The 45,182-nt window shown below is 59.4% G+C and carries 37 protein-coding genes and 5 pseudogenes (1 of these 42 only partly in view); 25 read left to right on the top strand and 17 right to left on the bottom strand.

Translation table 11 applies throughout. From position 1 onward, the window contains the following. Positions 1 to 455: 455 nt before the first annotated feature. The 3 genes from ACFQS4_RS02150 to ACFQS4_RS02140 are packed head-to-tail and all read right to left on the bottom strand — an operon-like array spanning position 456 to position 2,901. The gene (locus tag ACFQS4_RS02150; protein WP_497903288.1) at positions 456 to 1,166 is read right to left on the bottom strand and encodes a DUF6339 family protein; all 711 of its coding nucleotides are present in this window, start codon (positions 1,164 to 1,166) and stop codon (positions 456 to 458) included. Beyond that, the gene (locus tag ACFQS4_RS02145) at positions 1,163 to 2,149 is read right to left on the bottom strand and encodes a hypothetical protein (protein ID WP_497903287.1); all 987 of its coding nucleotides are present in this window, start codon (positions 2,147 to 2,149) and stop codon (positions 1,163 to 1,165) included. The genes ACFQS4_RS02150 and ACFQS4_RS02145 overlap by 4 nt, the downstream gene beginning before the upstream one ends. Continuing rightward, complete coding sequence (locus ACFQS4_RS02140) at positions 2,146 to 2,901, bottom strand: hypothetical protein (protein ID WP_500191992.1); 756 nt, start codon at positions 2,899 to 2,901, stop codon at positions 2,146 to 2,148. The genes ACFQS4_RS02145 and ACFQS4_RS02140 overlap by 4 nt, the downstream gene beginning before the upstream one ends. 274 nt (positions 2,902 to 3,175) lie before the next feature. Here ACFQS4_RS02140 and ACFQS4_RS02135 point away from each other — a divergent pair, with 274 nt between their 5' ends. Beyond that, positions 3,176 to 3,619 carry a hypothetical protein gene (locus tag ACFQS4_RS02135; RefSeq protein WP_497903285.1) on the top strand — a complete coding sequence of 148 codons (444 nt, stop codon included), beginning with the start codon at positions 3,176 to 3,178 and terminating at the stop codon, positions 3,617 to 3,619. Positions 3,620 to 4,477: 858 nt separating this feature from the next. On the opposite strand, the gene ACFQS4_RS02130 is transcribed toward ACFQS4_RS02135, so the two are convergent. Then, positions 4,478 to 5,587: a DNA cytosine methyltransferase gene (locus ACFQS4_RS02130; protein WP_500191895.1), complete on the bottom strand. Its 1,110-nt coding sequence runs from the start codon at positions 5,585 to 5,587 to the stop codon at positions 4,478 to 4,480. A gap of 132 nt (positions 5,588 to 5,719) precedes the next feature. Between ACFQS4_RS02130 and ACFQS4_RS02125 the strand changes: the two genes are divergently transcribed. The 4 genes from ACFQS4_RS02125 to ACFQS4_RS02110 all read left to right on the top strand — a co-directional run bounded on the left by ACFQS4_RS02125 (position 5,720) and on the right by ACFQS4_RS02110 (position 9,324). After that, positions 5,720 to 7,615, top strand: coding sequence for a hypothetical protein (locus tag ACFQS4_RS02125; RefSeq protein ID WP_497903283.1), 1,896 nt, complete (start codon positions 5,720 to 5,722; stop codon positions 7,613 to 7,615). Between the two features lie 201 nt (positions 7,616 to 7,816). After that, complete coding sequence (locus ACFQS4_RS02120; RefSeq protein WP_500191988.1) at positions 7,817 to 8,629, top strand: hypothetical protein; 813 nt, start codon at positions 7,817 to 7,819, stop codon at positions 8,627 to 8,629. A gap of 63 nt (positions 8,630 to 8,692) precedes the next feature. Next, positions 8,693 to 8,878, top strand: coding sequence for a hypothetical protein (locus ACFQS4_RS02115; protein WP_497903281.1), 186 nt, complete (start codon positions 8,693 to 8,695; stop codon positions 8,876 to 8,878). Next, on the top strand, positions 8,866 to 9,324 hold the full coding sequence (locus ACFQS4_RS02110) for a DUF6339 family protein (protein WP_497903280.1): 459 nt from the start codon (positions 8,866 to 8,868) through the stop codon (positions 9,322 to 9,324). Before ACFQS4_RS02115 ends, ACFQS4_RS02110 begins: the two co-directional genes overlap by 13 nt. A gap of 40 nt (positions 9,325 to 9,364) precedes the next feature. Here the strand turns inward: ACFQS4_RS02110 and ACFQS4_RS02105 are convergent, their stop codons facing one another. Then, entirely contained in the window at positions 9,365 to 10,012 is a 648-nt protein-coding gene (locus ACFQS4_RS02105; protein WP_497903279.1) for an HhH-GPD family protein, read from the bottom strand. 268 nt (positions 10,013 to 10,280) lie between these two features. On the opposite strand from ACFQS4_RS02105, the gene ACFQS4_RS02100 reads away from it, so the two are divergent. Further along, positions 10,281 to 11,408: a DNA cytosine methyltransferase gene (locus tag ACFQS4_RS02100; protein ID WP_497903278.1), complete on the top strand. Its 1,128-nt coding sequence runs from the start codon at positions 10,281 to 10,283 to the stop codon at positions 11,406 to 11,408. A 415-nt stretch (positions 11,409 to 11,823) separates the two neighbouring features. Here ACFQS4_RS02100 and ACFQS4_RS02095 read toward each other — a convergent pair whose 3' ends face one another. After that, entirely contained in the window at positions 11,824 to 12,615 is a 792-nt protein-coding gene (locus tag ACFQS4_RS02095; protein ID WP_500191982.1) for a hypothetical protein, read from the bottom strand. Between the two features lie 308 nt (positions 12,616 to 12,923). Between ACFQS4_RS02095 and ACFQS4_RS02090 the strand changes: the two genes are divergently transcribed. From ACFQS4_RS02090 to ACFQS4_RS02075, 4 genes are all read left to right on the top strand, one after another. Continuing rightward, positions 12,924 to 14,315 carry an ATP-binding protein gene (locus ACFQS4_RS02090; protein WP_497903276.1) on the top strand — a complete coding sequence of 464 codons (1,392 nt, stop codon included), beginning with the start codon at positions 12,924 to 12,926 and terminating at the stop codon, positions 14,313 to 14,315. A gap of 783 nt (positions 14,316 to 15,098) precedes the next feature. Next, positions 15,099 to 16,403, top strand: a complete 1,305-nt coding sequence (locus ACFQS4_RS02085; RefSeq protein ID WP_497903275.1) for a tyrosine-type recombinase/integrase — start codon at positions 15,099 to 15,101, stop codon at positions 16,401 to 16,403. A 797-nt stretch (positions 16,404 to 17,200) separates the two neighbouring features. After that, positions 17,201 to 18,112 carry a ParA family protein gene (locus ACFQS4_RS02080; protein WP_497903274.1) on the top strand — a complete coding sequence of 304 codons (912 nt, stop codon included), beginning with the start codon at positions 17,201 to 17,203 and terminating at the stop codon, positions 18,110 to 18,112. 14 nt (positions 18,113 to 18,126) lie between these two features. After that, on the top strand, positions 18,127 to 18,558 hold the full coding sequence (locus ACFQS4_RS02075; protein WP_497903352.1) for a DUF8160 family protein: 432 nt from the start codon (positions 18,127 to 18,129) through the stop codon (positions 18,556 to 18,558). 428 nt (positions 18,559 to 18,986) lie between these two features. Here the strand turns inward: ACFQS4_RS02075 and ACFQS4_RS02070 are convergent, their stop codons facing one another. The 3 genes and pseudogenes from ACFQS4_RS02070 to ACFQS4_RS02060 all read right to left on the bottom strand — a co-directional run bounded on the left by ACFQS4_RS02070 (position 18,987) and on the right by ACFQS4_RS02060 (position 22,217). Further along, complete coding sequence (locus ACFQS4_RS02070) at positions 18,987 to 19,943, bottom strand: electron transfer flavoprotein subunit alpha/FixB family protein (RefSeq protein WP_497903273.1); 957 nt, start codon at positions 19,941 to 19,943, stop codon at positions 18,987 to 18,989. Next, positions 19,940 to 20,729, bottom strand: a pseudogene (locus ACFQS4_RS02065) (electron transfer flavoprotein subunit beta/FixA family protein). The gene ACFQS4_RS02070 and the pseudogene ACFQS4_RS02065 overlap by 4 nt, the downstream one beginning before the upstream one ends. A 471-nt stretch (positions 20,730 to 21,200) precedes the next feature. After that, positions 21,201 to 22,217, bottom strand: a complete 1,017-nt coding sequence (locus tag ACFQS4_RS02060; RefSeq protein ID WP_497903272.1) for an LLM class flavin-dependent oxidoreductase — start codon at positions 22,215 to 22,217, stop codon at positions 21,201 to 21,203. A 136-nt stretch (positions 22,218 to 22,353) separates the two neighbouring features. Here ACFQS4_RS02060 and ACFQS4_RS02055 point away from each other — a divergent pair, with 136 nt between their 5' ends. The 3 genes and pseudogenes from ACFQS4_RS02055 to ACFQS4_RS02045 all read left to right on the top strand — a co-directional run. After that, on the top strand, positions 22,354 to 24,420 hold the full coding sequence (locus ACFQS4_RS02055; protein WP_497903271.1) for a hydantoinase/oxoprolinase family protein: 2,067 nt from the start codon (positions 22,354 to 22,356) through the stop codon (positions 24,418 to 24,420). Further along, positions 24,417 to 25,946 (top strand): annotated as a pseudogene (locus ACFQS4_RS02050) (hydantoinase B/oxoprolinase family protein); the annotation flags it as partial. The gene ACFQS4_RS02055 and the pseudogene ACFQS4_RS02050, both read left to right, overlap by 4 nt. Before the next feature lie 281 nt (positions 25,947 to 26,227). Next, positions 26,228 to 27,550 (top strand): annotated as a pseudogene (locus ACFQS4_RS02045) (aspartate aminotransferase family protein); the annotation flags it as partial. A gap of 84 nt (positions 27,551 to 27,634) precedes the next feature. On the opposite strand, the gene ACFQS4_RS02040 reads toward ACFQS4_RS02045, so the two are convergent. The 3 genes and pseudogenes from ACFQS4_RS02040 to ACFQS4_RS02030 all read right to left on the bottom strand — a co-directional run bounded on the left by ACFQS4_RS02040 (position 27,635) and on the right by ACFQS4_RS02030 (position 29,600). After that, positions 27,635 to 27,874, bottom strand: a complete 240-nt coding sequence (locus ACFQS4_RS02040) for an EthD family reductase (protein WP_497903270.1) — start codon at positions 27,872 to 27,874, stop codon at positions 27,635 to 27,637. Between the two features lie 117 nt (positions 27,875 to 27,991). Continuing rightward, positions 27,992 to 28,399 (bottom strand): acyl-CoA thioesterase, encoded by a 408-nt coding sequence (locus ACFQS4_RS02035; RefSeq protein ID WP_497903269.1) that lies wholly within the window; start codon positions 28,397 to 28,399, stop codon positions 27,992 to 27,994. A gap of 83 nt (positions 28,400 to 28,482) precedes the next feature. After that, positions 28,483 to 29,600 (bottom strand): annotated as a pseudogene (locus tag ACFQS4_RS02030) (CaiB/BaiF CoA transferase family protein). A 240-nt stretch (positions 29,601 to 29,840) separates the two neighbouring features. Here ACFQS4_RS02030 and ACFQS4_RS02025 point away from each other — a divergent pair. After that, a complete protein-coding gene (locus ACFQS4_RS02025; protein WP_497903268.1) occupies positions 29,841 to 31,025 on the top strand; it encodes a CaiB/BaiF CoA transferase family protein in 1,185 nt (394 codons plus the stop codon). Between the two features lie 25 nt (positions 31,026 to 31,050). On the opposite strand, the gene ACFQS4_RS02020 is transcribed toward ACFQS4_RS02025, so the two are convergent. Continuing rightward, positions 31,051 to 32,802, bottom strand: coding sequence for a thiamine pyrophosphate-binding protein (locus tag ACFQS4_RS02020; RefSeq protein WP_497903267.1), 1,752 nt, complete (start codon positions 32,800 to 32,802; stop codon positions 31,051 to 31,053). Between the two features lie 131 nt (positions 32,803 to 32,933). Between ACFQS4_RS02020 and ACFQS4_RS02015 the strand changes: the two genes are divergently transcribed. Both ACFQS4_RS02015 and ACFQS4_RS02010 read left to right on the top strand, forming a co-directional pair. Further along, positions 32,934 to 33,584, top strand: coding sequence for a cyclase family protein (locus tag ACFQS4_RS02015; RefSeq protein WP_497903266.1), 651 nt, complete (start codon positions 32,934 to 32,936; stop codon positions 33,582 to 33,584). Positions 33,585 to 33,765: 181 nt separating this feature from the next. Then, positions 33,766 to 34,308, top strand: a complete 543-nt coding sequence (locus ACFQS4_RS02010) for a VOC family protein (RefSeq protein WP_497903265.1) — start codon at positions 33,766 to 33,768, stop codon at positions 34,306 to 34,308. A 32-nt stretch (positions 34,309 to 34,340) separates the two neighbouring features. Here the strand turns inward: ACFQS4_RS02010 and ACFQS4_RS02005 are convergent, their stop codons facing one another. After that, complete coding sequence (locus tag ACFQS4_RS02005) at positions 34,341 to 35,879, bottom strand: class I adenylate-forming enzyme family protein (RefSeq protein ID WP_497903264.1); 1,539 nt, start codon at positions 35,877 to 35,879, stop codon at positions 34,341 to 34,343. 203 nt (positions 35,880 to 36,082) lie between these two features. Between ACFQS4_RS02005 and ACFQS4_RS02000 the strand changes: the two genes are divergently transcribed. The 6 genes and pseudogenes from ACFQS4_RS02000 (at position 36,083) to ACFQS4_RS01975 (ending at position 40,841) form a co-directional block, all read left to right on the top strand. After that, the gene (locus ACFQS4_RS02000; protein WP_497903263.1) at positions 36,083 to 36,535 is read left to right on the top strand and encodes a MaoC family dehydratase; all 453 of its coding nucleotides are present in this window, start codon (positions 36,083 to 36,085) and stop codon (positions 36,533 to 36,535) included. A gap of 101 nt (positions 36,536 to 36,636) precedes the next feature. Then, the gene (locus ACFQS4_RS01995; RefSeq protein WP_497903262.1) at positions 36,637 to 37,497 is read left to right on the top strand and encodes a branched-chain amino acid ABC transporter permease; all 861 of its coding nucleotides are present in this window, start codon (positions 36,637 to 36,639) and stop codon (positions 37,495 to 37,497) included. A gap of 26 nt (positions 37,498 to 37,523) precedes the next feature. Then, a complete protein-coding gene (locus tag ACFQS4_RS01990; RefSeq protein WP_497903261.1) occupies positions 37,524 to 38,609 on the top strand; it encodes a branched-chain amino acid ABC transporter permease in 1,086 nt (361 codons plus the stop codon). Beyond that, positions 38,606 to 39,397: an ABC transporter ATP-binding protein gene (locus ACFQS4_RS01985; RefSeq protein WP_497903260.1), complete on the top strand. Its 792-nt coding sequence runs from the start codon at positions 38,606 to 38,608 to the stop codon at positions 39,395 to 39,397. Before ACFQS4_RS01990 ends, ACFQS4_RS01985 begins: the two co-directional genes overlap by 4 nt. Before the next feature lie 71 nt (positions 39,398 to 39,468). Beyond that, positions 39,469 to 40,175, top strand: a pseudogene (locus tag ACFQS4_RS01980) (MmgE/PrpD family protein); the annotation flags it as partial. A gap of 6 nt (positions 40,176 to 40,181) precedes the next feature. Next, positions 40,182 to 40,841, top strand: coding sequence for an MmgE/PrpD family protein (locus ACFQS4_RS01975; protein WP_497903356.1), 660 nt, complete (start codon positions 40,182 to 40,184; stop codon positions 40,839 to 40,841). 23 nt (positions 40,842 to 40,864) lie between these two features. On the opposite strand, the gene ACFQS4_RS01970 is transcribed toward ACFQS4_RS01975, so the two are convergent. Next, complete coding sequence (locus tag ACFQS4_RS01970) at positions 40,865 to 41,761, bottom strand: alpha/beta fold hydrolase (RefSeq protein ID WP_497903259.1); 897 nt, start codon at positions 41,759 to 41,761, stop codon at positions 40,865 to 40,867. After that, positions 41,758 to 42,141, bottom strand: a complete 384-nt coding sequence (locus tag ACFQS4_RS01965) for a hypothetical protein (protein ID WP_497903258.1) — start codon at positions 42,139 to 42,141, stop codon at positions 41,758 to 41,760. Before ACFQS4_RS01965 ends, ACFQS4_RS01970 begins: the two co-directional genes overlap by 4 nt. A gap of 199 nt (positions 42,142 to 42,340) precedes the next feature. Between ACFQS4_RS01965 and ACFQS4_RS01960 the strand changes: the two genes are divergently transcribed. The 3 genes from ACFQS4_RS01960 to ACFQS4_RS01950 all read left to right on the top strand — a co-directional run bounded on the left by ACFQS4_RS01960 (position 42,341) and on the right by ACFQS4_RS01950 (position 45,013). After that, the gene (locus ACFQS4_RS01960; protein WP_497903257.1) at positions 42,341 to 43,153 is read left to right on the top strand and encodes an N-acyl homoserine lactonase family protein; all 813 of its coding nucleotides are present in this window, start codon (positions 42,341 to 42,343) and stop codon (positions 43,151 to 43,153) included. A 117-nt stretch (positions 43,154 to 43,270) separates the two neighbouring features. Further along, complete coding sequence (locus tag ACFQS4_RS01955) at positions 43,271 to 44,200, top strand: NAD(P)-dependent oxidoreductase (RefSeq protein ID WP_497903256.1); 930 nt, start codon at positions 43,271 to 43,273, stop codon at positions 44,198 to 44,200. A 60-nt stretch (positions 44,201 to 44,260) separates the two neighbouring features. After that, positions 44,261 to 45,013: an ABC transporter ATP-binding protein gene (locus ACFQS4_RS01950; protein WP_497903255.1), complete on the top strand. Its 753-nt coding sequence runs from the start codon at positions 44,261 to 44,263 to the stop codon at positions 45,011 to 45,013. 43 nt (positions 45,014 to 45,056) lie between these two features. Here ACFQS4_RS01950 and ACFQS4_RS01945 read toward each other — a convergent pair whose 3' ends face one another. Next, a protein-coding gene (locus ACFQS4_RS01945; protein ID WP_497903254.1) for an aminotransferase family protein crosses the window boundary here: on the bottom strand, positions 45,057 to 45,182 show its 3' end. It continues 1,218 nt past the right edge of the window; only the last 126 of its 1,344 coding nucleotides appear in the window; its start codon lies beyond the right edge, outside the window; the stop codon is at positions 45,057 to 45,059.

The raw sequence follows: 45,182 nt of genomic DNA, 5'->3' as shown, positions 1-45,182 counted from the left end.
ACTCCTCGCCGTTTCGTTGCGGAACTGCTGGTACGAGACTCCGTCTGACTCGGTCATCTGGCCAGGACGATTGCGAGCCGACGAACCGACAACTTCATCGGGAAGATACGGTTGTATTGGCCCCAGAGAGGCCCCATATATTCTCTCGGCGTCCGACGGGTCGACCGTAGCGGCGTCGAAGTCGAACGTCGAGAGATCTTCGAGATTCGACCGGTCTGCTCCAACAGGTCGACTGGGTGAACGACGGTTGTTCGGTGGTTTGCTCGCGCTCGGGCGGGCCTCCTGCCTCTATGGCATCACCGAACGACATCAGGGTCTCTTGCTTGCCTCGATTCCAACTTCAGCCAGGTGAGCGCTCGCTCGAGGAACTCCTCGGGGCTCTCGTAGTTACCCTTTGGACCGCCGAACGGATGTCATCGACGGTTTCTGGCGGGATATCGACGACGACGCGCATCCTACGAACACTCCCTGTAGATCTCTTCGACGATCTCTTTCAACTGAGGGTCCGAGAGGTGTTCTTCGCTCGTCACCGACCACTGGTGGCTCACCGACTTGGCGGTGTCCTCGACGATGTCGGCGTCCGGCTCGGCACTAGCGATACTGCACAAGACGCGCCCAGTACGGGGTCGTCGAAGGTCCATGCGGTCGAAAATCCGGTTCGACTTGTACGCTTCCTTGAGGATCTCCTCTGTCACCGAGTAGTCGTCACCGTCCCGACTGAACTCCGCCATGAACCACAACCGCGAGAACGCGTTCGTGTACAGGTCCTGTGTGGAGCCCAAGAACTTCTCGGTCATCGACCTGTGCGTACGGTTAGCCCCATCACGCGGCCACCGGTATCGCACGAAGTCCGGCCGCCATCCGATCGCGAGATAGTGCCAGATCCGTGGATCACCCGCCTCCCGGAGCGGGATATCGATGAACTCTCGAACGGCCGGGGCCACGGCGGCATCGATTGGTTCGTCACCGCGGTCGAAGTCACTCTCTGGCCCGATGACGTAGTCGATTACCTGTCCGAGTGCGCTGAGGTTCGCGGTCAGATCAGTGTCGGTTCGATACTCGGACAGCTTCTCGTCCGAGAATTCGAAGTCGTCATCTCTCATCAGCTCCTCGGTGACGAGGAGCGAGGCGTCGTCGCTGAGTCGGTAAAGTGTGTCTTGGCTCATAGGCTGAGTTCTAGTACGCGTTCGAGGTCTTCGTGTGGTGTTCGACGTCGCTGTACCGTAGTGGCGATCTGGTTGACGGTCTCCGACAGTGTGCCGGTTTCTAACATCTCCTCGACCTCGTCTGGCGACTTCTCTTCGAACAACTCGTCGCACACTTCGGTCAACATCCGTCTCTGCCAGGGGTACTTCATCTCACTGTGGACGACGTAGAGTTCTGCAGCTTCGAGGACGAACTGCGTCATGATCTGCGTACCCAGTAGATCGACCACCAACTGGCGGACCCTCCCACGTGCGTGTTGGCCCTTGTCCTCGAAGAGTGGAGGAACGAAGCCGTGATCCGAGTTGATGTACAGTTTCGGCTTGGCTTCGTCGCTCAGATCCAGGTACCACATATTCCCGTCGTTGGCTGGGAAGGGTGCATCCGTGAACGACGTTGGAATCGTCGGCAGTTCGTTCGATCGACCGCTGGTCGGCGGGTCTACGTCTACTGTGCCAATCGGGCCGTGAGCGAGTTTTCGGCCAGCTCGTTCGGCGAACGGTGGACCGCTGTGACCTGTGGGCTGACTTCTGAGCGGTTTCGTCCGTACCAGCAGGGGAGTCAGTTCGAGACGGCCCCGGAGATCGTCGTACTTCAGTTCAACCGAGTCTGTGTACTCCCCCGGCGAGAGGGGTGCGTTCTCGATCACGCTCTCGAACCGGTGGTGGTTCGTCGGGCAGTATCCCACGACGACCAGTGCACCGTTGTGAGGGGGAGATGCGGGGAAGACTCTCTCGAGGGTACTCTTCGAGACGGATATGCTCACAGTGAGTTCACTCGTCTCCCACTCTTCGTCCTCGTCCGTGAGGTCCAATTCTATCGTATCACCGAGTGACAGTGTTGTCCCGCTGCCGAGTGTACACTCAACGTAGTCGAACTCGAGGCTCTCTCCGGCGTATCTGTAGGGACGGGTATCGACTCGTTTGCTCCCACGGTCGCTGCTCATGCCGAACCACCACCCGTCAGGTCGTACTGGAAGTCCAACCGTGTTCGCCCGGCCAGGATTTCGTCACCGACAGAGTCCGAAGACAGTTCGAACCTCGCACTCGTCGTATCCTGGTCGAACTCGAACGTGATCTCACCGTCGTCCACACTCCTCCCCTCCTGTTGCGGTGAGCTACCGTCCGCGACGTCGATCTGGTCTATCGTCTTGTTCGATCCGTCGACTTCGTCGATCGAGACCGTCACGCTCCACGGGCCAGACGGGGCAGTGTCGAGTTCCAGCTCACCCTCGTACTGGTGGGCCCCATCGAACCAGCTGTCGACCCACACGACGTCGAACGGTAACGAGCCACCACCACCACCACCGCCTCCGCCTCCTTCTCTAGTAGAGCCGTGTTCGTCTTCGAAGAACGGGAACTCCGACCCTAAGGTGCCGACGCGTTCGTCGTCGTCTGTCTTCGCTGCGCCCAGAATTTGCTGGAGTGTCCGTTTGACGTCGGTCTTCAGGAACGAGACGATCCGCTGTGACGGATTGTCGTCCTCGTATGCGTTCGCCAACTTCTGCGTGGGTTTCTCCCACGTGTCGTGTGCCTCCGGTTCGGCATCGCGGAAGAAGGACTCGATGGCTCGGTCTGCAGCGTCGGGCAGGTCGTCCGCTTCCAGACCTACCTCGTGTTTGGCCCCTCCTGCGAGTAGAAGAGCGTGGAAGTCCTTTCCGGTCGTCCGGGAGACGGAGCCGTAGTTCCGATACTTCACTACGTGTCGTGCCCCGCGGAACATCGCGACTTTGTTTCGGTGCTTGCTGAGGTCGGTGTCGTCGTCGGCCAGCCTGACGACTAGCACGCTCTCCCGTTGTGCCAGGCTCAGATTCCGTCGGTGGCACCTCGAACTCCACCGTCTCTACGGCAACGGTCCCCGGTTCCCCGAAATCGGGGTCCGGGTTCTCCCGGGACTCGTACCCTTTCACGTACGGGGCAGCCCTGTCGACACCCTCGGGTTCGACAGTGCGGGGAGACGTGTCGCTCGGACCTTGCACGGTGACGTCGATTCCGTCGTCGACGATGAGCGGCCAGTAGTACCTCGCCGCGGCCTCGTAGAGCCCGTCGACGATCTCTTCCGGGTCTCTCGTCGCTCGCGTCGGCTCTCTGAACCCGACGATGAGGGCCGTTGTTCCGCGTTCGTCGGGACGGTCGACACGAAGCGTCTCGGCCAGGCCATCGGGAATCTTATTCATCGCGACCGGTCGGTCGTGACCACTGTCGTGGATACCGATCCACCCACCACCCTTGTACTCCTGGCCGCCCAGTTCGTGATCGGGGAGATCCAGCCGTCCGACGAGTTTCGGGTCGTCGCCTTCTGGTTGGCTGTGGAACAGGACCAATTTGAACCCGGAGAAGGCCCACAGTACCGAGGCGCCTACTCCGTGGACGCCACCGCCCTGTTTCTTGGTCGAGTCCCCGAAGTCCTTGACTAGTGATGCGTAGTTCGTCCCACGACTATCCTCGTTCCCTTCGAGCCCGACGGCGTTCACGTCTTCTACGCCGAGGATCCACAGTTTACCCCCGTCAATTTGGTCGATCATCTTCTGGACGCCCAGTTTCTCGTCGTCATCTGCTACTGCCTCGAGGTGGGGTTTGAGAGTGGGCCAGTCGATCGCGTCTTTGAAGTCGTCCAGCTCCCCTCCCTCCTCCAGTATCTCGAGGAAGAAGTTGATCCCTGGCTTCTCTCCGTCTTGTCGTGCGTCGTAGACGTTTTGGATTAATTCGCGGGGGAGTGTCTCGAGCACCGAATCCAACGCGAAGTCGGTCTGAGGCAACCCGACGAACGAGTCCTCGGACTTCAGCTCTTTGAACGCCGCGTGTAGTTGTCCTGTTCCCATGTGTATGTGCGTGTTCTATGTGTATGGGGGGCGAATATATAAGGTTTTCTTCAGTGGCGCACGCTAACCGATTCGGCCATCAGGTCGGACAACGTTGGGATAAACGCCACCTAATCTACTAGCTTCCGGCGCTCATCACCCAACTCGTGCGAAGATGGTATTTACTTCTCGCACGCTCGTTCCTGTGTGTGATGTGTGTATGGATACGACCGCGTGTGCATAGGGTTACAGAACATCGAGGAGAAAGCCAACGACTGAAGTCGTGTGGAGGATGTCAAGGTGTAACCGTCGTACGATCCACGTGGTTCCCTCCTGGTCGACGTACCGTCGTCAGTCGTCAACGATGAGCTCTCCGTCACCCACGTTCTCGTCACGGTTCCGCCCTCGCCCCGGTGTCGAAGAGCGAGTTTTTTGGACGAATTCCCGTACCCTGTTCGAGGGCGCCCTAATCTCCTATGCAGGACCGACGATCGAAGTTCGAGGCGTTTCGACGCCCACCTTCTCGCAGATACTCCTTCCGGCTAACTCGGCGAGTCGAGGTGGGACTGCGTTCCCGATCAGCCGACCGAGATTATTGATCCCCACGTCGTCCCACTCGTCGTAAAAGTCGTAGTCCTGAGGGAACGTCTGTAGGAGGGCACCCTCGAGGATGGAGAGCGCGCGATCCTGATCGGTGTCGTAGTGGCCGAAGCGGCCGCTCCCGTAGTTGTAGAACTGCGTGGTGATCGTCGGAGCTGGTTCGTCTGGTCGCAGTCGACTGTAAGGTGTCTTGTACGACCGACCGCTATCTCGTTTGTGGCAGTCCGCGAGTAGGTGATCGAGACCGTTCTCTTCCCAAACACTCCAGTCTTGGCCGGGTTCTATGTTTCGTATTCGCTCGAGGTTCGTGTCTGATAGATCTCGAGCCCTGTGTAGCTCTAACTCAGGATGAGCCTCGCCTGCATCGATCGGAGGGAGGTGACCGATCGTTTCACGTACCGTTGGATATTCATCCTCGTCTTCGTATATCGGACTCGGTAGTTCGATCGCCCCCTCTTTCGACGCAATGAGTACCCACCGCTTCCGTTTCTGTGGGATCCCGTACTCTGGACAGTAGACGTTCTTGTTCTGATCGGAGTTCAGTGCGTACCCCAATTCCTCGAGACGTTCTTCGAATTCTTCGTAGATCCCGTCGTTGCGTACCTGCAGCACGTTCTCGGTGACGAGGACGTCCGGTTCGACGTACTCCACGATCTTCTGTACCGAGTTGAGAAGGCCCCACTTGTCGTGGTCCTCTCGGCCACCGGCTCTCGAGTGTCCCATCGTAGAGTACGGCTGGCACGGGGCACAAGCAGCCAGTACGGTCAAGTCGGACTGGAAAGGGTACATTCTCGCGACTCGCTCGGGATTGTGTGCAAGTGCCTCGACGTCTGCATCTACGAACTCTGCGTTAGTATTCTCCGTATAAGGATAGCGACCCGCTCGCGCGTTATCGATGCCTGTCGTTACGTCGATTCCGGCGCGTTCGAGACCATGTGTCATACCACCAGCACCACAGAAGAGATCGACTGCGGATATATTCATAGCAGCCACTTTCGCCAGGAGCTACATTAAGGTAGTGACAACGGAGACGAGTGGACGATAGTGGGAAGTATCATATGGCTCGAGGCTACAACTCACGAGATAGATTCAGACGGCTACTTCGAATACACATATATGACAACAGTGAAAAATGTTCCTGACACCGTTTCTGAGTGGTTCTTCTTCAGTGGTGGACCAGGTGCGCCGCGGTACGGTGACGACCCGACGAAACACGCTGTGGACCACGACACGGAGAGTTTCGTCAGGGAAGTGATCCAGAACGCCAACGACCAGCGACTCGACAACGACGAGCCTGTCGAGATCCGATTTCGCTTTCTCACTCTCACCGGAGATGAACGCGAAGGTTTTCTGAAAAGGATCGGTTGGGAGACGGGTCTGCGTGACCGTCTCCAGACCGTCTCGGATAGAGATACAGGGAGAGGTTACGATCGATTTCTGGAACGACTCGCCGATTCCGACGCCGAACTCCGTTTACTGGTGATCGAAGACCGAAATACGACTGGCCTCACGGGACGATGGTCCGAGGACTCGAATTACGCCGCGCTCGTGCGTGACGAGCTCTACAGTAGCAAGCAGGGAGATACTGCTGGTGGGTCGTACGGACTCGGTAAATCTGTCTTGTGGACGTTCTCCGGTGCTTCGACAGTACTGTTCAACTCGTCACCAGTCACCACTCCCGACGAAGTGGTCCCGCCCCGATTCGTAGGCCGAACGAAACTCCCGACCCACGAACTCGGAGACGTGACCTACCAGGGCGCGGGATGGTTCTGCAATCCACTGGAAACTGACGAGGGGATCCGTCCTGCGTCGATCTGGGGAGCGGACGCAGTGAATCTGGCTAATCGACTCTACCTGGAGCGGCCAGAGGGGAGCGGCACCAGTATCATGGTCGTCGGGTACCGGGATCCGACCCGGGACACCAGACCGGAGATCGAAGATCTGGCAGACGAGTTCGTAGAGGCCGCAGTCAAGTACTTCTGGCCGGCAATGCAGAGAGGAGATCTGCGTGTCACGATCGAGACGCCGGAAGACGAGTTCGAGGCGAGTGTCGAGAACGTACCCGCTATCCAACCCTTCGTGGAGTGCTTCGAGCAGAGGAACGAGGGCCAGGGTACCTTGGACCAACCCGGAGACGTCGCCGGTGTAGACGTCCCGATGAACCTTCCAGCTCGAGCAGACGAGACCGAGACTCCGGACGGGAGTGTCAGACTCGCAGCCCGTCTCGCCTCACCTGCCGACGACGGCACCTATCTCAACAAAGTCGCTCTCTTTCGGGGAGCGGGAATGGTCGTCAAATATCACGACCAAAGCCGTGTTGCATTCGGAGATCGAGACTTCCACGCCGTACTCGCGTGTGGTGAGGCACGACACGACGGTTTATCGACGAGAGCAGACCAGGAGATCGACCGTTTCCTCCGCTACGCAGAACCACCCGAACACGACGAGTGGATCTCCACCGAAAACCTACGCGAAAAGTACAGGCGAGGGTTCCGAACAGCACTGGACGACATGTTCGGTACGCTCCGTGATGGGCTTCGACACCTGATCGCTCGGAGCGACGGTAGTGGGGAGTCACTCTCTCGACGAGTGCGCAAACGATTTCCTATCCACGACGTCAGGAACCACCGCCGATCCGTCAGCGAGCCCACTACAGTCTTCGACATCGACAGCACCTCGTCGTTCGAGGACGGCCGGTGGACCTTCGAGGGCCGAATCGAGGTCACCGAAGACGAGTTCGAAGGGTGGAGTGTCGACATCTCGATGAAAGGGGTCGGTGAAGACGGCGGGACCTACGGGCAGGTGCCGATCGAATCGGTCTGGACGTCCGACGACGCCGTCACGAAAGAGTACGAAGATGGAATTGCCAGACTCGTAGCAGAGAACGGGGCTGCAGAGATCGACTTCGAGGGCGAATCTTACCCGGTCGGGGACGGAGACTCTTCGACAGTTACGGTGGGAGAAACGCGGTTAGACATTCGAGCCGAACTAAGAACTCGGAGAGGTGAGTGACCGTGGAGCGATTGTCACAACGTTACCGTACGACTTCACTCCCCCACGCCTATCTCGGCAACGGGTTGAGTTTCGAACTCGACGAATACTCGATTGACGGGAGTGAAAAACGGTCCTTGGCTCAAGGCAGGTCAGACGACGATCCCGATTCCACCGGACGAAGACCGAGACGAGTGGGAGACGGTAGAACTGTTCGGTTCAGTGGAGCTGACGGAGTCTACCGTCGAGAGCCTCTTTCCACCGGATGAGAGATCTGCGCCGCCTGCGAGGCTGTTCGTGGTGATCCAGTGCCACGAGACGATTTACCGCGACAAAGTAGTGGTACGAGAACCACCAGTAGAGCCACAGAGCTACGGTTTCGGGATCGAACTCGACCGTGACGAATTCCGGGACAAGGTGGAACTCCGGCCACATCTCGTACGGACAGAGTCGACGGATCACGACGGGAAGTACGCGACAGAAGAGCATCTACGCGTGGCGAGTGGAAAGACGTTCACTGCGTTGGTGGACCCCATTGAAGACGAGGGAGAAGCGTGGATCGACGGTGAAGAGGTCAGTTTCTCTCAGACACCTCACCTCCCCGATGGTGAGAAAATCTACTACCTCGACTTCCGAAACGAAGCACGGCCGAAACTGTGGCTCAACACGGACTACCCTCGTATCACGGACATCCTCCAATCGGAGGGGTCCGTCGGCGCAGAACCTCGTATGCGAGACGTGCTTCTGGACCAGATCGCTAACCCCGTGTGGACCCAACTCATATTACGCGCAGGGTGTGCAGTCGACGACAGCGGAGAGGTAGAACATCAGTGGCAACAGACCGTCCTCGAGTCGTTCGCCCGTGATATTTACGAGACCGACGATACCACGGAAGCAGCACTCGCGCTCCGCCGGGACGTTCGTGATCCGGACTCGCTCCCAGAAGTGATGTCACGTATCGACCGTGAACTGCAAGATTACCTCGAACCAAGGACTCAACTGATCAATCTCATGGAAGAGGGCCTCAAGATCTAAAATGACCGATCGTATACTCCACCGGTTGACCGAGGACGGACGGCGCCAGTAGGCGAGCCGTTCTTGAGAGGCGAAGAAGAGATCGACGAGGAAGAGCTCTCGGGGTACGTCGAGCCGATGCCGGGAGAACCGACCGCCGACTTAGATACTCTCGACGAGAAGGTCGAGACTGTCGTCGACGAACACTCCCGGTTCGACACTTCGATGGACAAAGCACTCGCAGAGGACATTCACCGGTGTCAGATTTGAGCTATCGAACCGCGGGTGATCCGGGTCTCTGGCACTGGCTGGCAATCTGCCAGCACCCCGAGTTCGTTTGGCAGCGGTGGGAGTACCGTTCGGAGAAGGCGATGCGGGAGAAGTTCCTAGGCGCGGGGTCGGACCTATATTCGAACGCGTTGCATCGACTGTGGTGGATCGCCGAACTCACCTACGACGAGGAGACAGACGATTACTCGCTGACGGAGAGCGTCTTCTCCAACCAGACGATCGTCAACAAGGTGTTCGACAGGTGGTTCGCTCGGTACGACCCCGCAGTTGTAGCAGTCTGTGAGGTGCTCAAGGACGAGCCATCTTCAGTAATCGACGAGGCGACCAATCAGTTCAATCACTCGCTGACGAGTGTGCAACTCGAGGGACTGACTCAGGCCGACGTCGAGCAGATGATGCGTGAGATCGTCTGGGACGTGCGGTAGGGTTCGAGATAGGCAACCCGATTGGCGCCGCTCGAGGTGGCTACTCGCCCTCGGTGCTCGAACGGTAGTACGAACAGTACTCGTTCGCGAAACAACTTGCACAACGTGGTGAACGCTTCGTACAGACGAGAGCTCCGAAGTCGAGCAGTGCGAGGTTGTAGGTGCGAGCGACACTCCCGTCTTCGGGCAGCATCTCGGTAGCGAATTCCCGTCGCTCGCTCTCTTTCTCCGGGAACTCTTCTCTGAAGACTCTATCGTAGACCCTCACTACGTTCCGGTCCGCGATCACACGTGGTTGATCCAGAGCGAAACAGAGCGTCGCATTCGCGACGTAGGGGCCAACTCGAGGGAGCTCCAGTAACTCGTCTTCGTCTGCCGGGAGTGTGTCTACTCGATCGGCTATCCTTGTGAGTGCCTCGGCGCGCATCCGCTGAAATCCCAAAGGTTCAATTACCTCCTCTATCTCGTCTTGAGGGGCTTCTTCCAGTCTCTCGATAGTAGGGTACTTCGAGAGAAAATCGGGATAGACACTCCTTACGTTCTCGGCTGGTGTCTGCGTGAGAAAGAACTCGGCAACGAACACCTCGTACAGAGTCCTATCTGGTTCCCGCCACGGAAAATCACGGAGGTTGTCCTCGGCCCACTGTAGGATCCCCTGCCGAAAGCGTTCACGAGTCGGATCAGCCACAACTCAAATTCAGATTGGAACCCTATTGAATTTGTCTCTGCATTGTAGGCTACCGCAATTATCGAGAATCAGCCCTACGCTACGTACAACAACCGCTTGTGTTAGAAGCCACACTATGCACGATATCGAGAGTGCTGGACGCCCGCCGTGTACACAGGACGGATATCAGCGAGGATGATTTCGAGAAACGTGTTGTTGGCGGCGGTAGCATTAACTCCTGACCGGCAGATTCGTAAGAACGATGAGTGGGAGCGACATTGAAAATCACATGTCTGTTGAGGATCCCGACGTATTTGCTGTCGATCTCTTCTGCGGTGCTGGGGGATTCACCGAGGGTCTCGAACGAGCCGGCATCGACGTTGTCGCAGGTGTCGACGTTGATCCAGACTGTGAGGCCCCGTACGAAGCTAACCACGACGCAGAATTCTATCACAAGGACCTGAAGCAGGTCGCACGCGACGAACCTGGGTGGGTCGGTGAGTTGTTCGACGAGTCTGCGGACGTTCACGTCATCGCCGGTGGACCACCGTGTCAACCCTACTCGACTCTCGTCGATTCGGAGGTTCCCCACGAGAAGGCGGGTCTCGTCACCGCATTCGCCGAAATCGTGAACGAGGTGCAACCGGACATCGTCGCCATGGAGAACGTTTATGGCGTTCGAGACGACGGCGAGTACCACGACCTCGTCGATACGCTCGAGAACGCTGGCTACTACTTCAACGAGATCGACGAACGAGGTGTCTATTGTCCGGAATATGGAATCCCACAACAACGAAAACGGTGGATAACGCTCGCATCGAGAGCGGGCCCTATCGAACTCAATCCGCCAAAGAGAGCTAACGTCGATCCGGAGTCTGACCTTACGGTAGCAGATCGTATAGACCATCTCCCGCCGATCGAAGCCGGTGAACAGCACGAAGACGATCCGTTACACAGAGCTCGCAATTTGGAGGAGAAGAACATCGAACGAATCGAGATCTCGAAGCCCGGTGGCGATTGGACGGACTGGGAGGCCCAGGGACGGGGAGACCTAGTAGCCGATTGCCACCAAAAGGACAGTGGGATCACGTACAAGGCACCGTACAGTCGCATGGAAGGTGACGAGCCAGCACCGACGATCACCACGCAGTTCTACAACTACGGGAGCGGCCGCTTCGGCCACTACGACACCGATCAAGATCGTGCCCTAAGTATTCGTGAGGGCGCGATTCTACAGACGTTCCCAGACGATTACCAGTTCTTGAACGGGAAAGATGCTGACGAGATTGGTCTCAACAAACTCGGTCAGTGGATCGGGAACGCCGTACCGCCGAAACTTGCGGAGGTTGTGGGTGGGAGTATCCTCCGACACGCGAAAGGCGAACGACAGATGACAGTATCGGAATACGTGGATTGATCGTCTCCTGACCGTTTTATCGGAGACGGTGGAGTCGAGAAACTGCTGGATTTGCTAGACCGAAAACACGGGTTGCTCCTCCTCGAGCATCACCTCGCGGACGTCATCGCCCGGGTTGAGATCGGGCGACCAGATCCTTGTATGCGCTCGTAGCTACAGCCAGCTTAGTCAGTGACGCCTTGGATGCCGGCCATGCCCCATCGTTGCGGTCGTCGACGGAACCACTTCCACTGGGTTCGTCTATAACCAGCGGCCAGGCTTACGTCACGACCATCCACGCCAGCCTTCAACCCCACCAAGGGTACATCTGAAACTACAGTCGGTACATGAGCACGAACGCCGCGATAGGGCTTCAACCTCACGTGGGGTTCGTCTGGAACACGAGCATGTGTGAGTTGCGCCGAGTAGAGGTAACCTAGGAAATGTCGCTAGGCGAGAAATCTTCTTCGAACAGCTCTTCAATAGGCGTTTTCCCCTCCATCTTCTCAGCATCGTAGTACTCGATTCGCTCGCGCTCGTGGCGGGGTATGGGCTCGCCGTCGTCATCGAGGAAGTGGAGACTCTGTTTCGAAGAGATCACTGCAAACGGATCGATAGACTTGTCCTCCTCGTAGGGGACAAGATCGGTGAACGTTTTCTCCAGGAACGTCTCGTCAAGTGGTGCGTCGACTTCACGCGTGATCAGTCCACCGAATGCGACGATACTCCGGTGACTCTCGAACTCCTCGTGGTAGCTCGCAACAGTTGCTGCGATTGCCAGCGACATCGCGATCTCTGTCAACTCACCCACAGTGAAGCGCATCGTGTGCGCTGGATTGCTGTCCAGGTGCCTGCGCTCAATCTCAAGTCGCGCAGCGGAATCGTATTCCTCGATCTCGTGAAGAAGCGGGATGATCTCTGCGAACTCGTCGGCACCGAATAACACATCCTCTGGGTCGATGTGTGGAGGGAGGTCGCTTGGATCGGCATTGAACGCAGTGATCTCGACGATGACGTAACTAGAGTCCGTCTCGGTTCCAAAATCCGTTACTGTGAGTTGGGGGCGCGACATAGTATACCGCACGGATATACTGTTCAAAAACTTACTGGAAGTGACCACAAACTGAGGGCGGGCCCAGCCGCTCTTCTGGCCGTACATCACCTTAAGCACCCTTCTCGGTGTGCTGGATACGAGCCCAACGCTCGTCATCGTTGTTGCGGGTGCCACTTCAACCTCACGAGAGTTCGTCTGGAACCAAGAGCTCGGAGACCGTGTCGAGATCCATCACGTGGCTTCAACCCCACGAGGGTGCATCTGGAACGAATCTACCTCCGCCGAACTCGGGCTGGCCCAGGCTTCAACTCCCCGAGGGTGCATCTGGAACTTACTTCAACGCCAAGTGACTCAACGGCTCGACGATTGGTTTGTGGAGACCCGATATTTTGTGCCAGCAATCGAGTAACGTACTTTGAAGTACGATACTTTAGAGTATGATTATGAGAAGTACTATATTCGAGGATACGGTATTGGAGACTATGCCTGGGTTCGTGAACCGAACGGAGGAACTCTCGCGCCTTCACAACCTCTACGAGTCGGATGAGGCGGAGTTGGCAGTGATTTTCGGGCGACGACGACTCGGGAAAACCGAACTCGTCAAGCAGTCTCTCAAAGGATGCGACGAGGCCATCGTCTATCAGGCGAAGCAAAAAACGAGTGCGTTACAGCTCCAGCAGTTCGTTGAGGTCGCTTCGGACGTGGACCCAGGGATTACGCGGATCCGCGAAGAGTGGGAGTCTATCCTCGGGTATCTCGCAGATCAGGACGCGATCGTCGTCCTCGACGAGTTTCCGTATTTGGTTGAACAAGACGAAAGCCTCCCCTCCGTTCTGCAAGCGATGTTCGATCACGAACTCGACGACTCCAGTGCGACGTTCGTCATCGTCGGTTCGTCGATCAGTATGATGGAGGAAGCCGCGCTGCTGGGAAACAGTCCACTTTACGGTCGTTCGTCACTAAAACTAGATGTTAGACAGCTTCCGTTCGATGCGGCGATGGAGTTCTTCTCGGGGAGCTACACCGCTAACGAGCAGGTGTTCACCTGGGGCGTCTTCGGTGGCGTTCCGTACTATCTCGAAGAAGTGGATCCGACGGGGAGCCTCGGAGAGAACATTCAACGGACGATCCTCTCCCGGCACGGGACGCTGCACGACGAACCGGACTACGTTCTCCGAATGGAACTCACGGAGCCGACACGATACTTTTCAATTCTGGAAGCGATCGCAGGCGGAAGTACGAGTCGAAACGAGATCTCTGGAGCGACGGGTATCGATTACAATCAACTATCAAAATATTTGAATCGACTTTCTCGGTTGCGACTGGTCGAGCAACACGTTCCGATTACCGAACGAAAGGAGCGGACCAAGCGAAGCCGCTATCGCATCCGTGACCAGTTCTTCCGATTCTGGTTCCACTTCGTCTACGGGAGCGGTGACAGGTACGAGGATTTCGGAGACGACGCGTACGAGATGCTCATCGAACCGGAACTGGCGAATTTCGTAAGCGACTCGTTCGAAGATCTCTGCGGTTCCGCTCTTCGAACGCTGTATCAAGAGTATACGATCACGGACGTCGGTCAGTGGTGGTATCAGGAGCACGAGGTCGACGTCGTGGGTCTGACGAACGAGGACGCGTTGATCGCTGGAGAGTGCAAATTCCAGCGGTCACCGTTGGATTACGACGCGTTCTCGAAGCTTCGAACTCACGTGGATGAACTTCGATGGGCGCCATCCGGTGGTGGAGAACGGAAGCACGAATACGCGTTGTTCTCTCGAAGCGGCTTTACCCAGACCGTAGAGGACGCTGCCGAGGAACGAGACGATCTGCGGTTGTTCACCGTGGACGAAGTCGTAACAGCGCTGAAATCATAGCTGCATGCCGCTGCATTCGTGCCTCTACGAGGCAATAATCTCTAAATACCTTCGTCGTGATTCCGTTTTCGTGTTTTTGCTCTACTGGCGCAGTGAATTTCGAGGACTCGGGTACTGAGTGCGTGGTTGAGTCACACCATCTTCCGGAGACGGCTGACTTTCTAAGTATGATGGAGGGACCAGGGACTCGTATGTGCGATGGTGGCGGCAACGAAATTGTCGATATCCTACTGGAGTGGTACGCTGACAATGGACGCCACGATCTCCCGTGGCGTGATCCGAATACATGCTCCAACAGACGACCGTGGAACAAGTTCTCGGCGTTTATCCCGCCCGACTAACCAGCTGGGCTCCCCGAGTCAGCTGCTCGGGAGTGGCAACACTGTTTAACAGCGCAAGAACCTGTGCAATTCCTCACGTCTATTCGATAGCTACGCCCATGAAGGTTCGATATCGACCCTTTTCAGGTGAGAAGAACTACGAGCCGACGGAGATGTGACCCAAAACTAGCCCATCCTCCGAAACTCTGTGAATTCGATCGGGATGGAAAGCATATCGCGTCATAGAGTTTATTACCCGAACACACTATCTCCGCCGTTTTGGCGTGGGTTTAGCAGACTCTGCCAGTCAGCCGAACCCACAAATTAATAAGAGATTCAACTAATACGCTAAGCAAGCTGAAAATGTCACTCTTAGAATCGCACTACCGGACCGCGAGAAGGCTTCTGCCAATTTCTTCTTCAGTACGGTCACGAGCAGTCGACACTCACAGAGAACGCTCCAATGAGCCAATTAGATGCCGATCAGGAGAGGGAGACCGATGTGGTTCGGGCACCTTCATTCGACGACATTCGATGGACGTCGTGTTCGCTCAAGGACTTCACAGACCTGTACTGGGAGGAGATCGCCCCATGCCTCGAGGCAGAGGGGATCGATCCGACGTGCGAGAAGCCGGCCCATAAGTGGTTTCGGGATCACGACGCACGGGCGTTCCTCGCAGCTCTCCGACGCCATCACGACCGTTCCTTCGGGGAGTTCTGGAAAGAGGATCTCGGGCTTGGTAATGATGACGAGGGCTACTCGTGGGCAACCGCAGACGAAGCAACAATCGACGCTCTCGAAGAGTTCCTCGACCGCCGAAAATCCCGATACAGTCTGGCGGAGTCATCCGTCGACGCGCTCCGAACGCGGCTGAACCTCTACGTCCGTGCCTACAGGAAAGCGAACGACACAGACGACCTACTCACACCGATTCAACGGGATCGAGAGACACCAGCCTACGAAGCCGTTGACGCGTGTTATGCAGCGTTCGACTGGTTGAACGAGGGAGCAGAACACGAATACAGCGGCCAGACCCTGCAGCGTGTGCGACGGGTCGTCGACGCCTGGTACCAGCATCTTGTGGGACGTCGGATTGCCTCGATAAATCCGGCGAGCGGTCTCTACGACGAATTCAAATGGGAAGCCGAAGAGTCCTCGACCCCAGCTCTTTCAGCAGACCATATTCGGAAACTGATGCAGGAGGCAACGTCGACGCGAGAGCAGCTGTTACTAGTGGCATTAGCGGGCTGGGGACTTCGAGCAAGCGAGGTCGCCGCACTCCATATCTCGCAGTTCCATCGTAACGTCCCTGCAGACGACGTCCCCTTCATCGCGTTCGAGAACCGCAAGAACGGACCTGGTGAAGTGTCTCTACTCTTCGGGTTAGACCTGCTCGACTCCCGAATCGATGAGCTAGCGGACGATGAGACGTGGACAGGGTACCTGTTTCCATCTTCACAGGGGAAAACACCACACGTAACGCGGGATACGATCCGGAACTGGTTCCAGACTCTTGCATCGAAGGCGGGTCTCCCTGACCGAATCGAAGAAGAACGGCCGAGTCCGCAGCTCTGTCGTCGTTTTTGGTACGATACCTATACAACGGTCCTCAAGGGCGTTCTCGAGGGTGTCGACGAAATCGCTTCAGAGCAAGGTAGTAGCGATCCTCGGGTGGTTATGCAAAATTATCTTTCCGATTCGCGGTCTCGTCAAGTGCGCAGAGAGTTCATGCAGGAACAGTTGAAGGCAGCCTTCAGAGGGAGATAATCGCTTCTGATACTCTCGACCAATAAGTCTCTGCTGGGATATTGAATTAGTGAGCTCGTGAATTGATGAATCAGTGATTCAGTGATTCAGTGATTCCTCGAACCCACGAATAGTGGAAGGTGAGTGAATGGATCGAGGACCCTCGGGAGGAGTAAATGCTATAGCAAACCCCTACTGGCCATTAGTCCATGAAGTTGTGACTCAGGGAATCAATGATTCTATGATATCTTGAATAACAGAATCATAGACTATTTGATTCCAGGATAGCTGCAGCACTATAGCAGTATCACTGAATCAATGATTCAATGAACCGATGAAGCAGTGATTAAGGGACTACATGATATCTTGAACAGCTGAATCACAGAATCACTGATTCCAAGAATCGAATAACCATTCACTGGATTCACCGAGTCCATGAATCACTGAATCAGTGACTCAACAATTCCCAGAGATCGTGAATAACTGATTCACAGAGCATCTGACTTTGAAAATCCAATAGCTTACGCCAAACTTATTGATTCCATGAATCAGTGAGATTGTGGATCGAGAAAGGCGTGGAGCCATAGATCGAGAGCTCAGCAATCTCCAGGGATACAGATCGGGGAGTAAATGAGTACGTGATGTAATGAGTTCAGGAAGCCATGGATCACTGAATCAATGAATCAGTGAGGTACGTCCAGTTCCCGAATTTACGGCATACAGCACCTGTATCCACGACATACAACAGAAGAGGCAGAGCTGAAACGTAGCGAAATGTCTGACGTGGATTTATGAGTCATTGATTCAATGATCCAATCATGTCCGAATTACCTCGCGGATGGGGTGTTACGCCATCGACTGGCATCCCGACGATTGCCTTCGGGAATCAGAAAGGTGGAACCGGAAAAACAACGGCGACGATTAACAGCGCAGCGGCGCTGGGCACTCGTGGCCACGATGTCCTTGCAATCGATATGGACCCACAGGCCGACATGACGAAGGGACTTGGGTTGGGGCCGGGCGACGAGAACGACCCCTCGAGTCCGAAGAATGACCTTCCAAACACGCTTGTTACCGATGATTCGAACCTCCTGGACGTTCTCGTCGACAATCCGCGTACGCACGATACGAGCCTTTCAGAGATCGTGATTGAAGCCGACGAGTACGACCACCTGAACTTCGACCTCGTTCCGAGCCACAAGGACATGGGTCTTGCTCGAGATTGGATGGACGATGCGAACGCCCGTCTCTCATTGAAACTCGCCCTCGAGGGACTGGTTGAGGACGGATTCGATTACGATTACATCCTCATCGACTGTCCGCCTGACCTCTCGGTCTTGACGGACGCAGCGTTCATCGCAGCGCAAAACGTCTTCCTGGCTGCACAGACCCAGGCTACGTCACGTGATGCCCTAGACGACCTGTGGGATCAACTGGAATCGATAGAGGACAACCAGCAAATAGAGATCGCAATCGTCGGACTTCTGGCGAATATGTACCGGGACGACGGTCAGTCACAGAAATTCCTGGATGAATTCGACGAGTCCTTCGCATCGATGGCCCCGGTTTTCAAACTCCCGATGCGAGTGGCAATCCAGCGCGCCTGGGACAATGGGCAAGATATTTTCGAATGGGAGGACGCGAACGACCAACAGGTAGAGCGCGACCTCTTCGTAGAGGTTGCAGAGACCATGGAACGGGCATTTGACAAACCGCAGGTGGAGGTGTAAATATGCCTCGAGGAATGGATGAGCGATTCGAGGATCCATCAGATGAAGAAGATGATGGTGTTACTGAGGAAGAGACCACGAGGACGTCGGAATCAGAAGGACAAGAGCGCGAAGTAATTGCGGCATCCGAACAAGAATCGAAGCAGGAGGAGACCGCTTCCACGGCAAAGACAGACTCCTCAGCAAGTGAGATAGAAGAAACAGACGACGAACCGCTGAACATCCGCAAGGATTGGGATTCAGCCACGATCTATGTTGAACCTGAGCAAAGCGAGGACATCGAGATCACGTTCACCCGCCTGAAAAAGCAGCTCAAGCGAGAGGACATCACTCTGGAGAAGAACAAACACTTCTACCGCGGCGTCTTCGAAGTGGCATTCGGCGAGCATCGAGACGAAACGAAGGAAAAAATACGCGAACTCGCGAAGCAAGACGTCGATCAGTGAATCAATGATTCGTTGAATTTTGAGTGCCATATTGATGCAGCGTCGGCTAAAAATCCCCAACATACCCTTTCCTATCCCTTTGGAGGAGATAAACCGTAATTCACTATACTATCGAGCCGTTCGCTGAACGAAACCGACTTCTGAGATGATACGGCTTAAAGAGAACTCGAAGAAAGTCTGTGTAGCCGTAGGCTGCAATTGATTATAAGTCCACTGCCAAAACTGAGGAAGCCAAGTCGAAGATGTTCATCGCGGCTACTTGGCGTTGACAATCTCAATGCGGCCAGGTTCACGGTGTCCTTGACCTTTCGCCCCGCTGGAGCACGTGGCCGACTCGTCCATCCTGACGAGGATGTCACTGATGAACTCATCTCTTTGAACGAACTGATGAAGTCACTAACACGAAAATAACCCACTGGTATCGAACATTACTGGAATTGCTCGATCAGTGCGGGGACCACGTCGAAGAGGTCGTCGTGAATCGCGTAATCGGCGATGTCCATGATCGGCGCGTTCGGGTCCGTGTTGATCGCCACGATGGTATCGGAGCCCTTCATCCCGGCGACGTGCTGCACCGCCCCGGAGATGCCGATGGCGATGTAGACGTCGGGCGTGACGACCTTCCCGGACTGGCCGACCTGGCGGTTGGCGGGCAGCCAGCCCGCGTCGACGATCGGTCGCGACGACGAGAGCGTCGCGTCGAGCGCCTCCACCAGCTCGCGGATCAGGTCCAGGTTCTCCTCCTCCTCGATCCCGCGGCCGATCGAGACCAGCAGGTCTGCCTCGCTGATGTCGACGTCGCCGCCGGCGACCTCCTCGAATCCCGTCACCGTCGAGCCGATGGCGTCCTCGTCGATGTCGGCGTCGAAGGCCTCGACGGTGGCGTCACCCGCCGCCTCGGTGGGTTCCCACTCGGCGCCGCGGATGGTGACCGCGACCTGGTCTGCGTCGACCTCGGTGGTCGTCTCGACCTTCCCGCCGTACATCTCGCGCGTGCCGACGAGCGTGTCGCCCTCGGTCGCGAGACCGACGGCGTCGGTGACGAGCGGAACGTCGAGTCGCGTGGCGACCGCGGGCGCGTAGTCCAGCCCGTTGACGCTGTTGGGCATCACCAGGTAGCCGGACTCGAGTTCGCCCGCCAGCTGGGTGACCGCCTGGGTGTAGACGTCGTGGTTGAACTCCTCGCCGTAGGCGACAGTGTGGACGGTGTCGACGCCCTCGAGGTTCAGCGCGTCGGCGAAGGTCTCGACGTCGCCGCCGACGACGGCCACGTGGAGGTCGCCGCCGGTTTCGCCGGCGAGTTCGGTGCCCGCGGTGACGACCTCGCGACTGACGTCGCGGAGGTCGCCCTGGCGGTGCTCGGCGACGGCCAGAATATCGCTCATTGGGCCACCCCCTTCTCCCGCAGGAGATCAGCGAGTTGCGCGGCCGTCTCGTCGGCGCCGCCCTCGAAGACGGTGGTGTCGCTCTCGCTCTCGGGTTCGTACATCGCGGTCAGTCGGAGGTCGCCCGCGACGGCGTCGGCCTCGACGCCCAGGTCGGCGAGCGTCTGGTGGTCGAGTTCCTTGCGCTGGGCCATCCGGATGCCCCGGAGACTGGCGTAGCGGGGCTCGTTGATCCCCGTCTGGATCGTCAGCACCGCGGGGACGTCGATCTCGGTCAGCCCTCGATGCCGCCCTCGGCTCGCGGTGGACCGACGCGGTCTCGTCTCCGGCCTCCAGATCGAGCTGGTTGACGACGGCGCCCCACTGGTAACCGACGGCTTCGGCGAGGGCGACGCCCGTCGCACCGAAGCTGTCGTCGCCCGACTGGACGCCCGTCAGGACGAGGTCGGGGTCCTCGGCTTCGACGACCGCCTCGAGGATGGCGATCTTCGCGCCGACGTCGAGGAGGTCGACGTCCTCGAGGGCGTCGTCCCAGACGCGGATGGCGCGGTCGGCACCCTTCGCGAGCGCCTGGCGGATGGTCTGTTCGGTCTCCTCGTCGCCGATGGTGACGGTGACGACCTCGTCGACGACGCCGTCTTCCTCGAGCTGGACGGCCTCCTCGATGGCGTAGTCGTCCCACTCGTTGAGATCGGCGCCGAGATACCGCTCGTCGATGGTCGTCCCGTCGATTTCGAACTCGTCTTCGACGGTGGCAACCTCCTTGACCGGTACGAGTACCTTCATCATCGTTGGTTGTGCTCCCCCGGGCGTAAGTGTTTGCGAAACCGGGAGTATTCACCAGGCGCTACAACGTTTTGATAACTTCTGCTGTTTCGTCAGCCATAGAGGCTGTTTTTCTTGTGTCAAATTTTCTATTTGGTTAATATTCACCGGTATAAACGTCTCCATCAGATTCTAATCTTCTATTTCGTATTATTTCATATCAAATATGACTTCGACTCGAAAACTGCAATTTCTACGTACTGTTATTATATCAGTTAAATTGGGCCTCTTTCCTGTCGCGAGCGACGGCTGCAGAGCGGTATGAGAGACGACCGAGCGATCAGGATCTGGTCGTGACGCTACCACCGCCCTCGGGTAACGGGATCGATGGACCGAGGCGGACCGCCATCAGTACTGGCCCTCGAACCTGACGACCACGACCGTCCGAACCGGTCGTTGACGCAGCGAATCGGTCTATCGGCGATCAGTTGATCAGTCGATATGCTCCTCGAGTCGAGGGATGACTTCGTCGCGCAATCGATCCATCTGCGCGTGATCGTAGTTGAATGGGGTGAAAATGAACCGATCAACCCGGGGAAGTTCGGAGACATTCTTTGCGATCCTGTCGGCGACTTCCTCGGCGGATCCGATCGGATACGTCCGCTTTGCCTCCTGGTACGTTCCGTCGAACCAGCCGGAAACGGCCTCGTAGCACTCCTCACGTTCCGCGTCCTCGTCTTCCATCACGTACGGCCATACCGAGTAGATAATCTCGATCTCCTCGGGATCGCGATTGCTGTCGCGAGCGCCGTCCACAATCCGTTCCCAGGCTCGTCCCAATTTCTCGGCGTCGATCATCTCCTTTGCCTCGGTCGAGTACACGAGCGGTGCCCAGCCGTCGCCGAGACGGCCGATACGGCGGAGAACTCGATCGATTACCGGAGTGAACTCGTCGACCTCGGGACCGAACGAGCCGAACCAGATAGGCGGATGCGGATCCTGTACCGGTTTCGGGTCGATCGACACATCCTCGAACGACCAAATGTCGCCGTCATGATCGACGTGATCTTCCGTCCAGAGGCGTTTTAACACCTCAACCCCTTCCTCAAGCCGCTTCCCGCGTTCTCGACGAGGGACCCCAAGCGCTTCGAACTCGTGAGCGTTCCAGCCAGCACCGACGGCGAACACCAACCGACCGTTGGAGGCGATGTCCATCGCCGCGAACTGCTTCGCCACCTGGATCGGATTGCGATACGGCAGGATGTACACCAGCGGTCCCAGCTGGACGGAGTCGGTGTGCGCCGCGTACGTGGTCAGTGCTGTCGTCACCTCGTAGGCAGTCGTCTCGTAGATCGGCGGCACCTTCGAGAGCATCCGATCGACAGCGTGGACGGAGTCGAATCCCCGTTCTTCCGCGCGGACGACCCACTCGACGATCTCGTCAAACGATTCCTCGGCCGAGATCCAGTTGTGCGGACGAATGCCGTGTTTCGTACTGTCGTTACTCATGAACACACCGTCGTACTGCTAGTATTTATTACCACCTCCAACCTGATCCGATCGATCCACGGAGCAGTGTGCGCAATCGACGAGCTGGACGTGACTGAGGCGAAGAATTATTGAATCGACTGTCACAGTATGGGGCATGCCACACATAGGCGTAGACATCGGTGGGACGTTCACCGACACCGTACTCGTCGACGGGGACGCCGTTCACACGGTCAAAACGCCGACGACCGAGGACCTCGTCTGCGGGGTCGTCGCCGGCGTTGACGCGACGACGACCCGAGCCGGAATCGAACCCGAAACGATCGAGAGTTTCAATCATGGGAGCACCGTGGCGGTCAACACGCTCATCGAGGGAACCGGCGCGAAGACGGCTATCGTTACGTCCGACGGGTTTCGGGATGTCTTCGAGATCGGCGAAGCGTACCGGGACGCGTCGCTGCTGTACGACCCGCGCGGCGAGCACCACCCGCCGCTCGTCCGCAGGCGATTCCGGTTCGAAGTGACCGAGCGGACGGCTGCCGACGGCTCTATCGTGACGCCGCTCAACGAGGACGCGGTCGCGGACGTGGCAGCCGCGCTTCGCGAGCGCGACGTCGAGAGCGCGGCCGTCTGCTTCCTCCACGCGTACGCCAACCCGAAACACGAGCGACGCGCTCGCGAGATTCTGGCCGACCACGCGCCCGAGATAGACGTCAGTCTCTCCACGGACGTCTCCCCCGAGATACGGGAGTACACGAGGACCGCCACCACTGCCGCGGACGCCTACGTCAAGCCGGCCGTGAGTACGTACCTCTCGCGGCTCGTCGACGCGCTTGGGACGGCGGGCGTCGAGGGAACTATCAATATCATGAAGTCAGATGGCGGTCTCGCGCAGCCGACCGTTGCCTCGCGGCGACCGATCACGCAGGTCATCTCCGGTCCCGTCGCGGGCGTGAAAGCGTCCCAGTCCGTGGCCGCGACCGCCGATTTGGGCGACGTGATAACGTTCGACATGGGTGGCACGTCGGCCGACGTCGCCCTCATCAAGGACGGCGCTCCGGTCGAGGAATCACGCCGCATGGTGCGCGGTCTCAAGATCAACGGTCCGTTTGTGAACATCAACACCGTCGGCGCGGGCGGGGGATCGATCGCCTGGCTCAACGACGTCAACGCACTCAAGGTCGGACCACGGTCCGCGGGTGCGCGCCCGGGGCCGGCCTGCTACCGGCGGGGCGGCACCGAACCGACCGTCACCGACGCAAACCTCGTACTCGGCGTCCTCAACCCATCGAACTTCGCGGGCGGCGAGGTCGCCCTTGACGTGGACGCCGCGCGGGAGAGTCTGTCAACGGTCGCGGAGCAGCTGAGCATGAGCGTCAATGAGACGGCGGTCGCAGTTCGCGAGGTCATCGACAGCAAACTCGCGAGCGCGATCCGCGTCGTCACCGTCCAGGAGGGGAACGATCCGCGCGAATTCGCGCTCATGGCCTTCGGCGGTGCAGGCCCGGCCCACGCCTGCGACATCGCGACCGAGCTCGGTATCGACAGGGTAGTGTTCCCGTCGAACTCCGGACTGTTCTCCGCTACGGGGCTGCTCGAGTCGGACATTCGCCACGAGTACGTCCGATCGCTGGTGACAACGATCGAAGACGCCGATCCGGACGCCATCACGGACGCCGTGGAGCGCCTCCTCGAACGCGCGCGAGACGAACTTGACACCGAGGGCGTGCCCCCGGCGGGCCGATCGTTCGAACTGTCGTTCGACGTGATGTACGAGGGGCAGGCTCACTACCTGACGATCCCAGTGTCCTCAACGTCGGTCGACCGATCGGTGCTCGCCGAACTCGAGACGTCGTTTGAGCGCGCTCACGACGACCGCTACGGCTTCCGGGACGACGCCAATCCGATCGAACTCGTCAATCTCCGGCTAACCGCGGCCGGCGCAGTGGGGGCCTGTGCAGGCGCCAACCGCGATGCCGGGACCGGCGGCGACGCTAACGGGGGAGACGCGGCCGACGCACGACTGGGCGAGCGCGAGGTTCGCGTGGACGTCGACGAGACGGTCGACGCCCCCTTCTACGAGTGGGAGTCGCTCGGCACTGGCGCCTCGGTGTCCGGACCGGCGATCGTCGAAGCGCGGAACACGACTGCGTGGATCGCCCCGTCGTTCGATGCGACGGTCGACGACGATGGCCACCTCGTCGCCCGGAGGGCTGAGCGATGACCGACGTCGATCCGGTCACCGTCGAGGTCGTCCGGAATCAGCTGCTGGACGTTGCAAGGGAGATGCAGGCGACGGTGATGAACGCGGCATACTCTCCGCTCTGGCAGGAAGCCGGCGACCTCTCGTGTGCGCTGCTGGGTCCAAACCTGGAGATCGTCGGACAGGGCGAACGCGTCATCCCGTTGCACGTCGCCACGATGGTCGACTCGACGACCGCCGCAATCGAGCGCACCGGCGGTCTCGACTCCCTCCAAGAGGGGGACGTCCTCGTTCAGAACGACCCGTACTCCGGCAACAACCACCTCCCCGACTTCCTGCTGGCCGCTCCGGTGTTCGTCGACGATCTACTCATCGGCTTCTCGGCGGTTCGGGGACACTGGGTCGACGTCGGCGGCACCGCGCCGACGAGCTACGCGATCGACGCCGGCCACATAATCAAGGAAGGACTCAGAGTGCCCCCCGGAAAGCTGTACGCTGCCGGGGAGCGCAACGACGCGCTCTACGAGACGATACTCGCCAACGTCCGCGGACGTGACGAACGCGCGGGTGACATGAACGCCCAGTTGGCCGGCGTCCGTCGAGGCCGAAAGCGCCTTACCGAGATCGCCGAGACCCACGGCGTCGAGGCGACAATCGCCGCGATGGACCAGATTCTCGCGAACGAGGAGTCGCGGATGCGAAGCCGAATCGCCGACCTGCCGGACGGCAAGTACGCCGCGGAGGACTACATGGACGGCGACGGCGTCACCGACCGGCAACTTCCGATTCGCGCGACCCTGACTGTCGAAAGTGACGAACTGACGGTCGACTTCGCCGGCACGGCGGACCGGGTCGAGGGGGGGATTAACACCTCGATGTCGTGTACAAAGACGGCCACCTACTACGCGTTTAAGGTGACGCTCGATCCAGGAGCGCCCGGCACGACCGGGGCCTTTCGACCGATCGACGTCGTCGCCCCGTCCGGGTGTCTCGTCGACGCGAAGTATCCTGCGCCGGTTGTCGCCGGCAACCACGAAACGACGTACCGGATCTACGATGTCGTCGTCCGAGCGATTGCCGAGATTGATCCCGAACTCGCGTTCGGTGCCGGCGAGGGGAGCACCAACGTCCTCAATTACCAGGCCGTTGATGACGAGTCGCTCAACTACACCGTCATGGCTGGGGGGATGGGCGCGCTGCCCGATCGTGACGGGATTGACGCGATCCGCAACGGCGTCGGCAACACCGGTCTCCAGCCGATCGAACGGATCGAGCAGGACTACGAGTACGTGACCGTCGAGTCGCTCACCATCGCCGAGGACACGGGCGGCCCCGGACGGTACCGAGGCGGCTGTGCCGCACGTCGGGTCCTGCGCTTCGATCGAGAGACCGAGATCATTCTGGCCGCCGAGCGGGACACCACGCAACCGTACGGTCTCGACGGTGGGCGACCCGGTGCCGCCGCTGAGTACCGCCACGTCGACGTCGATGGCGTGGAACGGTTGATTCCGTCGAAGACGACGCTGACCGTCCGGCCGGGGAAAAGATCGTCATTCAACCCGCCGGCGGAGGCGGGTTCGGTGATCCAACCGAGCGCGACGCGGACGCGGTCCTCGCGGACGTTCTCGACGGCTACGTCGACGCGGACACCGCACGCGAGGCGTACGGCGTCGTCGTTGATCCCGACGCGAAAACCGTCGAAGCAATTGCGGCTGAACACGAAGACGCGGAGACCCCCGACGGTCGACGTGAAACTGCCGGATCGTCCGGTGACGAGTAAGCGACGGGTTCGGTCAACATTCTTTACCGGTGCGTACGAATCGCGACCATGGGAGACGCCGACGCGCTCAGACGCCTCCATCTCGCTCAGGAACCGCAAGTTGAAGACATACCGGGGCCGAACTCGAGGCGTCTCATCGAGCGCCAGCAACGGGTGGAGAGCGGTGCCGTGCTCTATCCGAACCGGGTGCCGATCGCCCTCGACGAGGCGAAGGGGGCGACGATTCGGGACGCTGACGGCAACGTCTTCCTAGACTTCTTCGCGGGTGTCGGGGTGGCGAACGTGGGCCACTCGAACCCGCGGGTCGTTGAGGCGGCGGCCGAACAGACCGAACGACTCGTGCACACGCTCGACTTTCCGACGGAGACGCGTCTGGCGTTCGTCGAGAAGCTGACGGCGATCGCGCCGGGGAATCTCCGCGACGACGGGACGGTGATGTTCGGTGGCCCGACCGGCAGCAACGCAGTTGAGGCGACGATCAAACTCGCGAAACACGCGACCGGGAATCGCGGGCTGTTGACGTTCACCGGGGACTTCCACGGTTCGACGTCGGGTGGGCTGAGCCTGTCGGCCAAGCGCAGCGCCAAGCGGGAGTACGCGCCGTTGCTGCCGGACGTCACGCACCTACCGCACCCGCGGACGCTGGCGATGGACGGGTCGATTGAGGACGCGGTCGACGCGTCGCTGGCCGCCGTCCGCGAGGCGATCGAGGACCCGTACGGCGGGATGGCCGATCCGGCGGGCATCTGGGTTGAACCGATACAGGGCGAGGGCGGCGTTCAGCCCGCCCCCGAGGGATTCCTCGACGGACTAGCCGAGATCGCCGCGGAGAACGACGTCCCGCTCGTCGTCGACGAGGTGCAGACCGGATTCGGTCGCACCGGAAAGTGGTTCGCCAGCGACTGGTACGACGTCTCTCCCGACGCGATGCCGGTGGCCAAGGCCGCCGGCGGGAGTCTGCCGCTCTCCGCGACCGTGTACGACGAGCGCATCGACACGGTGGAGCCGGGCGCCCACACCGGAACGTTCCGCGGCTACCTCCCTGCGATGGCCGCCGGACTCGCTGCGATCGAATTCGTCGAGGAGCACGACCTGCTCAGCCATGTCGTCCGGACCGGCGACCTAATCCGCAGTCGGCTGGCGGAGTGCGCGAGTGAGCACGACGCCGTCGTCGACGTCCGGGGGAAGGGGCTGTTCATCGGCGTCGAGTTCGCGGGCACGGGCGATCGAACCGCGGGAGAGGTCGTCCGCACGGTACAGACCGCCGCGCTGGAGCGCGGCGTTGTCATTTGGACCGCCGGTCGGCGTGGTGACGTCGTTCGCCTGTTGCCGCCGCTGGTCATCACCGAACAGCAGGCGGAGGTCGGCGTCGGCTCATCGTTGAGGCGATCGACGACGTGCTCGGCTGACCGGACTGGCTTACGGGACGCTCCCATTACTGCGGCGGGAGCCGACTCACTCGACGTGTACGATTTCTCCTCCGGCCACCCGAACGACCTCCGCGACGAAGTTGTCAAGGTCGTCGACGGTTCGCAGACCTACCTCCGAATCGAACGCCTCCGATACCGTCGTCTCGTCGTCGAACTCCAGTATCGCGACGCCGTCGTATCGGCTGTCTCCGGGGTCGTCCGGTACAATCGTCGCGTACCGTTGCAGGCCCGGTAATTGGCTGTCGAGCGGTACGTGTTCGTCCATCCAGTGTTCAACGAACTCCTCCTGAGTCAGATCGTCTTTTTTGACGAGTGAAACTGACGAGCGTTACCATGGCTCAAAGAAGTTCGATCTCTATAACTATAATTGTTCGTCGAAACGTTACTCGTCGAGGTCCTCGTGGGCCTCGATGCGTCGGCGCCATTCCTCGGGCAGCGGACGCGACGACCCGGTTTCTGGGTCGACCGCGACCTGTACCGTCTCGGCGGTTGCGGTGACGCCGTCTTCGTCCCTGATTTCGTATGCCATCGTCATACTCGACTCGCCGAGGTCATCGACGCGCATGGCGACGGTCACGTCTCCGCCGCCTTCGATTGGACGCCGATAGTCCATTGTCAGTGTTGCGAGGACCGTCGAAACCTCCTCGAGTCGTACGTCGAGGATGTCGGCGAAGTATTCCATCCGTGCGTGCTCGGTGTACGTGGCGAATACTGCGTTGTTGACCATCCCCATCGGGTCCATGTCGCGATACCGGACCGGGTGGCTGATTTCGTACGAATAATTACCCATACAGGCCGACTCGGACGGGATCGAAATAATCCTACCGCCTGTCCTAATGCTATCGACCGTCCGATTATCGTACGCTCGTCGAATCAGATCACGCCGTTCTCGGCGAGGGACTCGATTGTTTCCGGCGAGTAGCCGAGGTCCCGGAGGTACCGCTCCGTCGACGCGCCGATCGCCTCCGGCGCCGATGGGTCGTCGAGGTCGCCCGAGAACTGGACGGGGTACGCGACAGACGGTAACTCCTCTCCAGCACGGTCGCCTGGGAGCCACTGCAGCAGTTCACGGTGTTCAACGTGCGGGTCGTTCCACAGTTCGAGGGTGTCGTACACTGGCCCGACGGGGACGCCGTGGTCGCGGAGTCGTTCCACCCACTCCGTCGTGGACCGGCGTTCGAAGATCGGTTCGAGATGTTCGTACAGCGCATCCTGGCTGGCGCTCCGATCCGCGTTCGTCGCGAAGCGCGGATCATCGATCAATTCCTCGTGATCGATCGCCCGACAGAACCGCGGCCAGAGGCTTTCGGCGGCGACGCAGACGACCACGTGGGAGTCGGCCGTCTCGAACCGGCGATACGGCGCGAACTCCTCGTGGGCGGTTCCGGTGCGCGGATACGGTTCGTCCAAGACGACGCTCCTCGCCGCCCGCGGACCGAGCCAAGAGATCATCGCGTCGAGCATCGAGACCTCGATTCGTTCGCCGCCGACGTCGCCGACGTCGCGGGCGTACAGCGCCGCGAGGATCGACTGGACGGCGAACATCGCCGGAGCCACGTCGCCCATCGGAACGTTGCTCCGGACCGGCGGCCCATTCGGCTCCCCGGTGACGCTCATCGCACCGCCCATCGCCTGGACGACCATGTCGAACGCGGGCGTGTCGGCGTACGGTGAATCCTCGCCGAAGCCAGTGATCGTACAGTAGACGACGTCGTCGTTGACGTCGTGAACCGAGTCGTAGTCGATCCCGAAGTGCTCGGTGACGCCGGGTTTGAAGTTCTCCAGGACGATGTCGACTTCAGCGGCCAGTTCGAGGAAGATATTGCTTCCCTCGTCAGTCGCGAGATCGAGCGTGAGACACTGCTTGTTCCGGTTGAGCGAGGCGAAGTACGCGCTCTCGCCGTCGACAAACGGACCGAACTCCTGGTCAACTCGCCACGGCCGGGCTGTTCGACCTTGACCACTTCCGCGCCGAGGTCGCCGAGGTACATCGACGCGAGCGGACCGGCGATCATCCGGGTCGCGTCCAGCACGCGGACACCCTCGAGGAACGTCATGCACCGACGTATCGATTCCAGCCACATAGCGTTTTGTGCCGCGTACCGGATCGGATTCGACGCGCTGCTGGTTTAGCGTCGAATCCGCGATTCGCGATATCTACCGATCGGCAGACGCGTCGGGATCGTCACCGGCGCTAAGGTTTTAAATACTACTGCTCTAATTGATCTGCCATGCGCCCGCTCAAGGACCTCGTCGTCCTCGATTCTACGCAGGCCCTATTTGGGCCACTGGCGACGCAAATCCTCGGTGACCTAGGAGCTGAAGTGATCAAAATCGAGCGACCGTCGACCGGCGATCTGACCAGGAACTTCGCGACGCGGTATGGAGACTACTCTGCGTACTTCACGAGCCTTAACCGAAACAAGAAGAGCATCACGCTCAATATGACGACGGAGCGCGGACAGTCGGTGCTCCACGAACTCGCCGCCGATGCGGACGTGTTCGTCCACAACTTCAGTCCCGGAAAGGCGGAGACGTTCGACGCGAAATACGAGACTCTCGCGGCGGAAAACGAGGAACTGATCTACTGTTCGCTCTCGGGCTACGGCGAAGACAGTCCGTACGCTGATCGGAAGCTGTTCGACATCATCGCACAAGGGGAGTCTGGGCTGATGAGTGTCACCGGAACCGAAGACGGCGAACCGGTTCGCATCGGGGTCTCGATCGCCGACATCTCCGGGGCAATGACCGCCACCTACGCCATCCTGACGGCACTGTACCACCGGGAACGGACCGGTGAAGGGCAGTATATCGACATCGCCCTCTTCGACACCGCCTTCTCCTATATGCTCTACCACGTGACGAACTACTTCGCGACGGGGGAGACGCCAGGGATGCTGGGAACGAAGCACCCGAACCTCGCCCCGTATCAGGCCGTCGAGACGGCCGACGACTACCTCGTAGTCGGCGTCGTCAGCGAGAGCCTCTGGCCGAAGTTCTGCCGGGCGGTCGATCGCGAGGAGTGGATCGATCACTCACAGTTCGGCACGTTCGGCGGCCGGACCGAGAACCGGGAGGCGTTCGATCGAGAACTCGAGGCGCTGTTCGCCGAGCGACCGGCCGAGGAGTGGATCGATCGACTCCAGGACGCCGGTGTCCCGTGTACGCCCGTCAACGACGTCGAGGACGTGGTGAACGATCCCCACGTCGACGCGCGCAACATGATCGAGGAGATAGAACACCCCGACGGCGATCGGCTCAAGCTGCCGGGTATCCCAGTAAAGTTCTCGGATCTGGAGGTCGACGTTCGCCTCCCGCCGCCGAAACTCGGCGAACACACGACGGAGGTGCTTGGCGATCGACTCGGATACGACGAGGAGGATCTCGACGAGCTGGCCAAGCGAGATATCATATAGTCGACGCCGGTCGAAACGGGGGGGGTCACAGGTAGTCGGCCGACTCCGTCCAGGATGTCGGATAGTTGTGCTCGAGACCGGGCGTGAAGTACGTCGGGACGTCGCGGTCGATCACAGCGTCAACCAGGAACGGCACGTCGGAGTCGAGACCCTCGCGGACGGCGCTGGCGACTTCCTCCGAGCGTTCAACCCGGCGCCCCGCTGCGCCGCAGGACTCGGCGAAGGCGACCCAGTCCGGGTTGTAGAGATCGTCCTCGTTCCCGAACGATCCCCATTCGTGGGCCTCGCCCCAGATGTTGCGCTGGCCCTTCCGCTCGATGTTGGGGCCGTAGTTGTTCAAAAGTACCCACGTTACCGGGATGTCGTGTTCGACAGCGAGGGGGATCACACTCATATTCTGTGTAAGCGCGCCGTCGCCGACGAGACAGACTGCCTCACGGTCTGGCGCGGCGAGCTTTCCGCCGAGCACCGCTCCTGCACCCCACCCCATTTGGAGCATTCCACCGTTGAAGAAGTACGTGTCTTCTTCGTAGACGCGGGCGAACGGCTCAGCGTACTGGATCACGTCGCCGACGTCAACGAACAAAAGGTCGTCGTCCGCCATCGTCTCCTTCGTGTCGTGTACCAGCCGGTGGGGGTGGACTGGCGATCCCTCGTGACTCGTCGTCTCGGCGACCCAGCCGTCCCAATCGGCCTTCCAGGTGGCCGTTTGTTCGCGCCAGTCGTCCGTCCCGACCGTCTTGACCCCGTCGGCGGCGAGTCGATCACGGAACTGTTCCGCGAATGAGGTGGCGTCACTGACGATGCCGACCTCAACCGGGACGCTTTTGCCGATTTCGTTCGAGTCGATATCCGCGTGAATCACCTTCGTTGGTGGGACGTTGTACACCGCGCCCTTCTCGTATCCCATCGTGTTCCCGTCCGAGAACCGGCAGCCGATCGCGAGGATGACGTCGGTGTCGCGCGTCGCCTGGAGCGAACACTCCCAGCCGGACCGGCCGACCGGGCCAAGACAGAGGTCGTGGTCCTCGGGGAACGCCCCCTTCCCCATGTGGGTGGTCACGAACGGAATCTCGAACGCCTCGACGAGATCTATAAACTCGTTGGTACCGCCGGAGAGCCTGACACCGCCGCCCGCGATCGCGAGCGGCCGATCGGCCTCGGCGAGGACGTCGGCCGCCTTCGAGAGCGACTCCGCTGCCGGCTCTGGACGGGAGTCGGCCCGGGAGTCCGCGGGGTCCGGCACGTTGACCTCGACCTCGGTGTTCTGGACGTCGTAGGGAAGCACGATAGCTGTCGGACCGGGCCGCCCCTCGAGGGCGGTCTTGAACGCCCGATCGAGGAAGTCCACTGCCGTATCGGGCCGGTAGCCGTTCCAGGTCCGCTTCGTCACCTCCTCATACACGTCAAGCAATCCTTCCTGATTGTGGTAATCGAGCGCCTCGAAGGCCAGCTTTCCTTTGTGCTGGGTCGACACGCCGCCGCTGACGACAACGGTTGCGGTTGAGTCGTGTATGAGGTTCGCGACGCCCGGGAGGGCGTTCAACGCGCCGGGTCCCTTCGTGACGACCACTGGTGCGATCTTCCCGGAGACGCGGAAGTAGCCGTCGGCCATGTGCGCGGCCTGAGCTTCGTGTTTCACCTGGATTCCCTCCGCCGAACAGTCGCGAAGGCCGTCGAGGAGAGGCCAGACCGATCCGCCGTGGTACCCGAAGTAGTACTCAACGCCGCGTCGTTCGAAGTACTCGCTCACCTGATCTGCAACTCGCTGTGTCATGAGGACTCGTACGACAATCGCTCTCATACACCATAACTTCGTGGGACTAACCAGCACCGTCGCAGGCCTGGTTCGCCGTCGGCAGGTCCGGATAGACGACTTTTATGTCGCTGACCTTCCTCTATCCTGGTATGTGGTACGATCTCACACAGCCGTTTCACGGCGAGATGCCCCACTCGGCGATGCTCCCCGAACCGGAATTCGAGACGGTGTTCGACGTTAAGAAGGACGGTATCAACGTCCAGTGTTACTGCGCGCCGACCCACGTCGGCACGCACGTTGACGCGCCGTTGCACTTCGATCCAGACGGACGGACGATCGACGAATTACCGATCGAACGATTCCACGGAGAGGGGGTCGTCCTCGACGTGCGACAAGACGAAGCCCGCGAAATCCAGCTCGAGGAGTTGCAAGCCGCCGAGGGCGAGGTTCAGGCGGGCGACACCGTCGTCCTCTACACTGGCTGGTATCACAAGTACGGCGACGACGACTACGATCCCTACCCATGGCTCGCACCCGAGGTCGCCGACTGGCTGCTCGAAAAGGAAGCGGGGATGCTTTGTGTCGACACGGTCAGTCCGGACATCTCCTACTCGATCCGGCCTGACGACTGGGACGAATACCCGATCCACAAACCCCTTCTACAAAACGATGTCCTCATCGCTGAACACCTAACGAACCTCGAACCACTGCTTGGCGAACGGATCGAGATCCGAGCGTATCCATCGAAGATCAGGGGCGGCGATGGTGCCCCAGCGCGAATCGTCGCTCGGCCGATCTGACACCCGATTGAGCTGGCTCCCTAACCGACCTGACGCCGCCCAGGTGTACGGCGGAAGGCACGCCTCGTCCGCAGGAAACGAGAACGGCAGACAACCAGTGAAGATGGATCACTCGACGACCCGTAGATTCGGTCCGTTGACCGGCACAATTCTTATAGCCGTCTGACCGAATTGCCACCGCATGGACCGGATCACCGGTCTGGATCACGTCGGTATCGCTGTCCGTGATCTGGACGAAGCCGTCGAAACGTTCGGGAAACTCCTTGGTGAGGACGCCGAGTCCCACCGCATCGATCCTGGCTATGAGTACGACGAAGACGGAAATCTCGTCGAGGAGATGCGCTTCGCGTATCTCGAAACCGGAAACGGCGTGCAGATCGAACTCCTGGAACCGGGCGAGGTCGGCTCCGGAGCGATTGGCAGCTACATCCAGAAGTTCGGCGAAGGACTCCATCACATCAGTTTCTGGATCTCACCGAAGAGCGAGTTCGGCGAACTGTTCGCGACCCTCTCTGAACTCGGATTCACGACCGTCGGCGATCGACCCTGGCGATCCGATCCCGAGGCCGATCGCGACAACGTCTACACGTACATCCACCCCAGTTCCGCTCACGGGACGCTCATCGAACTCATCACACCGTTCACATTCGAGGACGGTGAGATGAAAAGCGCTGACACCGCCGAGGAAGCCGACCCCGGTCCCTGGACGGACTCAGACGAGTAGGCGTTCGATCTTCCCCGGGAGGTGCTCCCGAATCAATGCTTCCGGTAAGTACTTCTGGACTTCTTTCCGCTCTCGGTGTGTTCGATCTCGTCGACAAACTCGTACGATCGAGGCCGCTTGTAGGCCGCGAGATCGGCCTCGTCCCGGCAGAAGGCGTCAAGTTCGTCCGCGGTCACGTCGCCGTCCGGGTCAACGAAGGCCGCGACGCGTTCCCCCCACTCGTCGTCACGTTCGCCGACGACGACCGCTTCGTAGACGGCTCGGTGCCTCTCAAGAATCTCTTCGACCTCCGCCGGTGCGATCAGTTCGCCGCCGCTGATGATGACGTCGTCGACACGGCCAGTGATCTTCAGGTAGCCGTCATCGTTCACGAAGCCCAGGTCGTTCGTATAGTACCACCCTTCGCGAAACGCCTCGCTCGTGGCAGTGGCGTTCTGGAAGTACTTGTCGAACAGCTGGTCCGACTCGATAATCACCTCACCCTCTTCGCCTCGCGGAACGGTCCGAGAGGGATCAGCTTGACCGTCAACGTCAAGGTCAATGACGCGAATCCGCGTACCGAGGGTGGGCTTGCCAACCGTCCCGGCCTGCTCAGTGAGCGCATCGGAACGGAGGACCGTGATGAATCCGCCCTCCGAGGAGCCGTAGGAATTGATCACATTCGGGGTGAGTTCGGACTGGAACTCTCGTGCCCGATCTTCGAGCATCACTTCCCCGGTGTGGTACCAGCACTCGATCGACGACAGGTCGTACGCGTCGACGTCTCCCTGTTCGATCATTCGCCTGCTCACCGTCGGAATGCCGACTACGTGAGTCACGCCATGGCGATCGATCGTATCGAGCGACAGATCGGGGTCCGCGTACGCCGAGGAGACAACGAGCTCCGCGCCGACCGTCAACGACGAACGGAGCGCCGCGTCCAAGCCACCGCCGTGAAAGTACGGGAGTTGGGAGAGAACGACGCTGTCGGGATCGATGTCGAAGGAGATGATCGCCGCGAGCGTCCGCTCCCGGGCCGACGAGACCGTGTGTACGACCCCCTTCGGGCGGCCGGTCGTCCCGCTGGTGTAAATGAGGTACGTCGGCTCGTCGGGCCCCTGATCGATCGGCGGCGGCCGCTCGGTCGATCCCGATTCCAGGACCGTCTCGTAGGATTCCGCCTCGCCGGAGCCACCTACCCTGATCGGCGCCCTCTCACGAATCGAGTCGTTTGCGGCAGGCTCTACGGTGTCGGCGAACGCCGCGTCGTAGATTACGGCTGCAACGTTGGCGTCGTCGAGGATAGTTTGGACCTCTCCAGCGGAGAGACGATAGTTGATCGGAACTGCGACGAGACCGAGTTTGTGACAGGCGTACATCGTCACCAGGAACTCGACGGTGTTGTGTAGTGCCATCGCGACGCGATCACTCGGCCGCAGTCCTCGTTCTCGGAGGCCATTCGCCAACCGGTTGACCTGCTCGTCGAACTCACCATAGCTCAGCGTTTCGTCGGCGTCGACCGATCGGATCGCTGTCTCATCGGTCCGCAGGTCCGCATTCTCCTCGAGGAACGCGCGCTGTGGTAACACCATTACTGGAAAAAGGTGCGTAGATTACTAAACTGTGGGGGTAGCGTCGGTCTGCATATGTCGATCGTTCGACGCGCAAAACGACGCACAGGCCGCAATTGTACGGCAGCCTCCGGAACTATACACAGTGAGCCTCGACGGTGAACCGCGACACTATGTATCTTCCCGCACGAACGACTAAGAACGTTCGTTGACAACGTCGGAGTATGACGCGCGAACAGCTGTATCTTGAGGACATCGAGATCGGCTCGGTCTGGAACGGGCCGTCACAAACGATCTCCGAATCCCACTTCCGGGACTTTGCCGGATTGACGGGTGATTTCAACCCAATCCACATAGACGAAGAGTACGCAAGCGAGACGCAGTTCGGACGTCGGGTGGCCCACGGAATGCTGATCACTTCGCTTACCGTCGTCGGAGCGACCGATCTCTCCCCGCATCTGCACGAGTCGATGATCGCCTTCCTAAGTCAGAAGTCGACGTTTCATGAGCCAGTGTTCATCGGCGATACTGTCTTCCCGCAGTTGACAGTCACGAACGTCGAACCCAAGGCGGGGACGGGAATCGTCACTCTGAAATCGGAAGTGCACAACCAGGACGACGATCTCATCTTAGACGGAGAGTTGCGATTGCTTGTCGAGTCACGTTCCGGTCGGTAACCTGCGGCATTACTCGACTTTTGGTCGTAAGATCTGGACCGAACAGCAGGTTTAATATAGTGGTAGAGGTGTTAGCATACCATGCTAGGAGTGAAAAGCCCATGATCAGTGTTATCGCAAACTGGCTACTGCTGAGTGCACTGTACGCGCTTATCGCAATCGGGTTCACGATGATCTTCGGCGTTGGGAATGCGATCAACCTGTTTCACGGTGCCTCAATCACGATCGGCGCGTACGCCGCACACTACTCGTACGCGTCGGGGGTACCGGTAGCAGTAGCATTATTGATCGGGCTGGCCGTTCCAGGGGTCGTAAACGCTGCATTATACCTCGGGATGATCAGACCGATTCAGAAGAAACCGATCGTAATCATGGTGATGACACTCATTCTCGCGGTCGTCGTCGAGCACATCGTTTTGATCTCGATCGGAAGTTCACCACGAGTCGTACCTGCGCTGATCCCCGGAACGACGGAGATTCTGGGTGCGAGAGTCCAGATCAACCGGATCATCGTATTCGTCCTCTCCTGGGTTATCATCGGCGGGTTAATGGTGTTCATCAAGTATACTCAGCTCGGGAGGGCGATCACTGCCACGAGCATGGACACGAAGGGTGCCGCCGTCGTGGGGATAAACAGCGGGCGGATGTTCCTCTCTGTTTGGATTCTCGCAGGCGTTCTTGCGGGTGTTGCGGGGGTGTTCCTCGCTTCGTTCCAGACGGCGACCTACAACATGGGACTTACGCCACTGATTCTCGCGTTCGCCATCGTCGTCATCGGTGGTCTCGGATCGATCAAGGGCAGCATTATTGGCGCATACCTAATTGGTGGAGTTGAGACAGCGATGGTCTCCTTCGTCAGCCCGCGGCTCAACGGATTGGGAGGGATGGTCATCCTCGTTCTTGTGATCATGTTCAAACCGAAGGGAATGTTCGGGCGTGAACTCATCATGGAGGAAGAATAATGAGCGACACAGCGAGGACGTCAAGTATGATGCACCGACTTTCAGAATTTCCCTTGCCGCTCCGGCGAAAGATCGGCGTGGTACTGTTCGTAGTAATCGGACTACTGCCGTTCGTCTTCGATACGATCACGGTGTTACGAATGACCGGTGCCCTGTATCTCGCCACGTTCGCGATGACCTGGGACTTCCAGTCCGGTTACACCGGAGAGATCAGTTTCGGCCATGCGTTCTTCTTCGCGGTCGGGGGATACACGTCGGGAATTATGAACCTTCACTACGGGCTCGATCCGGTACTGGCGATTCCAATCGGAATGGTGGCCGCGACTCTCGGCGGCCTGCTACTCGGCATCCCGACACTGCGGGTTCATGGACCGTACCTCTCGCTCGTGACGATGGCAGCACCGCTAATCTTGCTGCAGGTATTCATCTACTTCAGCGACTTCACCGGCGGCGAAGTCGGTCTCACCGGTACAGAAAACATCACGTCTGAGCCGATGGTCAACTACTACATCGCGTTCGCCCTGTTCGCCGCCATGTTCGCGCTGTTTTACGCGATCACCCGTTCCGATACTGGGGAAATCCTCACCGCGATTCGCGAAGACGAGGACGCGGTCGTCGCCGCGGGTATCAACCCAGCGAAGTACAAAATCTACTCGTTCGTGCTCTCCGGGACGGTAGGCGGTCTCGCCGGAGCGCTGTTGGTACACAGCAACGTCGGATCCGCAACGCCGGGTCAGTTACTGGAGCTGTCGGTTAACATCAACATCATCACAGCCACGGTCATCGGCGGCATGGGAACAATCATCGGTGCCGCTGGCGGCGGCATCTTCTTCTTCATGCTTCGCGAACAACTCGCGAACGTGGGGACGACGATCCCGACGACCGACGTCGCGATCTCTCACATTGATCTTGTCCTCTTCTACTCGATGGCCGTACTAATCATGTTCTACCAGCCGCAAGGGTTCATTCCATGGTTGATCGAACGCGGACGGAAACTCATCGGAGCAGACGAAGAGAGCGTGTCGGACGAGAACGATTCGCCGCTGCGCCAGTCCATGGACAAGTTGCGTAACGGATTCCAGGATGCGTTCAACAGAGGTGGTGAGAAATGAAATCAGACACGTCTCAAACCAAATCAGCAGTCGATTCCGAGAGCTACTCGTCCGAGGACGGGCTGCTCGTGTTGCAGAACCTCACCAAACGGTTCGGCGGGCTCGTCGCAGTCAGCGACCTCTCGTTCCACGTCGAAGAGGGTGAAATCCTCGGCTTCATCGGTCCCAACGGAGCCGGGAAGTCAACGACGTTCAACTGCGTGACGAAGATGTTCCCGGCCACGGAGGGAACCGTCTGGTACGACGGCGAGAACATCACCGACCTGCCAGCCCACGAGATCGTTAATCGGGGGATCAGCCGCACCTTCCAGTCGTTTCGACCGCTCAACGATCGGACCGTTCTGGAGAACGTGATGCTGCCGCTGTCGACGGACAAGCTGTTCACGGTCTCCGGGCTGTTAGGCCAGACGCAAGACCGAGCGATCGAACTCTGTGAGCGGGTCGGACTCAACGACCGTATCGACCAGGAGCCCAGCGAATTGCCCCACGCCGAGATGATCCGCCTCGAACTGGCGCGGGCGTTGGCGAACGATCCGGATCTGATTCTGATCGACGAACCCTTCGCAGGGTTGACCAGTACGGAGGTCGCAGAGCTCTCTCAGCTGTTTTCGGAACTCCGGGACGAAGGATACACTCTCGTCGTCATCGACCACAACATGCGGGGGCTACTCACGTTGGTCGATCGGGTGATCGTCATTCGATTCGGGGCGAAGATCGCAGAAGGAACGCCTGAAGAGATCAGAGAGAACGAAGAAGTCCAGAACGCGTACCTCGGATCGCAGGGATAATCCGGTCGCTGATTTTCCTCTCGCTTCCAGCGGAGAGTTTTATACCGTCAAGGAGAAAGCACCGTACATCAATGACTGATACGACTGTGAGTACACCCGGACAGGAGACGCGCCGTCTCGCAGCTTTTTGTTCCTCGCTCGACGGGGACGAGATCCCTGAATCGGTCCGAACGGAGATCAAAACGGCAATCGTGGATACGATCGGTGCCTGCGTAGCGGGCGTCGACACGCCCGAAAGCGAGCGCATGCGAGCGTACGTCCGGACGGCCAGCCCAGACGGTGGAGCGGCGATTCTGGGGACGAACGAGCGGGTGACGCCCGAGTTCGCGGCGCTCGCGAACGGAACGGCCGCGCACGCACTCGAAGTCGACGACGGCCACCGGGGGGCCTCAGCCCACCCCGGCACCGCCGTCCTGCGGCCGCTCTCGCAGTATTACCGATCGCTGGACAGGTTACGGGCGACGACCTCGCAGCCGCCGTCGTCGCGGGATACGAGGCGATGCTCAAAACGGGGATGGCAGTACAGCCGTCCCACCGGGAGCGACACTTCCACGCGACAGCGACGCTCGGTTGTTTCGGGGCCGCCGCGGCCGCCGGCCGTTTGCTCGAACTCGACCGACGGGATTTCGCGTACGCGCTCGGACTGGCAGGAACCCAGGCCGGCGGTCTCTTCGAGTTTCTCACCGACGGTTCGATGGCCAAGCGGTTCCATCCAGGACGGGCCGCCATGGCGGGAATCACCGCAGCGAGGCTCGCAACGGAAGGCTTCGACGGGCCGGAGACGATCCTCGAAGGGGAGGACGGCTTCGCGGCCGCGTTCGCCGACGAATACGACCCGGCGCCGCTGGCAACCCTCGGAGACCCCTTCGAGATCACCCGCACATACCAGAAACCGTATCCATGCTGTCGACATCTTCACGCAGCGATCGACGCCTGCCTCGCGATCCGAGATGCCGGCTTAGAGCCGTGGGCGATTGAGCGCGTCGAAGTCGGCACGTACGCAATTGCGGCGCGCCACGACAAAGCTGCCGTCGAGACAATACTCGATGCCCAAATGAGCATGCCTCACGCAGTCACGACGGCCCTGTTCACCGGTACCGACGACCGATCGGCGTTCTCCGATCCTGACGTCGACGCCGATCTCGCCTCGTTGCGAGACCGAATCGTGGTGACGGCAGACCCTGAGATGGATGCACGGTACCCGGAGACGCGTGCCACCTGCGTCGTCGTCGAGACGGCCGACGGCGATCGGTTCGAGGAAGCGGTCGACTACCCGCTCGGATCGCCGGAGAATCCCCTGTCGGCGGAGCGTTTGGAGTCGAAATTCCACGACCTGACCGAATCGCGACTGTCCGAAGAGAAACGCCAACGGTTACTCGAGACCGTGACCGATCTCTCGACACTCGATGACGCGCAGACGATCGTAGACGCGGTACAACCGTAAGAAGGTGGACGCAATTCGATCGATTACTCCGATTCGAGGATTTTCGCGAGTACCGGCTCCAGATACTCCTTGAAGGCGTCGGGATTCTCGACGGGTGGAAAGTGCCCCATCTCGTCCATGATTTCGAGGGAGGCGCCGTCTATCTGTTCGGCGACGCGCTCGGTGTCTTCCGGCCGGCCAGAGAAGTCGTACTCGCCCGTGAGGAAGTAGACGTCGCACTCGTCAGTGTCGATTTGATCGAGACGGTCACGAGCATCCCAGTCGCGAGTGTAGAAGTAGATGTCGCCGGCATAGACGCCGTGACCCGCCTGACTGTAGATCCACCAGGCCTCGCGCTTACAGGCTTCGGGGTTCTGGGGCGCCTGGAGTCCGTAGATCCATTCGGGTCGAAACACTTCCTGGTTTACCTGAGGGTGGTCGAGGAAGTCGACCACGTTGTCAAGGTAGCCAGTCTCGCTCGCGGGGACGTATTCCGTCGTCTCGAGACCGATGATCGCGCGGACCCGATCGTCGTGATTGATGGCCAGTTCAAGGACGATCTCGCCGCCCATCGAACAGCCCATAACGACCGGATCGGCCAGGTCGAGCGTCTCGACGAATTCCATGATGAAGCCAGCGTAGAACTCGGTCGTCAGCTGGTAGGTCGACTCCCACCAGCGCTTGTCCGTCGGTGGATAGGAGCGGCCGTGCCACGGCATGTCGAACGCATAGACAGTGAAGTCCTCGAGGATGTCGTCGTCGTTGAGCAGGTGTCGGTACTGCCGCGAATCGGCACCAGCTGTGTGGAGACAAACGAGCGGAACATCGCCGTCTCCGGCGACTTCGTAGTACGTTCGGAACTCGGAATCAGCGTGATTGATCCAGACGTAGCGCCCGGCGACCTCTTCGTGCTCGCCGTGCTCGAAGTTGTCGGTGTTCATCGGCTCACCTCCGCGAAGGCGGTTACCATCCGCTTGAGCGGCCGCCAGTGCTGAATGGCACGTTTCAGATCGCCCTCGATCTCGAGGTCGTACTGGAGCCAGACGCTCCGTAGATCGTTGTAGAACGGCGGTGGCGACTCCGACAGCAAGTTTTCCCACGTGTCGACGGGTGCACGAACCGCGAAGTCCCAGCCGACAAACATCGGTTCGGTGTGGACCGCGTCGATCTCCCCGTCGCTTAATTCAACGACGTAGCCGTCGTCGCCAAACTCGAACAGCACCGTCGCGTCAAAGTGTACGCTCGTTCGATCGAACTGAGCGTCGTTGGCAAGCCAGTCTACTGCCGCTTCGAACCACTCTTCGCTCGGGAATGTCGACATACAGAGTAAGCGCACGGTGTAACGGCATAATGATTGTGGTTCTGTAGCACGGCCGACGTCGGCAACGTGAGCGGAGTACGACGGTGAATCAGATCCTGATTCGAAAGCGAGTGCTGCCAATCCACGCCTCCGAGCGAATACATCGACAGAACGGACCAGACGTTTATATCACTGTATCCGTAATACGGTAATTGAGCGCATGTACACCGTACACCCCATCAAGTCCGGGGTCATCGAATCGCCTATCACGAAAGGCGGACTGACGTACCTCCACGACGACGAGCTGCCCGTTCCCATTCCGGTGATTACGTTCCTGATCACGGCGGACGATCCGGACGACGACACGGTGATATTCGTCGATACCGGCGTTGAGCAACACGAGCCGGGTGAGACCATTGCCGGAGGGCGGACAATCAGGAACGGCGGTCGCGAACCGATCGTGGACGGTCTCGCCAAACGCGGCCTCGAACCCGGCGACGTTGACTACGTCGTCCTCACCCACCTCCACTACGATCACGCCTCGAACAACGACCTGTTTCCGGACGCCGAGTTCGTCGTCCAGCGCAGTGAGTTGGAGTTCGCTCGAGATCCCTTGCCGATCATGGAACGCACGTTCTTCGACAAACACGTCAAAGTACTGGATGAGGTTGAGACGCGGGTCGTCGAAGGTGACCACCAGCTACGCGAGGGGATCGAATTGCTCCACACGCCGGGGCACACGCCGGGAATGCAGTCGATTGTCGTCGAGACGAGCGACGGACCCGTCTGTATCATCTCGGACCTAGCCTACTGCAAGCACAATCTCGATCCCAGCGCGTCAAGCATGCTCGACGGACACGGAAACAAAGTCGATATCACGCCGTCGGACCTCGACTACATCGCTCCAGGGTTGCACGTTGACGTCAGCGGCTGCTACGAGAGTATGGATCGAATTCGGAACCGCGTCGGCGACGGGACGGTACTGGGAGGACACGTTACCGAAATCCTTGATCGGAGCTACCCCGACGCATAGCCGTCTCGAGACGGACGATCCTGATTCCCCACCAGTCACCTGCGATACCGCCAATTGCCGCGGTTCCGTCGACGGACGATACTTATTTAAGAGTCGGCTCCAGACTTTTGGAAGAGAATGACAGACACATCGATCGGTGTTGTCGGTCTCGGACTGATGGGTGGAAACATCGCGACGCACTTCCTCGACGCGGGGTGGGATGTCCACGGCTTCGACGTCAGTGATGAACGGGTCGCCGACCTGGAAACGGACGGTCTCGTACCCGCGGAAACAGCAGCGGCACTTGCGGACGAGGTCGACGTCGTCATCACGAGCCTGCCGACCCCTGACGTGGTCGACACCGTGTACCTCGGTGACGACGGGATCGCCGCCGGGGCGGGTGACGGCGTGACGGCGATCGACATGAGTACGATCGATCCCAACACCACACGAACGGTAGCCGAATCGGCGCCGGCGATCGACCTGATCGACGCACCGGTCAGCGGTGGGCCTGAGAACTGCCTCGACGGAACACTCGTGATCCTATGTGGCGGGAACCGCGACGTCTACGACCGGGAGTACGTACAGGAGATCCTGGACTCCCTCGGGCGCAACGTCTACTACGCCGGCGAGACAGGCGCGGGACACACCGTAAAGCTGCTCAACAACGTCATTTCGATGGGGAACCTGTTGCTGTCGCTCGAGGTCACATCGATGGGCGTCGCCGCGGGCGTCGAACCCGAGGTTCTCAACGAGATTCTTCCGAACACAGGCGGGGCTTCGAACCAGTTCCGAAAGCGGTTCCCGCGAGTCCTCAACCGAAACTTCGAGCCCGGATTCACCGTCGACTACGCGAAAAAGGACATTGGACTGGCGATGGACACCGCAGAGAATGAGGAAGTGCCGATGGTTCTCTCCTCGTTGATCTACCAACTGTTCACGAAAGCAAGCGCTGAAGGTCACGGTGGCGAAGACGCCTGTAGCGTGGTGAAGCTGTTCGAACAAAGCACCGGCGTACCCGTCGAAGCCGACACCGAGGTCGATGAGACGTTTGAAGGGTATCGATAATAGGTGTGATATCCGGTAGCATTATAGCACTGATCGCCCAACAGCGGTGTATACAAACATATGAGTTCAGAACGAACGGTAAGCGGGGACACGACGTCACATGGGAGTACTGATCGAATTCTCGAAGCGTCGAACCTGACGGTCTCCTACGGAGAGATCAAGGCGCTCCGGGGCGTGGATCTGCACATCGACGAAAACGAGATCGTTTCGGTCATCGGACCGAACGGGGCCGGAAAGTCGACGCTCGTCGACACAATCTCAGGCTTCCTTGACTACGGGGGGTCGTTGACCTACCGAGGGACGGAAGTACGGGAGCGTGAGACCGCCGAACTGGTCAACGAAGGCGTCATTTACTGTACCGAGTCGCGGAACCTCTTCCCGTTCATGTCGGTCGAGGATAACCTCGAACTCGGCGCGTACAGGCACGCAGACGGAATGGACGACCGCCTTGACTTCGTCTACGACCTGTTTCCGACCCTCAAGGAGCGAACCGACCAGGAGGCGGGAACGATGAGCGGTGGTGAACAACAAATGCTCGCGATTGGTCGATCCCTGATGGGCGATCCGGACCTGCTGATCCTCGACGAGCCGACGATTGGTCTGGCACCGGTCATCATCGACGACATTAGCGACACCATTGAGGAGATCCTTGACCGCGGGATCACGATCCTATTGGCGGAACAGAACGTGACGTTCGCGATGGACCACGCCGACAGGATCTACCTCCTCGAAAACGGGACGGTCCAACGTGAGGGTGATCCAGAGTCGTTCGAAGGCGACGAGGAAATTCAGGAGGTCTATCTGGGCGGTTAGGTCGGTCCGTAACGGACGCCTTTTTTCGTTTTTCGAACCCTCGTCAGGAGAGGTCGTCGTAGACGGTTCGTACGGCGTCGTCAACGACCGACGCAATTCGATCGATGGCCTCGTCGCTTGTCGGTAACGGCGGCGCGAGCATACAATGGTCGCCTGCGACTCCGTTGAC

Origin of the sequence: Saliphagus sp. GCM10025317 (genome assembly GCF_042663665.1) — an archaeon.
Taxonomy (GTDB): domain Archaea; phylum Halobacteriota; class Halobacteria; order Halobacteriales; family Natrialbaceae; genus Natronosalvus.
The sequence above is the reverse complement of the archived record's forward strand: the minus strand, read 5'-3'. Positions and strand labels throughout refer to the sequence as shown.

Excerpts from the sequence above, each read along its gene's own strand:
- ACFQS4_RS01965 (WP_497903258.1), bottom strand. The coding sequence starts at position 42,141 with ATGTCGACATTCCCGAGCGAAGAGTGGTTCGAAGCGGCAGTAGACTGG.
- ACFQS4_RS01990 (WP_497903261.1), top strand. The coding sequence starts at position 37,524 with ATGATGCACCGACTTTCAGAATTTCCCTTGCCGCTCCGGCGAAAGATC.
- ACFQS4_RS02010 (WP_497903265.1), top strand. The coding sequence starts at position 33,766 with ATGGACCGGATCACCGGTCTGGATCACGTCGGTATCGCTGTCCGTGAT.
- ACFQS4_RS02055 (WP_497903271.1), top strand. The coding sequence starts at position 22,354 with ATGCCACACATAGGCGTAGACATCGGTGGGACGTTCACCGACACCGTA.
- ACFQS4_RS01970 (WP_497903259.1), bottom strand. The coding sequence starts at position 41,761 with ATGAACACCGACAACTTCGAGCACGGCGAGCACGAAGAGGTCGCCGGG.
- ACFQS4_RS01995 (WP_497903262.1), top strand. The coding sequence starts at position 36,637 with ATGATCAGTGTTATCGCAAACTGGCTACTGCTGAGTGCACTGTACGCG.
- ACFQS4_RS02080 (WP_497903274.1), top strand. The coding sequence starts at position 17,201 with ATGTCCGAATTACCTCGCGGATGGGGTGTTACGCCATCGACTGGCATC.
- ACFQS4_RS01960 (WP_497903257.1), top strand. The coding sequence starts at position 42,341 with ATGTACACCGTACACCCCATCAAGTCCGGGGTCATCGAATCGCCTATC.
- ACFQS4_RS02145 (WP_497903287.1), bottom strand. The coding sequence starts at position 2,149 with ATGAGCAGCGACCGTGGGAGCAAACGAGTCGATACCCGTCCCTACAGA.
- ACFQS4_RS02005 (WP_497903264.1), bottom strand. The coding sequence starts at position 35,879 with ATGGTGTTACCACAGCGCGCGTTCCTCGAGGAGAATGCGGACCTGCGG.
- ACFQS4_RS01950 (WP_497903255.1), top strand. The coding sequence starts at position 44,261 with ATGAGTTCAGAACGAACGGTAAGCGGGGACACGACGTCACATGGGAGT.
- ACFQS4_RS02020 (WP_497903267.1), bottom strand. The coding sequence starts at position 32,802 with ATGACACAGCGAGTTGCAGATCAGGTGAGCGAGTACTTCGAACGACGC.
- ACFQS4_RS02130 (WP_500191895.1), bottom strand. The coding sequence starts at position 5,587 with ATGAATATATCCGCAGTCGATCTCTTCTGTGGTGCTGGTGGTATGACA.
- ACFQS4_RS02040 (WP_497903270.1), bottom strand. The coding sequence starts at position 27,874 with ATGGACGAACACGTACCGCTCGACAGCCAATTACCGGGCCTGCAACGG.
- ACFQS4_RS02035 (WP_497903269.1), bottom strand. The coding sequence starts at position 28,399 with ATGGGTAATTATTCGTACGAAATCAGCCACCCGGTCCGGTATCGCGAC.
- ACFQS4_RS02125 (WP_497903283.1), top strand. The coding sequence starts at position 5,720 with ATGACAACAGTGAAAAATGTTCCTGACACCGTTTCTGAGTGGTTCTTC.
- ACFQS4_RS02075 (WP_497903352.1), top strand. The coding sequence starts at position 18,127 with ATGGATGAGCGATTCGAGGATCCATCAGATGAAGAAGATGATGGTGTT.
- ACFQS4_RS02100 (WP_497903278.1), top strand. The coding sequence starts at position 10,281 with ATGTCTGTTGAGGATCCCGACGTATTTGCTGTCGATCTCTTCTGCGGT.
- ACFQS4_RS02015 (WP_497903266.1), top strand. The coding sequence starts at position 32,934 with ATGTGGTACGATCTCACACAGCCGTTTCACGGCGAGATGCCCCACTCG.
- ACFQS4_RS02060 (WP_497903272.1), bottom strand. The coding sequence starts at position 22,217 with ATGAGTAACGACAGTACGAAACACGGCATTCGTCCGCACAACTGGATC.
- ACFQS4_RS02150 (WP_497903288.1), bottom strand. The coding sequence starts at position 1,166 with ATGAGCCAAGACACACTTTACCGACTCAGCGACGACGCCTCGCTCCTC.
- ACFQS4_RS02070 (WP_497903273.1), bottom strand. The coding sequence starts at position 19,943 with ATGAGCGATATTCTGGCCGTCGCCGAGCACCGCCAGGGCGACCTCCGC.
- ACFQS4_RS01985 (WP_497903260.1), top strand. The coding sequence starts at position 38,606 with ATGAAATCAGACACGTCTCAAACCAAATCAGCAGTCGATTCCGAGAGC.
- ACFQS4_RS02000 (WP_497903263.1), top strand. The coding sequence starts at position 36,083 with ATGACGCGCGAACAGCTGTATCTTGAGGACATCGAGATCGGCTCGGTC.
- ACFQS4_RS02090 (WP_497903276.1), top strand. The coding sequence starts at position 12,924 with ATGCCTGGGTTCGTGAACCGAACGGAGGAACTCTCGCGCCTTCACAAC.
- ACFQS4_RS02025 (WP_497903268.1), top strand. The coding sequence starts at position 29,841 with ATGCGCCCGCTCAAGGACCTCGTCGTCCTCGATTCTACGCAGGCCCTA.
- ACFQS4_RS01955 (WP_497903256.1), top strand. The coding sequence starts at position 43,271 with ATGACAGACACATCGATCGGTGTTGTCGGTCTCGGACTGATGGGTGGA.
- ACFQS4_RS02085 (WP_497903275.1), top strand. The coding sequence starts at position 15,099 with ATGAGCCAATTAGATGCCGATCAGGAGAGGGAGACCGATGTGGTTCGG.